The sequence below is a fragment of the Psychromonas arctica genome, from assembly GCF_038155225.1.
Lineage (GTDB): Bacteria > Pseudomonadota > Gammaproteobacteria > Enterobacterales > Psychromonadaceae > Psychromonas > Psychromonas arctica_B.
This window is the reverse complement of sequence record NZ_JBAKBA010000004.1, coordinates 1-57,671: the sequence shown is the minus strand read 5'-3', so window position 1 is coordinate 57,671 and position 57,671 is coordinate 1. Positions and strand designations below refer to the sequence as shown.

Genomic DNA, 57,671 nt, shown 5'->3' with positions numbered 1-57,671 from the left:
GGAAGTATAGCCAATATAAAAATCAATTAAATAAAATAATATTATCCTTATGTAGTTAGAAAATATAAAGACAGATATTGATAGTGAGAAACGGTTTAAGAAATCAAAAACAACATTAAAAATAGGGTTTAAGATAACTATTAAATAACAGTTTTATTGATTGGATAATGAATTGAAGAGAAAAACACCCCTAACAAATTAGGGGTGTGGAATTATAAAACTATATTAACGATTAACGTTCTACAGCTACTTTACGAGTTTCTTCGATATTGATTTCAATACGACGATTCATTTTGCTTGCTTCGGCAGTGTTACTTGAATCAAGTAAGTTTGTTTCGCCGTGGCCAATAGCAGTAAGACGAGAAGCATCAATACCGTATTCAGATGTTAGTAAACCAGTAATCGCATCAGCACGCTTTTGTGATAGCTTTTGGTTGTAGCTAGCTTTACCTACTGCAGAAGTATAACCATCAACAGTAATGTTTACGTGTGGGTATTGCTTAAGGAAAGCAGAAACTTTAGCAAGTTCAGAGTAGTACTCAGATTTTACAACAGCTTTGTTGTTATCAAAGTTAACTAATAAACGGTAAGAAAGACGTTCTTTTTCAAAAATAGTACAACCTACTTCATCAACTTTATCATTCATTGGTGTAGACGCACATTGGTCTTTACCGTCAACAACGCCATCTTTATCAGTATCAATTGCAACTGGTGCAACATAAGCAACTGGCTGAGGTTTAACTGGAACAACTTTTTCATTAGTATCAAAGAAGTAAACAATACCTACTTGAGCAATAGCATCTGCGTAGTTGCCATCAAATTGGTAGCTTCCTTTACCTTCAACGTAACCTGCAAATTGGTCAGTGAAGTATTGACGATAACCAAGACCAACATTAAGAGCAGCTTCTGTATCAGTATTAAAATCTAAAGCGTTAAGACCACCTAATAGGTAAAGGTTTTTCTCTGTAGGGAAGAAAAGTGCATCTAAGCCATATTTATTAATACCTTGAATGTTACTACCACGCTTAAGTTCAGCTTCAAAGCGAGAGTAAGATAAACGAAGTTCTACAGGAGCAGAAAGACGGTAACCTAATTCAGCACCGTAACCACCTGCACGGTTAAATGAACTAGTGTTTAAACGATCGCTATCAGCTTCTAAATAAGCTCCGTGTAAACCACCGTAAACATTACCTACTAGTGTTTCAGCATCTGGTTGAGCTGCATTAGCTGCAGAAAACTGAGTAAGTAATAATGTGCTAACAAGAAGTGAGGTTTTATGTTTCATCATATCGGTATTCCATTTGATTAGTTAATTGAGTAAAAAAGTGATTATCTTTATATATAAACACTTAAAAAACACAATAAAAAATAATAATTTTAGCAAAAAATATCATTCTGATATTTAATTTGCAAATTAAATGTTGGCAAGGTCAAGAATATAAACACTTCCCAAAGGTTCTTCAAAAAACTGTCCTTTATTACCAATGTATTTAATAAACTTAATTAGTAATAAACCAATTTAAAGTCAAATTAAAAACAAAGTAAAACATAAAAACATCTCACTAGTGGTATAAATATTTTAGTATTCATTATTTAATGTGATATAAAAATAATGATAGATAAAATAACTAGCATGCCCAAGTATAGGATAAAAATTCTAAGAACGGTCTATTATAAAGCAAATTTAATAAACGTATAATACTTTGTTATATCTCTACTTAGAATTTTTAAAGTAACTAAAATTAAAGTCTATAAAAGGACAGCTACAAAAGAACAATAAGATTATCTAACAGCCAGTACGTAAATAAGATTAAATAAGATCACTATTTAATTAAAAATAATTGAAAGTTAGATATTGGATTGATTAATATCAGTTTTTTTGTGAGATAAAGGAATATATTTATACTTATATTTAATCAGTATAAAAATATCTTTATTTTTAGAGGAAGCAATTTACCGAGTACAACTTGCCAAAAATACGGGGTAAGTTAGCCTTTGCTATAAAATTTATTTTTTATAAAAAACGTTTTTGCAGGGAATTAACACGGATTTAAGATCTACATATGTAAATAATAGTCAAAAAAAGACGTTTTATTCGGTGTGGTGTATAAATGATAGCAAATAATATAATGCCTAAATATTGCTCGCTATCTTAATTTCAATTTAAAACGACAGCTAATTTATATGAGCTGATTGAGACCAAAGTAAATAAACTCATTTATTTTGTATGAGGTGATACTTACATAAGCATCACCTCATACAAACATAATGCTAACGTTTTCTTAATTCAAATAAATCAGTTCGTCTATCTTTTAGATTTTTCACACTACCAAACTGATGCAACTCTTTTAATAAGTAAAGATCGACATCCGCAATCAATATCATTTCAGTATTAGGTGTTGCTTCAGCTTTAACGCCATTAGCAGGGAAAGCAAAATCACAAGGTGTAAATACAGCAGACTGTGCATATTGTATGTCCATATTATGCACTTTAGGTAAGTTACCTACCCCACCTGCAATCGCTACATAACACTCGTTTTCAATCGCCCTTGCTTGTGAACAAGCTCTTACACGTGAATAACCATTTTGTGTATCTGTTAAGAAAGGCACAAATAAAATATCCATACCGTCATCTGCTAAAATTCGGCTTAACTCAGGAAACTCTGAGTCATAACAGACCAATACACCAATTTTTCCACAGTCAGTATCAAAGGCTTTAAGTTGAGTCCCACCTTCCATTCCCCACACTTTAACTTCATCGGGTGTTACATGGAGTTTTTCAAAGCGCTCTTTAGTGCCATCTCTGCGACATAAATAACCAACGTTATACAGTCGATCATCAACAATTTCAGGCATGCTACCTGTAATAATATTAATATTGTAACTAATCGCCAAATCAGTAAATTTCTGTACGATTGTTTCTGTATGTTTCGCTAATTCTCGAATCGCCTGAGGTTCACTGATATGGTTATTTTCAGCCATTAATGGCGCATTAAAAAATTCAGGGAATAATGCAAAATCAGAACGATAACCTGCAACAGCATCAACGAAATACTCAACTTGTTCCATTAACTCATCAAGATTTTTATATGAACGCATTTGCCATTGTATTAAGCCAAGACGCACTAACTTCTTAGTCGGAACCGTTTCTTTATTTGGTTTTTCATAATAAATATTGCTCCACTTAAGTAATACAGCATAATCATTAGAGCCATTATCACCTTCAAGGTACCCTTTTAAAATTCTCGCAGGATGAAAGTCGTTAGAAATTTGAAAGTTTAAAACTGGATCGTGGATCTCTTTGCGTTTTACTTTTTCAATGTATTCTTTAGGCGAGATTTTATCGGCATATTTATGATAATTTGGAATACGCCCACCGAAAGTAATGCCTTTTAAATTTAATCTTTCACACAACTCTTTACGGTAATCGTAAAGACGTCGTCCAAGCCTTAAACCACGAAACTCTGCTTTAATGAAAACATCAATACCGTATAACGTATCGCCATAGGAAGTATGTGTATTAAACGTATCGTTACCAGTAATCTCGTTATAAGTATGCGCTTCTTCAAAAGCATCATAATCAACTCGAATAGACAGCGCGCAACCAGCAATATGGTCATTCACTTTAATAACGATTTGTCCTTCGGGAAACTTATTAATCAAGGTTTCAATCTGATGCTCTTCCCAGTATGGGTCAGCAAGACTAGTATAAGCGTCAATCATGGCGGCTTTCAGTTCTTGATAGTCATCAAGACTTAAAAATGATAATTCTACATTCTCTATGTTTTGCATTAAAAAACCTACAGTGAGTATAAAGGTTTGAGTATATTTTAGTTTTTCATTTGTTTACAGGGAATAAGAATATAAAAAATAAGAACAGTCTTATCGGTATATATAACCAAACATAAACTCTCTACAAATCATGATTCTTCACGAAAAAACTTAAATAGACTGCTCTTTTGCAGTGCATGTTTTGCACTAAGAAAGAAAAAATAATGTTAAAAATTTATCTAACACTTCATAAAAAAAAGTAACCTATTGTTTTATATAAAATTTTATCTAATCAAAAATATGGCACGTCCGTTGCAAAAATAACAAATAAAGTTTCGATCGTTTCACTTTGACCTATATAAATATATAATCTCAAACGCTAATCAACCTTTGACTAATAAGTATCGACCTAAATCACTTATAAGAAATAGGCTAAGACATAAAGCATTATCCCTGAAACAGAAGCACAGTAAATTTTCTGACTTATTTGAAATAATATAAAAGATAAAAGGACCGACAGTGAAAGGAAAAGGAATGGGAAATGACACACAATAGCCACTCATTAATCGATCGTATTAATCATCATTATTCTGAATTAACAGCGAATAGTCGTCGTTTAGCTGACTATTTACTGCTTAACCCAGAGAAAATATTGATCATGTCAACCAATGAAATAGCTGAAGTTTGTTCTGTTTCTAAAACCAGCGTTAGTCGTTTTATTCGCCGTTTAGGTTATGCAGATCATTTGTCATTACGTAATGAACTCTTACAAGTGCGAGAAAGTGGTGAACCGGTATTAACCAAGTCATTGGAAAATTGTGATTTTCATCAAGAGATTCAAGCGCTAGAACTTCTACGAGAGCAAATTAATAGTACAGATCTTGGCCCTCTTATTGATAGCCTCGCTAACGCACCGCGCATTAAAATTATTGGTTACCGCAATAGTTATCCACTAGCGATGCATTTTAGACAGCAGTTAATGCAATGTCGCGGCAACGTAGAACTACTGCCTTTACCCGGGCAAACAATCGGGGAGGATTTAGCCGCTATTGAAGACACTGATTTTGTGATTGTGATAGGGATCCGTCGACGAGTCAGTCATTTTTCTAACATGCTAGAACAGTTACAAGGTAATAAAACATTATTGATCACTGATCAATCAGGGCAAAAATATGCACCGAGCGCGAGCCACCTGTTGATATGCCACATGAATAATGAAACACCACTCGATAGTTATTCAGTCCCAATGAGTTTAATTTCTCATTTGGTTAATAATACTTATCAAGCATTAAAAGGAAACGCCACTAAAGTTAGTAGCAAAATAAGTGTAAATTACTCAAAACTCAATGAGTTAGAGTAGTTAATTAAATTATAAAACTGATCGAAAGAGTAAATAAATAGATGATAAATATTATAAGTAAGCTTAAAAAAGAATGGTTTTTAGTGGGTATGGTCGTAGCGATTGCGTTAGCTGCTATTAGCGCTGATGTTGGAAAAAGTGGTGGGTTAATTCATCTCGATAAAATAACGGGTATTGGCGTCGCCATTGTATTTTTCTTACATGGTTTAGGCCTATCACCTTCTGCTATTAAAGCGGGTATCAGTAACTGGCGCATGCATATTTATATTCAGCTAGCGACCTTTGTGGCTTACCCACTACTTTGGGTTATTTTTGGGGATGTTTTCTTAAATTATATGCCAGCGGCTTTAGCGTTTGGTTTTTGTTATCTATTTGTTTTACCAAGTACGATCTCCTCTTCAGTGGCGATGACCAGTGTCGGTAAAGGTAATGTTCCTGGCGCCATCTTTAACGCATCGCTTTCAAGTATTTTGGGTATCTTTATTACGCCATTGTTAATCCAAGCATTTATGGGATTTGAAGGTGTAGAGCTAGACTTAATGGCGTCGATTATTTCTATTTCAAAATTATTATTATTGCCAATGATTCTTGGTCAGTTAGCACGTCCGTTATTATTGAAATTTGCTCAAAAACATAAATCAGTAGTTAGTAAAGTTGATAAATACGTCATCTTGTTAATTGTTTATAACGCTTTTTGTGACTCTGTGGCAAACGGTATATGGAGCACATTCACAATAGAAATGCTGATTACCTCCATCGTTATTTGTATCGTTGTATTGCTCTGTATGGTGCACCTTATTCAATGGGGAGCACGCCGCAGTAAATTTGAACGAGCTGATGAAGTCGCTGTTGTTTTCTGTGCGACTAAAAAGACCCTTGCAGCAGGTATTCCAATGGCCACGGTTATTTTTGGTAGTAACCCAGATCTTGGGATGATCTTGTTACCTATCATGTTGTATCACCCAATTCAGATCTTCTATTGTGCAATATTAGCTAGCCGCTATGCAGCACAAAGTGAACAAGTGAACCCGGCTTCAAATAACTAGTCATTTAGACGCGCTAAATATCAATAACATTATATAAAAGGAACTTTAAATATGAATGAAACAACCGCTAAAGACACTCGTGTTTATTGCATACAAGGCCCAAGTAACTTAGCTGCAACGGCTGAAGGTATGCTTAGTGAATTAACATTTGTATTTAAAGACCTATTTGATGTGAAAGGTTATGCCACAGGAGCTGGCAACCCAGCTTGGTTAACAAGCCATGAGCCAGCCCAACAAACGGCAAGTGTAATTAAAAAACTATTAGCGCAAGGTGCTAATTGTGTAGGGCGAGTGCAAACCGATGAATTAGCCTATAGCTTAAATGGTCAAAATATTCATTACGGTACGCCAGTGAACCCTCTTGCACCTGGTTGTTTACCCGGCGGGTCGTCAAGTGGCAGCGCGGTTGCCGTTGCTAACGGTGAAGCTGACTTCTCAATCGGTACTGATACCGGTGGTTCGGTACGTGTTCCGGCGAGTTATTGTGGTTTGTTTGGTTTGCGCCCGACACTTGGGAAATTAGCTTTAGACAATACTTTTGAACTGGCAAAGAGTTTTGATACAGCAGGCATATTTAGTCATGACTTAACCATTTTATCCACTGTGTTTAATGTATTGGCAGAGCAAAAACAGCCAGGGCAAAAAGCGACAACACTTTACCTTGACAGCACCTTAGCAAATCAACTTAGCCCACAGAGGTTAAGTGGGCTGAAGCATTGGTGTGTAGAAGCGAATATCGAATTATTAAGCTGTAACCTATTAGCCGATACAGAACAAACTCTGGATGACTTAAGCTTATTATTCCGCACTATCCAAGGCTTTGAAATTATTGAAGGGCACGATGCTTGGTTAACAGAGCATGGCGACTCATTAGATCCCTCTATTATGCAACGCGTCATTTGGGCTCGTAATATCACTCAGCAACAATATGTTGAAGCGAAAGCACAACAACAGACATTCCAACAAAAACTCTCCGCCTTATTTAATGAAATGCATGGGTTATGGATATTGCCTACCACGCCATCAGGTCCACCAGCACTGACAATGGCAGGCGATGAATTAGCTGAATATCGTTCACAGTTAATGGGATTAACCAGCATTGCTGGTTTAGCAGGTTTCCCACAATTACACCTACCGATGCAAGGTCTAACGGAAGGTCCTTGTGGTTTCTCGTTAATGAGTATTGCAAATAAAGAAGCAGATTTAATCGAAACCGGTCTTAGCTTATGGCAAGGAGAGTAACAAATGGCATTTCAAACTTCATTTACCGCACCTCATTACAAAGCAGCGCAAGCTGGGCAAGCAATATTAGACGCAGGCGGGACCGCTAGTGAAGCAATGGTTGCAGCTGCGGCAATGGTAACCGTGCAATATCCACACATGAACAGTATTGGTGGTGATGGATTCTGGCTCATTTGTAAAGCAGGTGAAAAACCAATCGCGATTGATGCTTGTGGCGCAGCGGCACTGAATATAGATGTTGAAAGCTATCGCCAACAAGCGGATGAGCTACCAGAAAGTGGCGGTAATGCAGCATTAACCATGGCGGGCACTATTGCAGGTTGGCAACAAGCACTCACCTTAAATGCGGGTAATCACACATTAAATTCACTACTTAAACCCGCTATTGATGCCGCTGAACAAGGTATTGAGATAACGCAAAGTTTAGTCGATGCCAGTGACAAAACCTTCTCTCGTTTAAGCCATTTAAGCGCTTTTTCAGAACGTTTTTTGAATCAAGGTGAAGTATTAAAAGTGGACGACAAACTGACTAACCAACCGTTAGCAGATACCTTTAAACACTTAGCAAAAGCAGGTTTAGATGATTTCTACCGTGGTGAACTAGCGCAACAAATGGCCGATGAACTAATTGAAGCAGGTAGCCCATTAACCTTAGAAGATTTTCATCAGTACCAAGCAACAGTCTCAACCCCCTTGACCGTCGATATTTCAAAGGGCAGTTTGTATAACCTAGATGCGCCAACTCAAGGCTTAGCTTCATTATTAATTTTAGCCATTTATGATCATTTAGTGGATCAAGTGACCTCTGAGGTTGAACATATTCATCTATTGGTAGAAGCGAGTAAACAAGCCTTTATCATTCGTGACCAACAAATTACTGATCCTGCTTATTTACAAAAACCATTACAAGAGTGGTTAAGCGACGATGTGATTACACAGTGTGCTGCGAACATCTCTTTTCAAAAAGCCTTACCTTGGCCACATTTAGCTAAACCAGGCGATACCGTGTGGATGGGCGCAACGGATCAATATGGCACCATGGTCAGTTTCATACAAAGTATTTACTGGGAGTTTGGTTCAGGTGTTGTACTGCCGACAAGTGGCATTACTTGGAACATTCGCGGTAAAAGCTTCACGTTAGATGCCAACCATCACAATGTGCTTGCGGCAGGCAAAAAACCATTCCATACCCTAAACCCTGCCTATGCTGAATTTAATGATGGCCGTCGACTCGTTTACGGTTCAATGGGTGGCGAAGGACAACCACAAACTCAAGCCTGCTTATTTAGCCGTTATATCTATCAAGGGATGAATTTATCAGATGCAGTGGCTTCTCCACGTTGGTTATTAGGTCGAACTTGGGGTGACAGCACCAATAATTTACGTTTAGAAAATCAGCTTTATCAACAATATGGCGCAACACTTCAAGCGCTTGGTCACGACATCACCACAGTGACAGATAACAATGAATTAATGGGGCACGCTGGTGCCATTATGCTCGATCAATACGGGAAAGTAGTTGCAACTAGCGACCCACGTAGCGATGGGCAAAGCTTACTCGGAGAAAACAATGACAACTAATACTTTATTTGAAACGCTTAATCCACCTGTTCGTCTATTAATGGGACCAGGCCCAATCAACGCGTATCCACGTGTGCATCAAGCGATTTCATCTGCCTTAATCGGTCAATACGACCCAGTGATGACAGGTTACATGAATCAAGTGCAATCACTTTATCGTGGTGTGCTTGAGACGAATAATAAACAAACTATGTTGGTTGATGGTACTGCGCGTGCAGGCATAGAGGCCGTATTAGTTTCAATTCTACAGCCGGGCGATAAAGTGTTAATCCCAGTGATTGGACGCTTTGGTCATTTATTATGTGAAATTGCACAACGTGTTGGCGCCGTGGTTAAAACCATTGATATCGAATGGGGTGAAGTTTGTCCGCCAGAGTTAGTAGAAAAAGCGATTAAAGAATTCCAACCAAAACTATTAGCAACGGTACAAGGTGATACTTCAACCACCATGAACCAACCTCTTGCTGAAATCGGCGAAATTTGTCAACGTCACGGCGTTCTATTCTACTGTGATGCAACAGCGTCTATTGCCGGCAACGAATTAAAAATGGATGAATGGCACTTAGATGCGGTTTCTGTTGGATTACAAAAATGTCTAGGTGGCCCATCAGGTAGTGCGCCAATCAGCTTAAGCGATCAATGTGCAGAAGTGATTAACCGCCGTAAACATGTCGAAGCAGGCATTAAAGCAGAACATCATACAGCGGGTGCCGATATAAGAATCCAATCTAACTATTTTGATTTAGCAATGGTCATGGATTACTGGGGCCCAGAGCGTTTAAACCACCACACTGAAGCGACTAGCATGTTATATGCAGCACGTGAATGTGCACGTATTTACCTTGAAGAAGGCAGTGAAAATGTGATTGCTCGCCATAAACAAGCTGGCGACGCAATGGCAATGGGTTTAAAAGCAATGGGTTTAAAACTATTCGGTAACCAACAATACAAAATGAATAACGTGGTTGGCGTGTATATCCCAGATGAAGTCGATGGCGATAAAGTGCGTGAAGAATTATTACTTTGTTTTGGTATTGAAATCGGTACTTCGTTCGGCCCATTACACGGTAAAATTTGGCGTATTGGCACAATGGGTTTTAACGCACGACAAGAATGTGTGTTAACAACCTTAGCGGCACTTGAATCTGTTTTATTGAAATACAAAGCACATATTCAACCGGGTCAAGCAGTGACCACTGCAATGCAGTATTACACTGTTTAAAAGGAGAATTCATGCCACAGAATAGTAATGAAGCAGCCACTAAAATTATGCAGTGGGCAGATCACCTCGCTACTTTCACGGCAATGGAAGGTGGTCTACTTCGCGCTTATTTAACACCTGAGCATAAATTAGCACATCAACAAATTGAAAAGTGGATGCAACAAGCTGAACTACAAACGTGGGAAGATAGCGTGGGTAACCAATGGGGACGAAAAGTATCATCGAAGCCAACATTACCAACCCTATTAATCGGTTCTCACAGTGATACCGTAGCGAATGCTGGTAAATATGACGGTAATCTAGGTGTACTACTAGCGATTGAAGCCATGTTTCAATTAGTCGGAGAAGACCTGCCCTTCCATGTTGATATTGTCGCTTTTGCCGACGAAGAAGGAACGCGCTTTAACACCACATTAATTGGATCAAGTGCGGTTGCAGGTTGCTTTCAACAAGACTGGTTAGCGATACAAGATAGCCAAGGTATTAGTATGGCTCAAGCAATGCGTGACTTTGGTTTAGATCCCGCGTTAGCAGGCCAAGATAAAAAAACCAAAGAAGAGACGCTCGCCTATTTAGAAGTGCATATTGAGCAAGGTCCAGTATTAGAAGATCTCGATTTACCAGTAGGCGTAGTGACTGGTATTGCCGGTGCAAAACGCTATCAATTCAAGCTTAAAGGGATGGCTGGCCATGCTGGTACGGTGCCTTTAGCTTTACGAAGAGATGCGATGTCTGGTGCCGCGCAAATGATCAGTACCATCGAACAATTTGCTTTTGAACATCAAATTGTCGCAACGGTTGGTCGTTGTGATGCTTTCCCTGGCGCAGTGAATGTCATCGCAGGTGAAGTTCATTTCACAGTGGATATTCGTAGTCAATCTCAATCAACATTAGAGAACTGCTGCACATTACTGCTACAGCAATTAAGCGATATCGCTGAAGCGCGTCAACTAACTTTACAGCATGAAAAACTGTACCAAGCTGAAGCGGTTTTATGTAGTGATGATTTACAACAGAAATGGGGTGAAGTCGTTGAGCAGCATACTCACAAAACACCGTGTTTTCTATCCAGTGGCGCAGGGCATGATGCAATGGTAATGACCAACATTACTGATATCGGCATGTTATTTGTTCGCTGTGAAAAAGGTATTAGCCATAACCCAAGAGAACAAGTCATTGAAGCTGATGTAGCTATTGCTTTGGACTGTTTAACAGACATGATCAGAAAGCTAGCAGTATAAAAAAGCATTACAATAATCAGTAAATGTGCTTGAAAATAGCTTTTAAAATAACGTTCAAAAAAACGGACAAAAACGGCGCTTAAATAATGTATTTAAGCGCCGTTTTTATGTGAGTTCACCAAATAAAAAGCTGTGTTAATTAAAGATCACTCCGAGTAAGGGTGATTTTCTATCCAATGTTTTGCAATCTCATCTCGGCGTGCAATCCATACATCATCATGTGATTGTACGTAATCTAAGAATTTTTTCAGTGCCATAAAACGACTTGGTTTACCTATCACACGGCAATGTAAACCAATCGACATCATCTTAGGTTTGTCACTTCCTTCTGCATAAAGGCAATCGAAACTGTCTTTTAAATACTGGAAAAATTCATCGCCATGGCTAAAACCATAAGGCGAAGAAAAGCGCATATCGTTATTATCAAGTGTATAAGGGATCACTAGATGTGGACGAGTTTCTTCACCGTCTTCACAGCTAGGCACTTGTGTCCAAAAAGGTAAGTCATCACCATAATAATCAGAGTCATAAAGCATGCCTCTTTGCTCTGCTACTAAACAACGCGTATTAGGTGAATCACGGCCGGTATACCAACCTAATGGGCGACTACCAGTTAATCCTTCAATAATATCCAAGGCTTGATGCATATGTTCACGTTCTTCTTCAATTGGCATATGCTGATAATGAATCCACTTTAAACCATGACAAGCAATCTCATGACCGTCTTCTATAATCGCTTTAGTGACTTCTGGGTTACGTTGCAAGGCAGTCGCAATACCAAAAACAGTCAGCGGCAAATCACGAGACTTAAACTCATTTAATATGCGCCAAACACCGGTTCTAGAACCATATTCATACAATGATTCCATACTCATGTGACGCTCAGGGTAAGCTTCTGCACCGGCTATTTCAGATAGAAATGTTTCAGAATGAGCATCACCATGTAAAACACAATTCTCACCACCCTCTTCATAATTCAGAACGAACTGAACGGCTATTTTTGCTTTATTAGGCCAGTTAGCATCGGGTACATTATCGCGACCATAACCAATATAATCACGTGGGTTTTCACTATTCATTGTTAACTATCCTTATTTACTTTTTGATTAGTCTGTTTTTATTGATTAGCTGCCCTATTGATTAGCAACTCTTATTGATTAGAGGTTTTTATTTTTTACTACTTGTATATTTACTACTATTGTTTTTTACTGCTACCCCAGTGCTGATAACGACCATGAAATGCTTTATTTAATGGCAAACCATATTGGCCTATTTTGCAAGTGTTAAGACCAAGCTGATACAAAGACTCTGCTAGCTTTACAGCCGCTGATACGCCATCGATAACCGGTACTTGTAGCTCCTCTGCCAACCTTGCGGCTAAATCAGACATACCAGCACAACCTAATACAATCGCTTCAGCACCATCAATTTGGATGGACTTTTCACATTCATTTTTAAGCTCAAGATAAATATCCTCGCTTGTATCTTCAAGGTCAAGTACTGCGATATCAGTGGCACGTGCACCGCTGCAAAAGTGTTGATAACCATAACGTTGCAAGAGGTGTTCACTGGCGGGTAAGGTACGTGTCATGGTCGTCACAATACCAAAACGATAGGAAACTAAACTGGCTAACTGGAAAGCTGCACCAGCAATACCAATAACAGGTACGGTGGCAATCTCTCTAGCAGCATCAAGTGCAGGGTCGCCAAAACAAGCAATAATATGTGCATCGACTTTTTGCTCTTCACCTTGTCGAATCACATCTAATAGTGCGGCAGAAGCAATGACTTCATCAAAAGCACTTTCAATACTTTCTGGCCCATGTGTTGGAGATGAGGCAATAATGTCGGTTGTTGCTAATGCCACTGATTTAGCTGAACTCGCAATTTTTTCAGTCATTCCTATACAGGTATTAGGGTTGATTAAATTTATTTTCATGGCTTATTCCATTTAGGAAAACAGTTGTTGGAAATTAATTTTCTGGTCATCGCTTATATTCAATTTCAAAGAAGACTTAATATGCATTAAATGACGTTTCATCCATTGTTGTGCTACTTCACTTTCGTTATTATCTAATAGATCGATTAACTCAAGGTGATCACCACAATCACAACTCACGCTATGCCGTGTTCCGAAAGCAGCAATAATCAATGAAGAGCGATAACAAAGTTGCTCTATAAAATCCGCCATTACCGAGTTACCTGATAAATGTGCCAATTCATAATGAAATTGAGCAGTCAGTTGAATTAAAGCAGCTTGATCTTCAATTTTTTCTGCTTTTCTTTCAGCAGCAACCATATGACGAAAATGCTTTGAATTAGCTTTAGACCAGCTTTTTAACACTTCAGAAATAAGCAATGGCTCTAACATAATGCGGCTATCTAACACTTCTCGTGCCTCTTGCTCACTAGGTTGATTAACCTGTGCTCCTTTATTGGGGGCAATCGTTACAATACGTTCCAATGCTAAACGTTGTAATACTTTACGAATACTAGTGCGACTTCTACCAAATGCCTCTGACAACTTATCTTCAGGCAATCTAGCGCCTGGGGGCAATTGATGTTCAACAATCGACTTTAATATCTTTTTGTAAATGTCTTCATCGCTCAAGTTATTACTCACTACTATTTCCTTCCCTTTATTGTATACAATAAATCCCCTTTAAATGTATACAATTATTTTTTATCCTATTAAATAGTTTAGCCTCTCCATTTTGTAAATCAAGCATGATAGCGCACCAAATTGATCTTAAATGCTTAAAAACAGTGCGTAAATAGCTTTTTAAATACAATTAAAAATAAGCAGATCCCTAAAAGTATCGGATTTTAGAGGATTTTTTAATATTGGCGCATTAATTGCTAAATTAAATTGTATACAATAAAACATTGGAGGTTTGTTATGTCAGATAAATTATTAATTAGTCCACGCCTTAGTAATGAGGATTTATTACCTGAAAAAGATCAGAAATGGGGGTGGTATAGTATCTTTGCTTTTTGGATGTCAGATGTGCATAGCGTTGGCGGATATGTATTTGCCGCGAGTTTATTTGCATTAGGTTTAAACGGTATCCAAGTCTTTATCAGCTTATTAGCCGGTATCTCTATCGTGCTATTGTTTGCTAACTTAATGGGTAAACCAGGGCAAAAAAGTGGTGCACCTTTCCCTATTATTGCTCGTATGGCCTTTGGCGTATTTGGTGCCAACATACCCGCGATTATTCGAGGGCTTATTGCTGTTGTTTGGTACGGTATTCAAACTTACCTCGCTTCAAGTGCGTTTATTATTTTAATACTTTATTTTTTCCCTTCTGCTGCTAGCCTAGCTGATGCTTCATTCTTAGGTTTATCTTATTTAGGTTGGGTAGGTTTCACCTCGATGTGGGTGCTACAGGCAATTATATTTATGTTTGGTATGGATATGATCCGTAAGGTGATCGATTGGTCAGGTCCTGCTATCTATATTGCGATGTTCGCGTTGTGCATCTATTTAGTTAATCTAGCTGGATGGGACAACATTAGTTTCAACCTAAGCTCACAAAAACTCATTGGTTGGGATGCCATCACGCAAATGATTATCGCAACTTGTTTAGTCGCGGGTTACTTTGCAGGTCCGACACTTAACTTCAGTGACTTCTCTCGTTACTGCGTTAGTTATAAACAACTTAAAGTGGGTAACTTATTAGGGCTTCCAGTCAACTTTATTATCTTTTCATTATTTAGTGTTTTAATTGTATCTGCATCTATTCCTGTCTTTGGTGAAATGATCACCGATCCCGTTGAAACAGTAAAACGCCTCGATTCAGGTTTAATTACTATATTGGGTGCACTTACGTTCATCTTCGCAACAGTTGGTATCAATATTGTCGCTAACTTTGTAGCTCCTGCTTTTGATTTCTCAAATGTAGCACCGCAAAAAATCAGCTTTAAAGCAGGTGGATTCATCGCCGCCTTTGGTTCAGTACTGTTAACACCTTGGAATCTATTTAATAACCCTGAAGTTATTCACTATACCGTTGATGTATTAGCGGCGATGATCGGTCCGTTATACGGTATTATTATTGTGGATTATTACTTTATTAAGAAAGGTAAAATCGATATTGATTCACTTTATACGGAATCACCTAAAGGTATTTACTGGTATCAAAACGGCTTTAATATGAAGAGTATTTATGCTTTATTGATTGCTGGATTACTGGCTGTTTACGCTACCTTCTTTATTGATGGGCTTGCTAATTACGCTATCTTTATTGGTGGCTTCACAGCGGCTTTTGTTTACCGTGTACTGATGACAAAAGAGAGAAACGAAGCTATTTCGGTTAGTGCAAGCTTAGCTGAACAATCATAGTTTATATTGGCCTAATATTTAATTTAGACCTTTGTATATCATCGATTAACTCATGTTAATCGATGATATACATTCCTAAAAATTCCTTTCGACTCCCCTCCTTTATTGCGCACTTAAAGTGCGGTTACTGCACCAATAAAGAATTAATATAAACTAAAAATCATTAAAATAAATTTAAAAATATTAATAAACCACTGTTTTTAATGATTATTTATTGTTTTTTATTAAATGGCACGATCGTTGCAAAAATAATACAAATAGCCGCAATCGTTTCACTGAATAAATAAGGAAATACACATGAGTGATGAATCTGAGTTAATTTATAAACTCGATGATAATCCATCGAATAAAGAATCATTTTTTGCTGCAATACAACATGTATTAGCGAGCTTTATTGGTGTCATCACACCAACACTTATCATTGGTGGTGTACTTGGCTTAGGTGATGAAATTCCTTATTTAATATCGATGGCATTAATGGTTTCAGGTGTTGGTACTATCATTCAAGCTAAAAGACCAATGGGTATTGGTGCAGGCATGATATGTGTTCAAGGCACTAGCTTTGCATTTTTAAGTTCAGTATTAGCAGCAGGTTTTATTGCTAAAGCGAATGGCGGTGGCCCAGATGAAATCCTAGCACTAATTTTTGGTGTTTGTGTTCTAGGTGCTTTTGTAGAAATTTTTGTGAGTCAGTTTGTTGATAAATTAAAGCGCGTTATTACACCAGTAGTAACGGGAACGGTAATTACTATTATCGGCATTAGTTTAATCAAAGTAGGTTTTACTGACTTAGCTGGCGGGCAGTGGTTATTAACCAATAAACCAGAGCTTTTTGCGAGTTTTGATAATCTATTTTTAGGTGCCTTAGTGATGATCAGCATTATTGCAGCACATAAATATGGCAATCAATGGATACGCTTATCTTCGATTATCATTGGTATGATTGTGGGTATGATAGCGGCAATGATGATGGGTAAAGTTAACTTTAGTGCCATTACACATGTTGAGTCAGTAATCAGCCTTCCTATCCCATTTAAATATGGTTTTTCGTTCGACATCGCTGCTTTTATTCCTATTGCATTAATTTATTTAATTACAGCCATTGAAACATCGGGTGATATCACGGCTAATTGTATGGTTTCAAAACAGCCAATCGCAGGTAAGTCATACATCAAACGTATTAAACAAGGTATTTTAGGTGATGGTGTGAACTCATTAATTGCAGGTGTATTCAATACGTTCCCTAATACAACATTCAGCCAAAATAACGGCGTTATTCAATTAACCGGTATTGCGAGTCGCTTTATTGGTGTTTGGATTGGCGCTATATTGATCATCATGGGTTTATTCCCGCACATTGGTGCGTTATTCCGCGCGGTACCCAACTCGGTATTAGGTGGAGCAACAATAATAATGTTCGCTACGGTCGCGATTGCAGGCGTAAAAATCCTAACACACGTAGAATTAAACAGAAAAAACATGTTAACACTCGCAGTGTCATTCGGTATGGGATTAGGCGTATTATTGGTCCCTGAAGTGGTTAATACAATCTCTGTTAATATTGGTGGCGACTTAGGTGCTATCGTGAAAAGTATCTTTGGCTCTCCTATTACTGCAAGTGGTTTGAGCGTGATTTTACTGACACTGTTTTTAGGTGATTATCCTGAGCAATACAACCCAATCATTCAAGATTTTCCAATTGATGAAGAGATCTCTAAAGGGATCAAAAACTAGAGTATAAATATCTTGAGTTGGTCATATCATTAACCAATTCAATTTTTTCCATTATCAAAAATAAGCTATGTGGCTTAATTGAAAAAACTATCGTATTAAAAAGGTAATTCTTCAATTAATTTTTAGATAGTGTGATAATTGTCTTAGCGATTTATGCAACGACATTAAACTTAGGAAGTAACTTAAATCGCTATTAGGTATTCTTTACAACTTGGCGTATTTTAGTGGATGTATTTTATTAGATAGCTTTTACAGATGATTTTTTAGACAACATTTTTATACTACTCTTTTTAGATCATTTTATTGTAGAAAACTGATAGTAGATAGACGTTATAATAGTTAGTGAATTATTTTTACCAACCAACAATACATATATATTAAGGACAATTTATGAAAAAAATATTAACCACCACTGCGGCTGCTGTATCAATCGCCCTTTGTTCACTTGTTGCCAATGCGGCTGATTTCAAACCCGCTGTTGCTTATGATTCAACGGGTAAATTTGATAAATCATTTGGTCAAGCTGTCGCTGAAAATGGTGTTATTAAATTTATGGCGCAGTCTGATACTAAAGTACGTGAATTAGTACCTTCAAGTGACGCACAGCGTGAACAAGGTCTTGAGCGTCTAGCACGTAAAGGTTTCAGCCCAATTCTTGTTGTGGGTTTCTTATACGCAACGCCATTACAAAAAATAGCGGCTAAATACCCTGATAGCAACTTCATTATCATTGATGCTGTTGTTGACCTACCGAATGTAAAATCAGTGCTATTTAAAGAGCAAGAAGGTTCATTCCTTGTGGGTGCACTGGCTGCAATGAAGTCTAAAACAGCTAAAGTTGGTTTTGTTGGCGGTATGGATATTCCACTGATTCGTCGATTCGCTTGTGGTTATGAGCAAGGCGTAAAATTTGTTAATCAAGACGCTGAAGTATTCCAAAACATGACGGGTTCAACAAACGCAGCATGGTCTGATCCAGCACGTGGTTCAGAATTAGCAAAAAGCCAATTTAGTAAAGGTGCTGATATCGTATTTGCAGCCGCTGGCGGAACAGGCGTTGGTGTTTATCAAGCCGCTGCTGATGAAGGTAAATATGCAATTGGTGTAGACTCTAACCAAAACTACATTCACCCAGGTGTGATGTTAACGTCTATGGTTAAACGTGTTGGCGTTGCAACTGTTGATGCATTTAACGCAGCTGAAAAAGGTAACTTTACTGCTGGTATCCAAAATCTTGGCCTAAAAGAAAATGGCGTAGATTGGGCATTAGACGAGTTCAACCGCGATTTAATTACACCTGATATGGAAGGCAAAATTGCTGGTATCAAAGCACAAATAGTCTCTGGTGAAATCAAAGTACACGATTACATGAGTGATAATACTTGTAAGTACTAAATCTCCTCGAAAAAAATAATTATGCCTTCTTGTAGTCAACTCTTTGTTGCTAACAAGTAGGCATTTTTAGCGATCTTTATAAACGGACAGCATAGAGAAACTTAATTTATGTCTCAACCCCATAATCAACAAAATATTGCCTTAGAGCTCTGTGGTATCGATAAAAAATTCGGTGCGGTACATGCTAACTGTAATATCAACTTAAAGGTACCTGCAGGCACGATCCATGGAATAATTGGTGAAAATGGCGCAGGAAAATCAACCCTAATGAATATCATTTATGGGTTTTATATTGCTGATTCTGGCGATATTAAAATATCAGGTAAAGTACGTAAATTAACCAGTTCTAAAGAAGCAATACGTTATGGCATAGGCATGGTTCATCAACATTTCATGTTAGTTGATAATTTCAGTGTATTAGAGAATGTTATTTTAGGTGCCGAAAACGGTGCTTTATTAAAGCCTAGTTTAAAAAAAGCACGTACAGAATTAGAACGCTTAGCGAAAGAATACCGATTAGATGTCCCATTAGATGCCTTAATTGAAGATCTTCCTGTGGGTCTACAACAACGTGTAGAAATATTAAAAGCCTTATATCGTGGCGCCAAAATCCTTATTCTTGATGAACCAACAGGTGTGTTAACGCCTCAAGAAACAGATCACCTCTTTAAAATATTTGATGCGCTACGTGACAAAGGCGTCACCATCTTATTAATCACTCATAAATTAAGAGAAATCTTAGCAGCCACTAATAATGTATCAGTGATGCGCCAAGGTGAAATGGTCGCCCATCGCATAACTGCTGAAACCAATAAAGAAGAACTTGCAGAGCTAATGGTTGGGCGTAAAGTCAGACTTAAAGTAGAGAAATCAGTAGCAGCACCTGAAAACGAATTATTATCTACCTCAAAGGTAACTTACACCGATGAAATGGGAGTCGATCGCTTAAAAGACGTTTCTATCTCAATCAAATCTGGTGAAATCGTTGGTATTGCAGGGGTTTCTGGAAATGGACAGTCAGAACTAATGAGTGTATTGGCTGGACTAATCAAACCAAATTCAGGCCAAGTTAATATCGGACAAACATGTATTGACTCAATGCACCCAAGTTCTGCAGCACAAATGCGAGAGCTAGGTGTTGGTCATATCCCAGAAGATCGCCTAGTAATGGGATTAATAAAATCATTTAATGCAGAAGAGTCGGCTATTTTAGGCTATCAAAACTCGCCAACCTACAATGGAAAACTACTTAATAAACCAAAAGTGATTAACCAAGAATGTGCTCGTTTGATGGAAGAGTGGGATGTACGTCCTCGCGATCCTAAATTACGCAGTTCATTATTCTCCGGTGGTAACCAACAAAAATTAATTATTGGGCGAGAAGTCGATAAAAACCCAGATGTGTTATTGATTGGTCAACCGACTCGCGGTGTGGATATTGGTGCGATTGAATTAATTCATAAACGCATTATCGAATTACGAGATCAAGGAAAAGGGATCTTACTTGTCTCTGTAGAGTTAGATGAAATCATGGCTTTATCAGATCGTATTATTGTTATGTTTGATGGTCACATCGTTGGTGAAGTGAGTGCAGAGCAAGCAAATGAAAAAATCCTCGGCATGATGATGGCAAATATAATGCCTGATGAACTTTTATCAACAACACAACAAACAACATCTGGAGAGCAAATATGAATGACTCAAAGATTCCAGCATGGGTAAATATTATTGTTCTTCCTTTAATTAATATTCTTTTTGCCTTTGCTTTTTCTGCCATTATTTTTATTGCGGTTGACGTTAACCCAATTGAAGCAGCACAAACTATGATCAGTGGTGCACTCGGTTATCAAGAAGGGATTGGTTACACTTTTTATTATGCAACAAACTTTATTTTTACAGGTCTTGCTGTTGCTGTCGCCTTTTCTGCTGGTTTATTTAACATCGGTGGTGAAGGACAAGCTTATATCGGAGGACTGGGTGTTGGCCTTGTTTGTTTAGGCTTAGACCATACTTTACCTTTTTGGGCTATTTTACCGATCACTATGTTTGCCAGTATGGCATTTGGTGCATTATGGGCTTTTATTCCTGCCTATTTACAAGCTTATCGCGGTAGTCACATTGTAATTACCACCATCATGTTTAACTTTATAGCCTCTTCATTAATGGTTTATTTAATGGTGAATGTGTTGAACCAAGAAGGACAAATGGCACCCGTATCGCGTGTTTTTGAATCCTCAGCAGTCTTGCCGGGCTTTCATGAAATCGTTGGATGGTTTGGGTTCAGTTTTTCTGAATCACCGATGAATTTAAGTTTTCTTATCGCACTCGTTTGTTGTGTATTAGTTTGGTTATTACTATGGAGAACACGTTGGGGTTACGCGATACGAGCAATGGGAGCAAGCCCTTCAGCCGCTGAATATGGTGGAATTAACCGTAAACGCTTAATCATCATTGTCATGCTAATCTCTGGTGCTTTATCAGGTTTATTAAGCCTGAATGAAGTACAAGGTTACGGACAACAACTTAAATTAGGTTTTGTAGCAGGGTATGGTTTTACCGGTATTGCGGTTTGTTTAATCGGACGAAATCATCCTTTTGGTATTATTCTAGCGAGTGTTTTATTTGGTATTCTTTATCAAGGCGGTGCTGAGCTTTCTTTTGATTTCCCAAATATTGACCGTGAAATGATCCAAGTAGTACAGGCATTAGTTGTTTTATTTAGTGGTGCCCTTTCGTTAATGTTAGTAAGACCAACAGAGCGATTATTTGTATACCTTGATGCCAAAAAACAATCTAAAAATCAACTAGCAGCGGAGGCTTAAATTATGTATGAAAGTATCATTTTAATACTCGATGCGACCTTAAGGGTAGCTGCCCCACTTATTCTTGCTGCATTAGCTGGTTTATTTTCGGAGCGTTCAGGCATTGTAAATATTGCCCTTGAAGGAAAGATATTAGCTTCAGCATTTGCAGCTGCAGCCACTGCTTCAATAACAGGGTCGGTGACATTAGGATTATTAGCCGCCATGGCGACATCGGTTCTGTTAGCAATGCTACATGGTTTTGCGTGTATAACGCATCGTGGTGACCAAATAGTCTCAGGTGTTGCTATTAATATGCTGGCTGCTGGCTTAACCGTCACATTAGGTCGTTACTGGTTTGGACTTGGTGGTCAAACACCACCTTTATCGCAAGGTGAACGCTTTACGTCGATTACTTTACCAGGTGCTGATGCAATTGCAGACGTACCAGTGATTGGATTACTTTATAGTGAGCTCATATCTGGGCATAACATCTTAGTGTACTTATCACTATTAATTGTGCCTGTTTGTTGGTGGATCATCTTTAAAACACGTTTTGGCTTACGTTTACGTGCAGCAGGTGAAAACCCACATGCTGTTGATACAGCGGGTATCTCTGTTGCTTGGTTACGTTATCGAGCACTGATCTGTGCCGGTATACTAACAGGCATAGCGGGTGCTTATTTATCCACTGCACATAGTGCTGGGTTTGTGCCCAATATGAGTGCGGGTAAAGGTTATATCGCACTAGCCGCGCTTATTTTTGGTAAGTGGAAACCTGTTCCAGTGTTGTGGGGCTGTTTACTGTTCGGCTTCTTAGACGCGATGGCCATTCGACTACAAGGTGCGGAGTTACCATTTATTGGTGAAATACCAGTGCAAGCAATTGAAATATTACCTTATGTATTGACGGTATTGTTACTTGCTGGCTTTATTGGTCGCGCTGTAGGGCCAAAATCAATTGGTGTGCCTTACGTTAAATCTCGTTAGATTTGTATCTAGATTGCTGTTTTTTAGCAGCAATCTAGATTTATTAAAACTAAACGAAAATCACTTATCTACTCTATTACTCGACTTCATTTTAAAGTGCTTATTCCTCACAGCCTTTAATTAGATCACCACCAACAACCTACTACGAATTAACACTGACGATTCATCAAACAATATCAAGTCATTCAAGTGATAGAGAAATAGACAGAATTAAATTATATTAATCTAAGTCGCTGCCTGATGTATCAGGAATGGCTTTATTTTTAGCTCTATAAGGCGACATTCCACTCGTTATTATAGAGATTCTATTTAGATTACTTAATCAAGGATGTTAAAACGTTATGACCAATTTTTTAAAAAAATCACTCCTCACTATCGCACTTTGTAGTCCTTTTATAACACCGGCAGTATTAGCCAATGATCATGTCGAAACAGCAAACCCTTTACTGTATTCAGTGGCATGGAAACAAACAGCAGCAGAATACCAAGCGCTTTATTATCAAGGCTTTAATATCGCTCGTATGCACGTAGAACTCGCATTAGCTAAGCATAAAAAAGGCGATAAACCACTTGCTATCGTATCTGATTTTGATGATACCTTAGTACTGCCCCTTGATTACTGGGCAATGTTAGTCGACAAAAATATCGACTTTTTTGACGATCCGATTTGGGATGAATGGATCCCAAAAAATAAAATGGTCGCATCGCCAGGCTCAAAAGAATTTTTAGCCTTTTGTGCAGAGAATAATGTGGAAATTTTTTATATCACTAGTCGCGAACAAGGCGAAAGAACCTTTGAATATGCACTTGGTAATATCAAGCACTTAGGTTTCCCATTGAAAGATGAAAGCCATCTTACGGTGTTACGTGACACATCAAATAAAGAAACACGCCAGAACGAAATAATGAAAGATTATGATGTGGCTGTTTTTCTTGGTGATAGCCTAAATGATTTCCGTCGTAAATATTATGTCAAAGGCGATGTTGCAGGACGTAAAGCGAAGATGGAAGAAGACCGTGATTTATACGGTAAGAAATACGTATTATTCCCTAACCCAACCGATGGTCATTGGATGGCAGGTATTTTTGGCCAATCAGAACCTGAAGCTAACGATGAAAATAGAGAGAAGTTAAAACAAGCAGCAGCAGGTAAGCTTTAACCTTAAATAACATAATGTCAAAATAAAGCGTTAAAATAAAAAGCGCTATTGGATCTGTTCGATTAAATAGCGCTTTATTTTGATGAGTTTCCCCCTCTTTACGAAAGGCTATCTCTCCAGTCAACTAACGCTTCAATATGGGCAGGGCCAATACCGCAACACCCTCCGATAATATTTGCACCGAGGCTATGCCATTTTTTAGCAAATTGTAGATATTCTGCAGGTGATAAATCACGAGAACCTTGAACAGCTTCATTGGCTTTGTGAGTAGCTGAAATAGGCACAAAACTATTAGCGAACGCACCGATACTTATCTGCTGTTTACTATCTTCTGTATTAGTCTTTTCTTTATGCTCTGCATCGTTTATAACGCGTTCAATTAAGACTTTATTAGTATCACGTATCGCTTGCTCAATGACTTCAGGAATAGAACAGTTAAAGAAAATGCCATCAATATTACCTTCTCGCAAAATCGCTTCAATGGCCGTTGTCACCAACTCGCCAGAACGTAATCGTGCTGGTTCGCCAACTTGATCACTCAATGTAAATGCATAGTGACAAGGCTTTGTTGACCCTTTAAGCACCTTAACGATGACCAGTGCCTCTTCAACACTTGAAATGGTTTCAGCAAACCATAGGTCGACGTGTTGGTCCTGTGCGTTAAATAAAGTGCTTAATATTTCAAAAGCACGTTTGCTCTCAAATAAGTCAGGACGATAAGACCCAAAAGCAGGCGGTAACGATCCAGCGACTAAAACGTCTCTTTTCGACGACTTAACAACATCTTTCGCAATAACGGCAGCTTGCTCAGCTAATGCATACCCTTGCTGCTGATAACGTGTCTCGCCGAGATGAAATGGCACACAAGCATAGCTATTAGCAATAATAATCTCTGCACCTGCATCAATGAATCCTTGATGTGCTTGAGTCACATAATGTGGCGCTTCTATTAATGCTTGTGCACTCCAAAGTGGTTGAGAAAACGGTGCACCAATGCGCTTAAGTTCTCGTCCCATACCACCATCTAGTATTGTTAAATTTTTCATTATGGACTTCTATACGTCTAAATTAATATAGGCTTATTTAAACATATTCCAAGAAAAAACATAATGAAACTTCATCAGGGTAAAGATGAGGAAAATTCAATATATACCCGTCACTATTCAAGATGCAAAAATTAGCAAGTCGTGAAGTAGGCAGATTATAGGCATAAAAGTAAAGATTTAACGGGTTACTTCACGACGGCCTTACCGGTCATCAACTCGAACTGCATTGTAACGTTCGATAAAATTAGCCAATACCATCAACTGTCACTTTGTATTAGCGTCTGAGTGAACAACTGAATAATGCATCTTGATTGGTAACGGGTGTATGAGATTTTATCTTCTCTACCTAAACTTAATTTCTTAGTTTCTTAGTTTCTTAGTTTCTTAAAAAGATAAAATGAAGCGGGCGAAGTGAATGTTTTGTAGAATGGATTATCTCGAGCGGTTTATATACTCACCGATGTAAAAAAGATTTAATAATGTTTAAAAAATCTCAATATAAAATATCAACACATGGAAATACTTAATCACACCTGAATATATTTATAGTGACTGTAATCATTAGATTACACCTTTAGTTACCTCTCTCATTAGATTATAATGATAATATAAAAAGTTGACTTTTTAGTAAATTATCAAATAAATACAGCTCTATAACACTGGTTAATTAGTTATCTACTAATAGAATAGAATTTAATTATCCTAGGATACAAGATGTCTAATGTTCACCCCAAATTAATAGAAGTTGTGATTAATCAAACACCAAGAGCAATGGCTGCTATGTTGGTCGTTTCTTTTGCTTATTTGTTTATATTTATACCATTCATCCCCTTAATTTTTATTTTTACTTGGTTATTATTTCAAATAATATTAGCTGCATATCGTTTACAAAATGTAAAAATGTTTAAAGAACATTTACAAAATAAAGACACAATAAAAATAAATAAAACGGAAGTTTACTTTATTGTTTTGAACGTATTTCAAGCTGCAATGTGGGCTATTGCCTCACTTTTAGTGTTAGCCTATGCACCTCAGCCATTTGAGTTTGTTATGTTCTTAGTCTCTGTAGGGGTTATTACAGCAGCCACTTTATCCATGTCATCACTCTATAAAGCGTATTTAATCTTTATCTTTAGTCTTATTACACCTCAAATTTTGATCATGCTTTATTATGGAGACGAGCAGCATATCGCATTGGTTATATTTATTATGATCTATATTCCTGCAATTATTTTACTCTCTAAAACAATGTTAAATAATCGAATATCGAGCATTGAGGCACATGAAGCATTAGAGAAAAGTACCGAAAAATTTCGACAATTATCAATAACAGATGCACTCACTAATATTTATAATAGACGTTACTTTTTTGAAATCGCTAAAAATATAATTTTAATCGCCTCTAGAGAGCAAAAATGTACTGCTCTTTTAATGATTGATATCGATTATTTTAAACGTATTAATGATACTTTTGGCCATCAAGCAGGTGATTTTGTATTGATAGAACTAGTTAAGTCTATTAAAGGTAAGATGCGAAGTAGTGATCTTTTTGCACGTGTCGGTGGGGAAGAGTTTGCTATTTTACTTAATAACACATCACTTACTAAAGCAAAGGTTATCGCAGAGAAAATCCGTTCTATGATAGAGAATAAAGAGTTTATTTATAATACTGTTTCTATTAAAACAACCATCAGTATCGGTATATCTGAAGTCAATGAGGGTAACTTTTTACTTGAAAATATCTATAAAAAAGCAGATACACAACTCTATAAAGCAAAAGAAATGGGTAGGAATAGAGTCTGTCCATAACCTAAACAAACAGCGTTTATCTCTTCATGTTATAGAGTAATTTTAACTTGAGCGGTGACGGCTTTAATGAAAAAATATTAAAGCCGTAACATTTATGATATTAATCTAAGTTTTTTATTACTCACCGATACTTAGATTACTGCTTCGCTGCCTTTTTAATACGGTAGTTTTCAATCCAAACTCCTAAGGTTTCACGCTCTTCCTCTGTCATATTAGTTAAGTTTGCTAGCGGCATATCTTTATTTAATACGGCGCGAGAGTAAATTTTCTCATGCTGTGTTTCCACCGCTTCTATTGAATCAAGTGTAAATCCTAATGGCGCACTAGCAAACATTGCTGACGTCGGCGTTGCACTATGACATTCGGTACAATGCTTCTCTACAATATTCCAAGCTTGTGCATCTGAAATCTGTACAACATCAGCTCCCCCTTCATTAGTCGCAGCCACTCTCGGCGCAAAGCTTTCCCAAGGAGCAATCGCTAACATCAGTACGAAAAAAGCAGCAATACCACTGATTAAAACCGATGGTTTATTAATATGTCGATGCTTAAGGTTGAAGTAATGTCTTATCCACATCCCAATAACGATCAAAGCAATTAACACTAACCAACCATATTGATGTGTATAAGTGTGCGAAAAGTGATTACTTAACATGATGAAAATAATCGGCAACGTCGCGTAGTTATTGTGAATAGAACAAAGTTTAGCTTTTAACCCAACCGATGGATCTGGAATTCGCCCTGCTTCAACTTCTTTCACTAGATAACGCTGACCCGGCATGATGATGTGATAAACATTACCCGCCATACAAGTACCAATTAACGCACCAATATGGATATAAACCGCTTTATCGGCAAATAATTGGTCAAATCCCCAAGCCCATAAACCTAGTAATACAACACTTATTGCTGCGAATAAAAAACCATTTTTAACCAATGCTGAGTTACATAACGCACGATAAACAACATACCCAACCGCGATACTACCGAATGACGTCCCAATCGCCGCTAATTTAGTTAATTCACTTTTACTGCCGTCTAATAAATTAACATCAGCACCAACGTAATACAGCAAGCTAAACAACAATGTACCCGTGATCCAAGTCGTATAAGCTTCCCATTTAAACCAGTGTAACGTTGTTGGCATGTGCTCTGGGCCATTCTTATATTTAGCGACTTCATAAAAACCACCGCCATGTATCGCCCATAAATCACCACTAATGCCTTTATCAGCCTTTTCTTTCGGTGGTGTTTCTAAGCTATTGTCTAACCAAGCAAAATAAAACGATGCGCCGATCCATGCAATACCTGCAATTACGTGGAAATAGCGTAAAACTAAATGTGCTACTTCGATTAAATAATTTTCCATATTTGTTTATCCTGTCTATTTTTTGCTTTGTTATTTTTATTTTTTGAACTTTATCTGTATGTCTAACACCCTATTAACAATACATTTTTACTAGCTTCCTCGGTAAGTTGAATAACCGTATGGAGCTAATAACAAAGGAATATGGTGATGTCTTGAATCCTGTACTTTAAAGCTAATTTCAGCACTTGGATAAAAACCATCGATGCTTTGTTTTTCCCAGTAATCTTCAAGTGAAAAAACTATTTTATAAGTTGCAAACAACTGCTCAGATTCTTTACCTTGATACCACCCTGTCTCATGCCAATCATCAACTCGACCATCTTCATTAGTCATCGCTGAAGAGAGTAATGTCCATTCATTATCTTTTAAAATAAACAATTGAATTGCGATACTTGCAGCTGGTTTTCCTAATGCTGTATTGAGTATGTGCGTTGTAATTGGGTTGTTATTCATAATAATTTCTCCAAACGTATGTTAGTGATTTTAGCTTGCTCAGCTGCCGCAATACCCAACTCTATTGAGCGCTCGTTCCCAATTCTATTTCTAATTAAATCCAACATTTCTTGTGCACTTTTACCTGAAGCACAAACAATAAAGATAAAACCAAATTTCTCTAAATAAGTTTGGTTTAATTGAATCATCTCTTCTAATACTTTACTGTCAGCAAGCGACATACCAGCCTGTTCGTTGCTTGCTGTACCTGAAGTATTGGCATATTTTTCATGTAAAGTTTTTAGATTGCCTATCTGTGGATGACCCGTAAAAGCGATAAGGTAGTCTTCATCTGATAATTGTGAAAAAGCGTGTTTCGATGCAGCTAATAAAGCCTTTGAATCGACAAAAGGACGAGCACTAACCATAATTTCAATCCAATTAGGCGCACAGCAACAACTTTCAAAAACAGCATAAGCATCTTCTGTATTTGCCGTGTTTATTTCATTTAAACTCATCAACTTTCCTTTTCAAATTTACTCAATTATTTCTACTGTTTGACACGATTTAAAATGAGAAATAATTTTCTTATAAAGGCAAAATGACTCACACAAAAACTCGACATTTTTTAATTTAAGCCCATATATGGTGCAAATTAATTTAAAATGTACACTCTTGGTGCTTCTTGCCTCACTTTATATTCTGTTCGTATATAATGACAAAATTGCACCGTGTCATTTTTAATATCTATAACCTATTGTAATAAAAGGCTATAGAGCTTTTAGCATTTTTTATAGTAGTTAATTGCTTATTAATTAGATGCAGTTTTTAAATAACTGGTAAGCTTATTGCTAATATCATACCAACTTTGACCAATTGGACAGGTTACAGCAAAAACATCATAAATAAGGGGTGATTCATCGCATAATGTCGATGATATTGTTCTATCAAAACAGGTGTAATTAACAGCTGTTAATAACATTAATTAGATCATAATAATCTGTAATAAAAGGGATTTATCAATGAGCAATGTTAAGCGTTTAGCGATGCTTGGGATCACCAAGGAATACCCAGGCTGTAAAGCTAACGATGAGGTATTTCTAGATATAGAACATGGTGAGATCCATGCGCTGTTGGGAGAAAATGGCGCAGGTAAAAGTACCTTAATGAAAATGCTTTATGGTGTGGTAAAACCTGACTCAGGTAGCATTATATGGAATGGAAAACCTGTTTCTATTGACCAACCTTCGGTAGCACGCGGTTTAGGTATTGGTATGGTTTTTCAACACTTTTCATTATTTGAAACACTCACTGTTTCCGAGAATATCGCCTTAGTATTAGGTGACCAAGCTGGTAACTCAAAAACCTTAGCTGATCGTATCAAAACCACTTCAGAACGATACGGAATGCCACTCGACCCAGACCGCCGTATTTCGAGTTTATCAACAGGTGAGCGCCAACGTGTTGAGATTGTGCGTTGCTTATTATTAAATCTTCAATTACTTATTTTAGATGAACCTACCTCAGTATTAACTCCGCAAGAAGTCGACAATTTATTTAAAACATTAAGACAGCTAACCAAAGAAGGTTGTTCAGTACTGTTTATCAGCCATAAATTACATGAAGTCACAGAGCTGTGTGATAGTGCGACGATTCTACGTGCAGGTAAAGTCACTGGGCACTGTAATCCAAAGGAAGAAACATCAGAGTCCATCGCACGCATGATGGTCGGTGAAGATATTGCTATCAGTAATGATTGCCGTCGTTCATTAGGAACTGACGTATTTGCGAACATTGAAAACTTATCGACCACATCAACGGGGCAATTTGACGTTGCCTTGAAAAATATTAACTTGCAGGTAAAACGCGGTGAAATAGTCGGTATTGCTGGTATAGCAGGTAACGGACAAGAAGAGCTACTTAAAGCGTTATCCGGTGAAGATATTCACCCAAACTCAAAATCCATCACCTTTGCAGGGACAGTGATAGATCAATTAACACCATTACAACGTCGTCGTTTAGGTTTAGCCTTTGTTCCTGAAGATCGCTTAGGCCGAGGCGCAGTACCTGATTTAGATTTATGCGATAACGCCTTACTCACTAGCTTTGATTCAGGTTTAGTTAAAAATGGCTTTCTACGAAAATCTAAAATAGTTGAGTTAGCAGATAAAATAATAAAAAAATACAAAGTGAAAACAGCAGGTAATCATGACGCGGCTGCGAGTTTATCGGGTGGTAATTTGCAGAAATTCATTGTCGGTCGAGAAATAGATCAAGAACCTAACTTTTTACTGATGTCTCACCCAACATGGGGCGTAGATATTGGTGCTCAAGTGGCTATTCATGATGCAATTTTGCAGTTAAGAGATCGTGGTTGCGCTATCTTAATCGTTTCTGAAGACTTGGATGAATTGTATAAAATCAGTGATCGTTTAGGGGCTATTTGTGATGGTCAAATTTCACAATTTTTAGCGCCAGAAGTATTGCCTTTAGTTAAGTTAGGCCAATGGATGGCAGGTGATTTTGATACGACAACTGCTGACAATAAAGGAGTATCGCAACATGATTAAATTAGTCCCTCGCGCTCAAGCCTCTGCTAAGTGGGGATATTTATCGCCTATCTTAGCGGTATTTTTAACCTTAATTGCTAGCACTATTTTATTCATGGCATTAGGTAAAGATCCCGTAGAAGCGCTTTACACGTTTTTTATTAGCCCGATTGTCAATTGGTATGGCATTACTGAGTTATTGGTGGTTGCCATCCCAATCCTACTTTGTGCCTATGGCTTAGCTTTATGTTACCGCGCTTCTATCTGGAACATTGGCGCCGAAGGTCAACTGTTAACCGGCGCAGTAGTTGGCACTGTAATGGCATTGCAGTTTGTTGATTCGAGTAGCGCTTGGGCAATGCCTTTAACATTAATCGCAGGTATGGTCGGGGGCATGATTTGCTCAGGTATATCAGCGTTCTTGAATCTACGTTTAAATTGTAATGAAACGTTAGTGACGATCATGATGAACTACATCGCACTTAATACATTGTTATGGGCAGTTTACGGGCCATTAAAAGATCCTAATGGCTACAACTTCCCAGAAAGTGCCTTGTTTGGTGATAGCACCCTTTTACCTATTTTGTTTGAAGGAACGCGCTTACACGTTGGTTTATTATTAGTGGTATTGGCGCTTGTCGTGACATGGGTATTCATGAGTAAAACTTTCTTAGGTTTCCAAATCAAAGTACTCGGGTTAGATAAACCCGCTGCACACATGGCAGGTTACAAACAGAAAAAATTAGCGGCAATGGTGTTTTTAGTATCAGGGGCATTAGCAGGTTTAGCGGGCGCAGTTATTGTGACTGGCTCAACAGGGCAATTAATACCTGCCATTTCGCCAGGTTACGGTTACTCAGCTATCATTGTTGCCTTTCTTGGGCGTTTACACCCTGTGGGCATAACCTTAGCAGGGCTATTAATTGCACTACTGTTTATGGGCGGCGAAATGTCGCAAATGATCTTGAATTTACCCAGGTCAATAAGTGGGATATTACAAGGGTTGATACTATTCTTCTTACTTTCTTGTGACGTGCTTATTCGTTACCGAATTGCCTTCACGTTTAAGCGTTCAGGTTTAACTGCTACGGCAAAAAATTAAACAGTATTAAGGAAATTAACTGATGGATATTGATTTAATAACAAATATTTTATACGCCATGATCATGACAGGCACACCACTTTTATTGGTGGCTTTAGGTGAAATGGTGTGTGAAAAAAGTGGCGTGTTAAACCTAGGCCAAGAAGGCATGATGTTGATGGGCGCGGTCGCTGGTTTTATCGCAATGTATCACACTGATAGTTACATTCTTGGTTTTGTATTCGCAATGCTAGTCGGCGTTGCTATGTCGCTTTTATTTGCAGTCATTGCATTACAACTTAACGCGAACCAAGTAGCCGCTGGGTTAGCACTCACTATCTTTGGCACAGGCTTATCTGCGTTCTTAGGTAATGATTATGAAGGTAAACAAATTTCTATTTTACCTTCACTGGCGATTGCTGAATTGCAGCATATTCCAATCATAGGCAAAGCTATTTTTGCACAGAATGCCATTGTCTATTTAAGTTGGGCATTAATTGTCGTTGTGTATTTATTTTTCCGTTACCACCGCCAAGGTTTATCGGTTCGTGCAGTAGGTGAAGATCCAAGTGTCGCGAGTAACTTAGGTTTACCAGTTATGTTGATTCGTTATTTATCTGTTGCCTTTGGTGGCGCTATGGCGGGGTTAGCAGGTGCTTACTTATCGATTGCTTATACGCCAATGTGGACGGAAGGTATGGTTTCAGGTAAAGGTTGGATTGCACTGACTTTAGTGGTATTTGCAAGCTGGCGTATTGAACGCATCATTTTAGGCGCTTATCTGTTTGGTTTTGCAAGCATCATGCACCTCGTTGCACAGGGCTTAAACTGGGATATTTCATCTAACTTATTAGCGATGATGCCGTACATTGCAACGCTAGTTGTGTTAGTCATGTTAAGTCGAGATAAACAACGCTTGAAGTTGTTTGAACCGATGGCATTAGGTAAACCATGGCATAGGAGTAGTTAACCTCGCGAGGTTGGTAATCGCTTACTTTTTTTATTTAATAGAAAGTATTGGCCGTTGTTATGGCGATAGCAACGGCTTTTTTTATGCTTTTTATTAGTGCGGGATCTAGTGTTTAGAGTTGAATTCGTCTGCGCTCATCCGGTCAGTTTGATATTTATTATCAGTGTTTTCGCCCTATCGGCGACTTTACTTTCCTTTGAATGGCCAAAAGGAAAGTAAGCAAAGGAAAGGCCAACTGAGTAAAAAAATTTTGACTTTGGGGCGCTGACTTTAGTCTGCATTCTTTGCTTTTGTGTGTTTATTTTTGCTTCGTATACTTCACGTAAGAAATCATACTTTTTAAGCTTAATTTACTTTGAGTTGGATTCGTCTGCGCTCATCCGGTCAGTTTGATATTTATTATCAGTGCTTTCGCCCTGTCGGCGACACGTCTTTCTTTTATCAGAAAAGAAAGGCGGCAAAGAAACTGACACCGAATCGTTTTCTAATCCAAATAATAAATTGCTTTTATAACGCACCGGCTCTTACGGCACATCCATGTGCCAAACGAGCCTAATCCAAACATCCTGTTTGGCTTTGCTAAAAGCAATTCATTATTTGGGAAAACTAGACGGCGGAATTGTTCGTCCACATTGAGCAATGTTTTATGCTTTGCTTTTACCCTTTTATGAAAACCTAAGATATGCACTCAAACGATGCTATTACCAATCTCTGTAAAATACCTTTGAATTTGGGCCGCTGACTTTACTCTGCATTCTTTGCTTTTGTGTGTTTGTTTTTTCTTCTTCTACTTCACGTGGAAACCATACTTTTTAAGCTTAATTTAATTGCGTTGGATTCGTCTGCGCTCATCCGGTCAGTTTGATATTTATTATCAGTGTTTTCGCCCTGTCGGCGACTTTACTTTCCTTTGAATGGCCAAAAGGAAAGTAAGCAAAGGAAAGGCCAACCGAGCGTTTTCTAATCCAAATAATAAATTGCTTTTATAACGCACCGGCTCTTGCGGCACATCCATGTGCCAAACGAGCCTAATCCAAACATCCTGTTCGGCTTTGCTAAAAGCAATTGATTATTTGGGAAAACTAGACGGTGGGATTGTTCGTCCACATTGAGCAATGTTTTATGCTGATTTTAGCCTGTTTGACAAAAACTTAAGCTCACTCTCTACAGAATAAATATATTTCTGTATTTACGTCGTAAATGTAGAACAATTCTGTCTATCCAGATGATGAAGGTTTTAGTTTTATTTTTAACTTTTTGATTGGTTTATTTATTTTTAGTACTCTACTGTCAAATTTAAATAAAATAGAGCGTTCTGTCTATCCGCCGGAAATACGGAATGATTCTACTTAATTACACTGTTATAAGTAAATTATGAACATAGATGACTTTATAAATATCATTACATCAACATACACATCTCTCGGTGGGGCTGCTGTTGTTCTTGTTGCCTTATCTGCTTGGCTAGGTAAAGTATGGGCAGCAAGAATCCTGCAAAAAGAAATAAGCAAGCATTCTGAGAATATAGCAAAATTGCAAGTTGAATTGGATTCATTAAAACAAAAGGATATCACTCGTCATAATGATAAGCTCGCTACATATAGGACTGCAATCAACCTTATTTGTGAACTTCTAAGTGAGTTTGAATCAGTCGCTTTAGAAAAAAAAAGCTCTATCTCCAGCGAAGTAGAGGAAAATTTCTCTATAAATAGAAATATAATTTATGGAAATATTTCTCTCGTATCTAGTCAAAATGTAATGAACAAATACAACGACATAATCGATTATTTTATACCTATAATGTATGAGGGAAAACCGTTATTATGGGAAGATATGAGAGGTAAAGTTGATATTCTACTTAATGAGATGCGTACTGATTTAGGAATTACTGATGGGACGGTAATTTATCAAGGTGTGCGTTAACTTATAACAAAGCAAATCACCAGACGCATTACGGTTGTCCCGGTTTTTGCTAAAAACAACAAGCCAGCAAAAATAGCGCCAACCTACGCGCAAGTATTTGCGGCGTTAGCCGTCTCTCAAAATTGGAGTATATTCAACGTGAGTTTGGAATTTTTATCAGATTGGAAATTTTGGTCTTTTACTGTCGCTTTCGCTGCTTTAATTTTATCTCAATTACCACCAATAGCCCTGTGGTTTAAAAAAGCTAAACTAGATTTGGAGTTATATTCACGAGTCCACCTAACTCACAAAGTTGGGAATCCTAATGTTCAAATGCATATGATCTTAAGAAATACTGGAGGACGAAACGTTAGAATTAAAGCAATTAATATAGATATAGAAAGAGATAGGAAATTAGTTGATTCGCTAGAAGCTCAAAACTATTTACCAGACCCTTTGAACAACCAAAGCGTTTTACTTACTAGTTTTTCGCTTGCTCCTAATGATGAGTGGTCAAATAGAGTTAACTTATTAAATTTCTTCGATAGAGAGGAAGAAAAATCATATAAAAATTCAGAACAAAAACTCAGAGAAGAAATAGTACGATTAAGAAAAGATTTAGCTGATAATGATAAATCGAATGTTGAGGTTACAGATGTGTTTGTTCAACCGTTTATCGACTTCTTCGAGAAAAAATTTATATGGCAGCCAGGAGACTATAAATTTCACATTAATATTACGACACTTAATGAAGATGCAGATCTTAAAAAATCATTTAGGTTTATATTATTTGAATCACAATCAGATGATTTAAAGTCTTACGTCAAAGACTTTAATATAGGTGCTGGGATAATGTTAGATTCAAATGATCATACTGGTGTATTAGTTCAGGTTGAAGAAAAAGACGGCTAATCGGGTAGCCGCAGGTATCTAACCTCCAGCCCCCACACCACCCTGCATGCGGCTCCGCACAGGGCGGTTCATCTTATGATGAATAGTGAATATTAATCCACAAATCCTTTAATGACACCAATCCTTGTCCTGCTAAAAATTCATTGCTGACCGTACTATTGAGCCCTTTGGTTTTCGAACTACGACAAGGGCTTTTACTTGTACTTTTTATAAATCTACTAGTACAAGAGATAGCTAAACCGCTACTGACACCAAGTTTGATCAATGCTCTCACTTTCGTCCGTGGTTTTAGCCATTGCCACCAATTTTATTGACGAGAAAGACATACGTAATAGACGGTGGATCCAATGATCAAGTTCAATCATCAATTGGTAGCCTTTGACAATCATTTATGAAAATCTAAAAATATAAATTCGAACGGGACTATTACCAACTTAGCAAAACGGCTTTGACTTTGGGGCGCTGACTTTAGTCTGCATTCTTTGCCTTTGTGTGTTTATTTTTCCTTCGAATGCTCCACACGGGGATACAGAGCTTTTAACTTTTAATGTATTTTTTTGAGTTGAATCTACCAGACAAAGAAGGCGGTAAAGAAACTGATACCGGTTGTTTTGTCTATCTACCGGAGATAGAGAATGATTTTAATTAATGACACTGTTATATGCCGTAATGGTATCGCAGTTGAGCAATTAGAATAGTTTCATCTTTGTATTTATAAACGATTCTGTGCTCATCATTAATGCGACGTGACCAATATCCAGATAGTCCATGTATTAAAGGTTCTGGTTTTCCAATTCCTTCATTTGGACTTCGTTGAATATCTTTAATCAGTAAATTTATGCGTTTCAATATTCTTTTATCGGTTGTTTGCCAATATAAATATTGTTCCCAAGCTTTAGTTGAAAAGGTGAGCTTCATTCAATAAGCTCTCGTTCTGTTCCATTGCCAGCTTCAAGTTCAGCAATTGAATCAAGTAGATGTATTGCGTTAGCAGGAGATCTCAGTAAATATGTGGTTTCTTCCATTGCGTTATAGTCTTCTAAAGACATCATCACAACGGGAGCTTCACTCTTACGAGTAATAATTATTGGAGCATGATCATTACAAACATGCGCCATTGTGTTTGCTAAATTTGCTCTAGCTGCTGTATAGCTTATTGCATCCATGGTTAACTCCAATCTGTTCATGTACGTTAATTTGTACATGTTAGTTTAATGGCATATAGCAAGTCAATTCAACTAAAACAAAACTGCGGCATCGCTATACGATTATAGCCCTCTGGTTTTTCCAGTTAATATTACGAAGGGGCTAATGTGGAACTATTGAAACGTAAAACAGAAAAATGATTTGAAAATTAAGGGTATATTACAATAGTTGAAAACTATCAAAGCAAACCCATGTACTCAAATGTTGTCCCGTATATAAAATGTATAATAAGGTAGCCGGAGGTATCTAACCTCAAGCCCCACACCACCCTGCATGCGGCTCCGCACAGGGCGGTTCATCTTATGATGTATAGTCTATAATATAATTTTTCGCCCAGCAGCAACTAAGGTTTAATGAAAAAAATGAAAGACCATATGCATAGTAGTGGGATAAGTGAGTTCATAGAGATCGCAATAGATGCAACTATCATTATTAGTGAGCATGGTATCATCACTCACACTAACCTTAGAGCTGATAAATTATTTGAATATCCTACTGGTGAACTAATAGGACAACCAATAGAGGTCTTGGTACCAAACCAATATCGTCATAAACATGCATCACTTCGTCAATCTTTCTTTGATAATCCAACCATACGTGAAATGGGCAAGTATGTTGATTTAACTGCAAAAACTAAATTGGGTAATGATATTCCAGTGAGTATTGGCTTATCACCATTTCAAGGTGTTGAACAACAGTTCCAAGTTTTGGTCTCTATTCGTGATAATGCGATGCTGCATGAGGCCAAAGCACGTATTGATGATTATATTTCTGAAATACGAAATATTACTGAAACCGCTATAGATGCAATTATCACTATGGATGATGACTCTACTATTTTATCTTGGAACAATGCAGCGACTCATTTATTTGGTTATACAGAAGAAGAAGCCATAGGTCAGTCCGTCAGCATCATCATTCCGAAAAATATGCGCAAAAGTCATTTTAATGGTGTTGCCAATATATCTAGCGAGAAACAAAGTAAAATAATTGGAAAAACGGTGGAGGTTGAAGGCTTACGAAAAAATGGAGATACCTTTCCTCTTTCGCTATCAGTCTCAAATTGGGTGAGTAAGCGCGGTCGTATTTTTTGTGGGATTCTACGAGATATTAGTTTAAGAGTCGAAGCAGAAAAAAAAATTACTGAGCAAAATAAACAATTACAGTTAATTTCTGTCACAGATCCTCTTACGGGCGCATTTAATCGTAGACAGTTTGATTTAGTTGGTAATGAAGAGTTTGCCAGATGTAGAAGAGGTGCCAAGCCTTATACTATTTTAATGCTAGATATTGATCACTTTAAAGTTATTAATGATATTTACGGTCATGCCCTTGGCGATGAAGCAATAATAGAAACGGTATCAATCATCAAACAAACCATTCGCCAACAAGATAGTTTATTTAGGTTAGGAGGTGAAGAGTTCGCCATCATTTTACCTGAAACAAGTTTGACCTCTTCTCAAAAGTTAGCTCAACGAATAAGAGTTTCTATTGAAAACATTGAAATACATACAGCCCTCGGTAACATTAAATACACTATTAGCATTGGGGTTGCTGAGTTTTCTGCAAGGGATGAAAATATTACCACAACGTTGAAACATGCAGATGAAGCGCTGTATAAAGCAAAATCATTAGGAAGAAATAGAGTTGAATAATTCTATAATACTTTTATAAGTCCACCAGAATAGTAAGAGCCGGTGCGTTATAAAAGCAGTTGGTTACTTGGAACAGAAAATGACTCTGTTAACCTTCCTTTGGTTTTTGTAGGTTTAGTTCCTTTCGTCAATCAAAGGAAAGTAATGCGCTGCAAGGGCGGAATACCAAAGCCTATCATTAACCTTAATGACTGGACGAACGCAAACGAGCTATACTAGATAGCAAAAAACCATTAACCAACCTTACTTTTTTTGCTTTGCAAAGCACTTAAATGAACTAAGTTATTTTGTAACTCTTTCCATTCTTTACCCTTTTGTTTCGGTTGTTCAACTTGTAAGCTTTGGTAAAGATCCACCAGCTGCCCTGCTATTGAAATAGCGACTTCCATTGGGAACTTACCCGAGACTTCTTTTAGGCCAACAGGACAGGTCATGCTTTGTACCTGTTTTTCTGTAAAACCTCTTTGCGCTAAACGATATTGGAATTTTTTTGCTTTAGTATCTGAACCGATAACACCAAGCCATAACGAATCGGCACGTTTAATAATCGCCTGAGTTAATGAAAAATCTAATTGATGATTATGAGTCAATATTAAAAATGCCGTATTTTTAGCGGCACTTTTTACTTGTTCAGTAGGTTCTTCATCTACTATTTTTTTCACGTTTGCTGGTACGTGCTCTGGGAATAAATCTGCACGGCTATCAATCCAGCGGACACGTATTGGAAGTTGAGCGAGAACCGGTATTAACGCTTGCGCGACATGACCTGCGCCGTACACATCTAATTGCATACTATCGCTAGCAAATACTTCAAACAATACAACGACCTGTCCACCACAACATTGGCCTAGATTGGCACCTAGTTGAAAGTTTTCAACTTGCTGACATGTTTCACCTTGTTCAATCAATTGGCGAGCCTGTTTAATCGCTTTAAATTCTAAATGCCCGCCTCCAATGGTGGCGTAAATATTATGTTCACTGACCACCATCTTCGTACCACTAGCACGAGGCGTAGAACCTGCAGTACTTAGTAGCGTTACGATCACATAGGTTTCTGTGCCCTGCTCAAGCTCTGTAGCCGCTTCTAACCAGCTATGGGCGTGTAAGCCTTGCGTTGAGATATTAAGCATCGCCTGTTCCTTTTTTATCAGTGCCTTGTTTCTCTGATTTTTGATCCTGTAACCAATCTTTCGCCACTTGTACTGCACCTAAAACACATTCAGCGGTAGCAGGTGTATTCAAGCTTGGTGCAAATTGATAGTCAGTGATACTCGCAACGGCATTACGTAATGCACTCCATACGCTGATCCCCAACATAAATGGCGGTTCACCGACGGCTTTAGATTTAAACACAGTGGTCGCAGGATTTTTTGAATCATAAAGCGTCACGTTAAATTCTGCAGGGGTATCACCAATCGCAGGTATTTTATAAGTCGCAGGTGCATTACTTGCTAACACGCCATTGTCATTCCAACTGAGATCTTCCGTTGTTAACCAACCCATACCTTGAATAAAGGCCCCTTCGATTTGACCAACGTCCAATGCTGGGTTAATTGAGTTACCCACATCATGCAATATATCAACACGTGTAACGGTATTTTCACCGGTTAGCACATCAATTTCGACTTCACTCAAGGCAATGCCGTACGCGTAATAAAAGAAAGGATGCCCTTCCGCTTTTTCACGGTCGTAGTAGATTTCTGGTGTTGCGTAAAACCCAGTAGAAGAAAGTGAAATACGGTTTAAGTAAGCAAGGTTAATCAACTCAGCAAAACTAATTTGACCTTTTTCATGGGTCAATTGGTTATCCACTAACGCTAAACTATCTGGTTTCACATCAAAATGTGTAGCTGCAAACTCAAACAATCTTTCTTTAATGGTATTGGCCGCGTTCAATGCTGCCATACCATTCAAGTCAGTACCGCTTGATGCTGCAGTAGGTGAAGTATTTGGGACTTTATCAGTGCGCGTTGCGTTGACTAAAATATATTGCATATCGATAGACAATGTTTGCGCGACTATTTGTGCAATTTTAGTATTTAATCCCTGTCCCATTTCAGTACCGCCATGGTTTACATGAACGGTTCCATCGGAATAGATAACAACTAATGCTCCGGCTTGGTTTAAATGTTGAACCGTAAATGAAATACCAAACTTAACAGGCGTTAATGACAAGCCTTTTTTGATAATAGGTGATGTTTTATTAAAGCTTTCAATGGCTGCTTTACGCGCCCAGTAATCGCTCTCTTGCTCCATTTGGGCGATCATATCTTGCAATATAAACTGCTCTACTTTTTGTTTATAAGGCGTTAAGTCACGCCCTGGTGCATACAGGTTTAATTTACGAATTTCTAACGGATCTTTACCGAGATAATAAGCGATATCGTCCACTAATTGCTCCGCCATGATCATGCCTTGCGGACCACCAAAGCCACGGAATGCAGTGTTACTAACCGTGTTAGTTTTACAACGATTACCATTAATGTGCGCATTAGGGTAATAATAAGCGTTATCAGCATGGAACAAAGCACGGTCAACAATCGCATCAGATAAATCTGGCGAATAACCACAATACCCATTGATATCGATATCAACACCTGTGATTAAACCGTTATCATCAAATCCAACTTGGTAAGTATTATAAAAAGGATGGCGCTTACCTGTGCTTTTAAAGTCATCACTACGTGCTAAACGAATTTTAACGCTACGACCTGTGTAATAAGCGGCTAAAGCAGCTAAACAAGCCCATGGTGCAGCTTGTGTTTCTTTGCCACCAAAAGCCCCACCCATTCGACGCATTTCGACAGTAATGTAGTTAAATGGTTGGTTTAATACTTTAGCGACTAAATGCTGAACCTCAGATGGATGCTGACTTGAAGATTGTATAAACATGCCTCCATCTTCTGTTGGTGTTGCAATACTTACCTGCCCTTCTAAATAAAAGTGCTCTTGACCACCCACATATAACTCACCACTCACTTGATGCGTTGCATCTTTAATCGCTTGTTGTGCATCACCTCTGTGTAGCGCATGTGGAGGACGAACCCAGCTTTTATTGGCAATGGCTTCTTTAATATCAATGACAGCGGCGGTCTCTTGGTATTCAATCGCGACTTTTCGGGCTGCAATACGTGCAGTTTGGTAACTCGTTGCAACCACTAACAAAATCGGTTGGCTATGATATTCAATGACGTCATCTGTTAATAAAATATCACCCGAAAAAACCGGACCAATATCATTTTTACCTGGAATATCTTGTGTACCATAAATAGCAACAACACCTTCAATTTGTAATGCATCGCTGGTATCGATTGATAATATCTTACCGCTACTAATCGTCGATAACACAGGGTAAGCGTGCAAGCTATTCACTTCCTCTGGTCTATCATCAATATAAGCCGCTTTACCAATAACTTGTTTTACGGCGCTTTCGTGTATGAAAGAGCTGCCAATTGCATTCTTCGTAGACCCACTTGGTTTATCTGTTTTAAAGTGACGCATGATTAATCCTTGTGTGAATAGCTGAAATAGAATGAATGGCAAGATCACTGTCTTGCTGCAATTGGATCTTCCCAGATCCTTGATACCAAATACGGTCGAATAAATTTCTACTCACTTGTAAACGATAAGCTGAAGAGGCTCTGACGTCAGACAATGGCTGAAAATCGACTTGTATTTGCAATGCTGCGTTTTGTAAGTTTTCTAAACTGAAGGTTTTTCCCTCTAATGCCTGCGCTACGTTTTTGGCTAATGCAGGTGTTGCCGCCATCCCCCCCATTGCGCATCGAACATCTTGCATTTTGTCGCCATCAAGTTGATAACTTAAAACTAAACACACCGCTGAAATATCATCTTCTATGCGTTTTGATATTTTGTGACAACTTAAATTAAATTCAGGATTACGTGTCGGAATATGAATGGCCACAATAACTTCGTCTTGTGCTAATTGTGTTTTTCGGTAATCAAGAAAGAAATCTTGTAATGGCATAATACGATTACCGCGAATGCTTTGTAATTCGAGGCTAGCGTTCAATGCAATAAATAATGGTGCAGGGTCGCCAATCGGTGAAGCATTAGCAATACTGCCGCCCAATGAGCCTGCATTACGAATTTGTAAAGAGCCTAAACGTTCAAATAATTCATGTGATTCAGGGTAAATCTCTGAGAATCTATCAAGGAATTCGCTGTAAGGGAGTGCGGCACCAATATGTAAACCTTGCTCATCTTCATTAAATTGCATCAATTCAGGACAATAACGTACTGAAATTAATTGGTTGTTATAACTGAGTCGTTGGCTAAATTCTACAGAGAGGTCAGTCGCGCCAGCCACAAATTGTGCTTTTGGATGTGAAGCTTTTAATTCACATAATTGCGATAGATTCTGTGGTAAATAAAAGTACTGTCCTTCTCTTTCGCTTGTTGTGTTTTCAATCATTGGTATTTTATTTAATGCTAAGTCTTTTTCTAAGGAAATAGTTAATGCTTGGACTTGTTTACTAAAGCGATGATCTTTGTGTGCAATATTTTGTGCAGCTTGGTTTTGATAGCTAAAACATTTTTCAGCGGCTTTTAAAATAGGTTGATAACCAGTACAACGACATAAGTTTCCGCCCAATGCTTGAATCACCTTTTCTTTACCTGGGTAAGTTTCAAAATTCATATATAAAGCGAATAAGCTCATAATAAAACCAGGTGTGCAAAAGCCACATTGTGAACCATGGCATTCAACCATTGCTCTTTGTACGGGATGAAGATCTTCAACTGCTGGATTCATTTTTGTGGTCAATGCTTCAACGGTTAATAAATGTTTACCGTGCAAGTTACCTACTAACATTAGACAAGCATTAATACTTTTGTAATGCCATTCGCCATTAATTAAGTCGCCAACCACTACCGTACACGCACCACAATCTCCAGAAGCACAACCTTCTTTGCTGCCTACTTTCCCCATATTGGTGCGTAACCAATCTAAAATGCTCAAACTTGGAGCAAATGCTTGTAACTTAACCATTTCGTTATTAAGTAAAAATTGAACCACGTAAACCTCTCTTTATTAACCAAGCCTTTATTACTAGGGGCTTAACGTTATTTCTTAGCTGACATTAAAAATATTTAAAACACTTTTGACCATTTGGTCAATACATTGCATTGCATACTATGTACCAACCTTTGATCTAGCACTCAAAAAAGCTATTTAATAAGGAATATCACGGGATTTTTTATCACTGGCGTTAAAACGAGCTAAATCTGATGAGTATTCTTCTGTCTGGTTTAACAAACTTAAATAGAAGTAAAAATGTTTTACAGAAAGTATTTAACAATAATGCGTGAGGATGGCGCTATTTTTGCAGTGATACTTTGTAATCGTATTACTATAAAATAACTATGCTGTTATACATTCTGTGTTGTTGAATATAAGAACTATATTAAACAACGAACAATATCAGAGATAAACAGTCCCTAAACAACTTTTAATACAAAACAAAAAGTCAAAATATTGGAGAAAGGAAGATGAAAAATATTTTCAAGATGTTGTGTTTAACACTTACTTTAGGTTTTTCTGCATTAAGCAATGCAGCAGAAGAACCATTAAAGATAGGTTTTGTTTACGTTAGTTCAACAGGTGAAGCTGGTTGGACTTACACGCATGATCAAGCAAGACTTAACTTAGAAAAAGTATTTGGTGATAAAATTAAAACAACTTTTATCGAAAATGTAGCAGAAGGACCTGATGCTGAACGAGTGATCACTCAATTAGCCCAAAGTGGACATAAACTAATATTTACGACTTCATTTGGTTATATGAACCCAACATTGAAAGTAGCAAAACGTTTTCCTGATGTGAAATTTGAACATGCAACAGGCTATAAACGCGCTAAAAATGTAGGGACTTATTTTGACCGTATTTATGAAGCAAGATACCTAACAGGTGTGGTGGCTGGTTATATGTCTAAAACCAATGTCATTGGTTACATCGGTGCATTTCCAATTCCAGAGGTAGTACGTGGAATCAATGCATTCACGCTAGGAGCTCAATCGGTTAACCCTGATATTAAAGTGAAAGTTGTTTGGGTAAATACTTGGTTTGATCCAGCAAAAGAACGTGAAGCAGCCAATAGCTTAATCGATCAAAAATCTGATGTAATTACATTCCATACTGATTCGCCAGCAGCAGTACAAGCCGCTGAAGATGCAGGTGTTTATGCGATTGCTTACCACTCAGACATGAGCGAATACGGACCAAAAGCTCAATTAACAGCAGCTGTACATAACTGGAATGGTTTTTACGAGCAACGTGTTCAATCTGTTTTAGATGGTACTTGGAAATCTGAAGACGTGTGGAAAGGGATTGCTTCTGGTATGACTCAATTAGCACCTTTCAACGAAGCTGTACCAAAAGATGTTGTCGCTAAAGTAACGGCACTATCAAACCAAATTGTTGACGGTACATTCCACCCATTTACTGGTCCAATTAAAGATCAGTCTGGCAAAGTAATATTGCCTGCAGGTGAAGTAATGAAAGATGGCGACTTATTACGCATGGACTACTACGTAGAAGGTGTTGATGGTAAGTTGAAATAATTAGAATACATCTAATGATATTTTAATCGTTTATTTGAACTCAGTGTCAATACGACCTGAGCTACATCAACGTGTTATAAATGAATAACCGTTAAAATAACTGATTATTAGGGGACTTTATTTCATGCTAAGTCCCCTACTTTTTATCACTTTATTAGCCCTGTAACTTATCCTGTAGAGCATTATTAATTTATGAAAAAAGTAATAAAAAAAAAACCTAAATCACGTGGTTCATTAGCTGATATACGTAAAGATAACTTATATCAAATTTTAACATCAGCAGAACAAGTTTTTGCTGAACGAGGTTATAGAGGCACGACGGTTGCTGCTATTGCTGAAGCTGTGGGCTTACCAAAAGCGAATATTCTTTATTACTTTAAAACCAAAGAAGGCCTTTATAAGGCTGTGATCAACCAGCTATTAAAGTTATGGATGAGCCACATGAATGAAATGAGTGCAGATTCTCATCCTAATGAAGCCTTGCCTAAATACATTTCTAATAAAATACGCCAATCAAAAGAGCACCCAAACGCGTCACGCATATTTGCAGCAGAAGTTTTACATGGTGCACATTATCTACGAGATTCACTACAAGCAGAATTAAAAGATCAATTTGATCAAACTTGCCAGGTATTTGATGCTTGGGTTGAGAAAGAATGGATGGACCCTATTAATTCAGAGCATTTACTGTTTATGCTTTGGTCTACAACACAAGCCTATGCCGATCATGGATTACAAATCAGTATTTTGATGGGTAAAGAACACTTAGATGAAGATGACTTTGAAAAAGGGATTAAACTACTCACACAAGTCACTTTAAAAGGCTGCGGTATCAAACCTCTTTAACTGAAATAATAGTTTACAGTGATCGCTTTTATTAAGCGTTTGTATCGATGGGTTTGTATTAATAGTTTTGTATTGAAAGCTTATATTAATGGTTTGTATTAATAGTTTTGTATTGAAAGTTTGTGTTGATGGTTTGTATTAATAGTTTTGTATTGAAATTTTTAATCACACCAATAACGATTTCAAAGATGGTTTATTACTAAGATATAGAACGTTACTAATGTGTAGCAGCGATTGAAAAGAAGTAAAAGCAACCTTACTGTTAGGTCTCTGATATGAATTACTAAAACAGTAAGGTGCTTTATATTAAACTTTATCTAACTTATCTTTTGTCTATCTTCAATATATCTTTAGCCTCTTTTGAGCTTACTTTTAACTTATCTTTAGCTTACTGCCGTTGGCATCAATTGCTTAGGAAGCCATAGTGCTATCTCTGGAAACATAATAATTAAGAATAAAATAAGCAACATTGGTAGCAGAATAATGCACACTTCTCTTAATACTTGAATAACATTCATTCCTCCAATCGATGCTGAAATTAATAAGCATAAACCGTAGGGGGGTGTTACCAATCCGAATGCGAGTGAAATGATACCAATAATTGCAAAAATAATAGGTGAAATATCAGCCTGTGTTGCTACCGGTAAAAGCACTGTTCCTAAAATAATAATGGTTGGTATCGCATCAATAAATAGACCAAAGAACAGGAATAAAAAGGCAATAACAAGCAATGTACCTAATTGTCCGAACTCCATACTGACCATAAAATCAATGATTAAACGTGGCACGTTATAATAAGCAAGCAACCATCCAAATACTGATGCAGTCCCTATCGCAAACAATGAAATTGAAGCAAATCGACCTGTATCGTAAAGGATAGGTCCAACATCACGCGGCTTAACTGTTTTATAAACAACCATGCCTAAGAATAGAGAATAACCTGCTGCAATAATGGCACTTTCAGTTGGTGTTACTATGCCAGCCACAATACCGTAAATCACAAAGACAGGTGTTAGCATCGCCAATGCAGCCCCTTTAAATGCTTTAAAAGCCATTTTAAAAGTAGGTTTTACAGTGATTGGGTAGTTATAAACTTTTGCGTAACCGTAAACAGTCGCCATTAATGAGAAACCAATTAACAGCCCCGGTATAGCGCCCGCTAAAAACAACGCGCCAACAGAAACTTGCATGACTCCACCCCACACAATCATCAATATACTAGGCGGTATTATTACACCCATTACTGACGAACAGGCGGTAATGGCAATGGCAAAACGTCTATCATAACCTTCGTTAATCATGGCAGGGATTAAGATTTTCCCACAACCGGCAGCATCAGCAGTTGATGAACCAGAAATACCAGCAAATAACATAGAAACAGCGACATTTACATGGCCTAAACCACCAGGCATCCATCCTGTTAGTACTCGCGCTAAATCAATTAATTTATCGGTTATTTTCCCGGAATTCATTAAATTGGCGGCTAATAAAAAGAAAGGAACAGCCAGTAAAATAAATGAGTTATACGACTGAAACATTCTATCGATAATGATAAAAGGAGTCAGTCTAATATCTAAGAATACGACGGGAAGTGTTGCAAGCCCTAATGCAAATGCAATCGGTACACGCAATATAACTAATAAAAGAAAGCAGCCAACGAGTAACGCACAGGCTACTCCAGTAGTAAGAATCATTGCGTTATCCCTTTGCTTGATTTGTATATTTGAAATGCTTCTGCAAATTTAAATAGAGAAAAAACACACCATAATAGCCCTGCAAATGGCACGGTAATATGGGTGATTAATAAGTTTGCGTTCATCATGACTGAATGTTGGATACCGCCAAATTTTGCATAATCGATACCATACCAAGTAAACATGGCACCAAACCCGCCCACTAATAAGTACACAATTGAACGTTGAATTAACAAAATTAATGGATTTGAACTGTCAGGTAATACTTGAACATCAAAATGTGTGTTATCCCAAACGGCTAACACTGAACCAATCATCACTACCCATACAAAAATAAAGGTCGCTAATTCTTCAGTCCAAAGATAAACAGGTATGATACCTGTATATCTAGCAATAACCTGCATTGCAACTGGGATGACTAATGCACCCACTAATATTGTTAGAGTTACTTTTAGTACCGTGCAAAGCAACTCTAAGCCTCGTTTAATCATGGGTAACCTCAAAGAAGAAATTCGTTTATAAAGGGGAGATAACTACGTGATCTCTATTTGGATCACGTAGAGTTATTACTTATTAAAGTGTTAACAGTTTAATTAGGCGGCCTGTAGTTCAATGCCATTTAATTAAAAAGTGAGTCTTAACTACTTTAATAAAATCATTGTTACCGAGGTAACTATTGTTAATATTGCTGTTGTTAATTTAACTGTTACTTACTGCGAATCGCTTCAAGTAATTCAGTTGCATTAATACTTGCAGCAAATTTATCTTGAACAGGTTTAACAATCGTTAATAATTTTTCACGATCAGCAAACTCTGCAACTTGAATCTGTCCAGCATCAGCCATTTGCTTCAATTTAATACCGTCTTCACGTGTTTCTAACTCACGACCAAAATCACCCGCTTCTTTACCTGCTTTTTTGATAGCAGCTTGAAGTTTTTCAGGCAGTTTACGGAAGCTTTTACCACTGAATACAATAGGACGTACTGTAATAGTGTGACTTGTTAAGGTAACGTTTGGTGCAACTTCATAAAATTTCAGATTCTGGATACTAGCGGCTTCATTTTCTAGACCACTAACAACACCTGTTTGTATTGCGTTGTACACTTCATTGTAAGAAATAGCAGAAGGTGCTGCGCCGATAGCAGCAAAGATTTGCGCTTGGATAGGTGCGCCCATTACTCGCATTTTGTGTCCTGCTAGCTCATCCATATTACTGATGCGTTTACTTGAAATAAGGTTACGTGTACCACCGCCTGCATAACCAACAATTACAATATCAGCTTTGTCAGAAAGTTCTTTTTCAAGTGGTGCTAATGTGTCGCTTGAAAGCACTGTGTTCCAATGGTCTAAATCACGAAATAGAAAAGGCATGTCCATTAATGGAATTGAAGGTGCAAATCTTGCCATGTTAGAAGGTGCCAATATCGTATAATCAATCGCTACGCCTTGGTTTAAAAAAGTAACGTAATCTTTTTCAACGCCTAATTCACCATTTAAACGTAAATCAAATTCAACATCACCATCGTAATACTGCTCAACTAACTCACCAAATTTAACCATTGTTTTAGTAAAAGTATGATTACCATCGAACATACTAGCGCCACGAAGTGTTTCCGCGTTTACTGATGTTGTTGATACAGCTAATGCAGCAAACGTTGCACAAGCTACCGTAGTCTTAATGACTTTTTTAAATTTTTGACCAAATAACATAACTTTTCCTTGTTTATTTTTTCATATTGAAAGTATTAAGTAGTACAAAATAAACGTTAAATACACAAAATAATAAATATGTGTAAGTGCTTAATATTACTGATACTTATTACGGGATAATGACACTTTCCAATAATAAATTACTACAAACTTAACGACATTTAAGTCTGTTTTTTTAAAGTAAAATTAACATTTATTAAACAGCTACTTTACAAAACAAAATGAGTATAGAGTTTATTTTGGTAGGACCAAAGGATAGGGATCACAGTTAATTGATCGGAGTATTTTCTCGACCAATTATGAGACACCAAACAAGATAAAATCTCAAGTAATTGATAAATAGATATTTAATTATATTTTAATAATAAGAAACTAACATAAACAAGTAATTGGTAGACCAATTAATGGATTTTTGTGATCAAATTCATTTTTATAAACTATCAAAAAAATTGAATATGCTAGATAATTTACTCAATAAGAAATTTAAATTATTTAACTTTTTTATCGATGCAATAACAGAGGGCCATCAACTTATAAAATAAGAAGATCATATGTCGGTGATAACAGGTTTATAATGGTATGTTTGAGATCATGACCTTTATTAAACTTACAATATACTCAAGCAAAACAGCTCATCGTATTCAATAGCAACATCATTAAGTACGAATGATTAAGATATATAAATAGAACAGATGAACAAGGATTTATAAAGAAGCCATATTAATAACTATTTGGTAAATTTAAATTGATAAAATTTTGCACATTTACAAGTTAAGCAAATGTTAAACTTAACCTTTAATATCTATAAGTTACATTTTAAATGGTCATTGAAGTATTAAATAAAAAGAATAATAAGAACTGATATTACTTAAACCAATATTATTGGCTGATAAAGACTCAAATCTATACAAACTACAAACTTATAAAAATGCACTTAGCTTTTATATCTATTCTCTGTACTTAGCCTTTATATAAAAGTACAAAAAGCTAAGTAAGCTCACTATCAAGAAACTTAAAAGGTTTTGTAAACGATGAATTCGCCAAAACGCCTTTACCAAGAAATTGGTATCGCATTAAAAAAACGTATCTCTAGCGGAGAGTTTTCGATCGGTCAAAAGCTTCCTCCCGAACGTGAAATAGCACATATAATGAATGTCAGCAGAGCTGTTGTACGTGAGGCTTTGATTATGTTGGAGCTTCAAGAAATTGTAAATGTACGCAAAGGCTCTGGTGTTTATGTGACGCGTATTCCCTCTGACGAGATTAACTCACAAGGAGACCAGGCTGATGATATTGAAAATGAAGACAATGATGTTGGACCTTTTGAGTCACTGCAAGCACGACAGCTCCTTGAAAGTCGCATCGCAGAGTTTGCAGCCACACAAATAACCAAAAATGATATAGATAAACTCCGTCAAGCACTTGAAATGGAACGCCTAAATTTAGAAAATAATAGTAAAGATTATGACGGCGATGAAATGTTTCACATGGCGATTGCCGATGCGACACAAAATAGCGTGTTGAGTGGGATGGTCCACGACCTGTGGGTACAGAGAAATAATAGCCCGATGTGGCGACAACTGCATTTACACATTAACAATGAAGATTATCGTAAAGTGTGGTTGAAAGATCATGAAAAGATTTTAGCTAGCCTACAACGCAGAGATGCGGCGGGTGCGCGAGATTCAATGTGGCAACATTTAGAAAATGTGAAACAAACATTATTCAGTTTATCTGATATCGACCACCCTGATTTTGATGGTTACCTGTTCAGTACCAACCCTGTGATTAGTTATTAAGGTTTAGGTCTAGGTTTAAATTTAGATTTAATTTTAATTAATGACGCAGTACTGACCAAAAATGCTCAACCAAACGGTCAAAAAAAACCTAAAAAAATAAGTGGTCATCGATGTAATACTCGAGACCACTTACTTTATCTAGCTTATTTTACCTGACGACTTCGATAGAAACATAACTATAATTAGAGATGAAAATAGGATTTCGGTACTTAGATTAAGAGTGAATACCTAAGTTAATGTTTAATTGATACTGAAGTTCAGCTGAGGTCTAAATGACATAGATCTCATTTTAAATTCGACTTAAAAAATCTACCTCACATAAATGCTAATCCCATGATGGATTTATATGCCCTCTTTTCAAATTGTTTAATCAATCACATAAAATAATACAATATCACTATAGAGTGACTTTTCCATTAATAGAGATATGCGTAAGGGATTAAAATAATGAAGAAAATTTATTTAGGATTAGTGATAACAGGTTTATTAGCAGGTTGTGCCAATACTGCAGATACAACATCAAAAGTTGTTTCAACAACAAACTCTGTGGTCTCAGTCGCAACCGGCAGCAATCTAATTATCGATCCACAATTAACTCAGTTTAGAAGTAATAGTGGTAAAAGTGATGTTTGGAAAAAAAATGCAAATAAAAATAAAGGTCTAGGTGATGCTGGAAGCTCTAAAGATACAGCATTTGGTGAAGAAGGATCATCTCGTTTACGCTTTACGGCTGCGTCTGATGACTTTACTGCTCAACCTGGTTTAAGCCAAGAAGTATTCGGCTTACAACCTAATACAGATTATGAATTCTCTCTCTATTACAACGACAAAAAAGGTGACGAATCACCAACAGAACTAGTGTTTGGTGCAACAAGCGCATCTGGTCAATCATTAGCTACTAAAACAGTACATACCTCTGAACTTAATAACGCACCTAGAGGCGCAGTAAGAGATAGCTTCCGTCAAACATCGGTTAGCTTTAACTCTGGTGCAGATGTGTCAGTGACTGTTTATGCAAAACTACACATTGCAGACCTATCTAAAATTGATATGGATGGTGACGTTGCGAAGCAAACGGAAGTGCGTATCGATGAATTTAAATTAGCAAAAAAGTAGCTTTATTTTCTATCGATTAAATAACTAATTACCTAGTTATCTATTACATCAATAACGGGGTAAATATTATAGGGCAGCTACCTTAAGGTAGTTGCCTTTTTTTATTAAAAAAAATAATCATGCTTCCTAATGACTATTTTGGCTAGAAAGTAATAACGCGTAGTTAAAAGGTAAGTTCAAAATCAACTTTTGATTATTAACTTTGCATTGTAATTGCTGATATAAACTATCAAAACCAGAAAATAGTTGTGCTTTGGTTATTAAGTTTAAAACATCTAATTTTATCTCTTCATTTTTTTGACTCAGCTTTTCGCTCTTATCTTGGTCGCTATTTTTATTTAGGTTCACCGCATAAATAGTACATTCACCTTGATAATGTCGAGCGAAAACAAAACATTTATTTTCTGCGTACAATGTCAGATAACTCCCCACTTGAAGCTCTTTACGGTTTTTTCTTAATACGATTAATTGCTGATAAAAAATAAATAACTCACTGTTTATATCTAACTCATTCCACGGGAAACAACGTCGATTATCAGGATCTTGTCCTCCTTGTAACGCCACTTCAGTGCCGTAATAAAGACAAGGCACTCCAGGATAACTAAAGAGCAACATGCTTGCTGCTTTTAATCTCTGTTGATCTCCTGCTAATTGAGTTAGAAATCGCATTGTATCGTGGCTATCTAATTGATTAAGTTGTGCTAATTGATTCAACCATGGTATTTTACCACGGCTTTCAGCTAGCCAAATATCCAACTCTTGAGCATTGATGTCAATCGCATGGTAAGCAATATCTAACCCAGCAAAAAAGGCACGAATAGGATGGGCAAATCCATAATAATTCATTGCACCATCTTCTTGCTCTCCTTGCAGCCATTGAGTCGCCTCGTAAAAATGTTCACCAACAATATAAGCTTCTGGGTTAACTGCTTTAGCAGAGGCCCTAAAGGATTTCACATAGTGTGTATTATTATAAGCACCAACGCCTTCCCCTAGCATGTGGATAACATCAAAGCGCCAACCGTCAATATGATAAGGTGGTTTTAACCAATACTTTAAAACGGAAGACTCGCCTTTATAAATATAATGCTGCACATCGTGATTAAGAAAATTAAGCTTAGGTAATGTGTCTATACCATTCCAAGTAATATAACGCTCTTCTACATTAGATCCTTCTTCGTCGCATTCTTCTTCATGGCTACTTTGTTGAGTAAAAATATAATGATCTCGATAAGGGGAATCAGGATGTTTATAAGCACTATGTTCATCTGCTTGATAACGCCCAAACCAAGGATGCTCATAGGAAGTATGGTTAAACACCGCATCGAGTATTATTTTCATACCACGCTGATGTAGGTTGTCAGTTAATTGTGCAAACTCAGTATTACTACCGAAGTGTGGATCAATATTAAGATAATCCGTTGTATCGTATTTATGATTACTTGGAGAAGTGAAAATAGGATTAAGATAAAGTACGCTGATACCAAGGTGTTGTAAGTAATCAAGTTTGTTAGCTATTCCCTTTAAATCACCACCATAAAACTCACTCGCTCCCGTTGACTGATGCCCAGCTTGTGCAACAGGCTCTCCCCATTTTTTAGCAATCACTCGATGTTCACCATTTTGATAAAGGTACTCATCTGTTTTGACAGCAATATCAGGATTTCCCTGACAAAAACGATCTGGAAAAATTTGATAGAAAACCTGTGATTGAACCCATTGAGGAGGACGATGTTGGGCATTGTATTTGAAGTGGCTTTCTAACCCAGGAACACGATTAACAGTACCAGCAGCACTTAACCAAATCTGATTTTTATCCGTTAAACACTTTATCGCATAATAAGTATTATCAACATGCGTACTTAATGGGATACGCGCTTGATAAATAACGCCAAAATCAGATAAAAAAGACAGCTTAATTTTTTCACACTGAATTAATCTATCCTCATTGTTAGGCTCGCAACGAACAAAACAGGAATGGATCATCTTTGTCGGATCATTACATAGAAAGCGTATGATTAACTCATTGCCTTCTTGTTTTAGCCAATCATCGGTTTGGCCATGAAATAAGAACAATTTGGATGACAACATAATGACGCCTCTTTTATAAATACTCACGTAAACGCGCTTGTAAATACAACCATCGATTATAAGATGCCCAACAACTAAAGTTGAAAATAATGACAGGGTTAAGGCGATTAATTGAGCATTGTTATAGCCCCAATTTATACCTCTATCATTCACACATTCACAAAGTTCAAAGTTCACAGCTGCCTCTTGATCGTTAGCTGAAAACCAACTCTCCGTTGCAACTTTCGATAAAAACTAGCCATTGTCATCATGTTGCGCCTTGATTTGAAATCCAAGCTAACGACTGAACAAAATGCCTTGAACGGTAACGGGTATAAATAAAGATAGATGAAGAAGGGTAAATAAAAATATAACGAAGGAAACAGCATAGAAAGCATAATGGACTTAAACGAGTTAAGCCCACCTATCATTAATAACAATTACATCAACTAAAATATAGCATTAATACTGACGAATCTTTTTAACCATTGCACCCATCTTATCTGCTGCTTGCTTAATTTCTGGTTTATCCGCAACGGCGGCAATACCACAACGCCACCAAGACTCATAACCATGCGTCATACTTTTAGGCAGTACTTTTACATCAATCAATGTCGATACTGTTTGTTTTTTAGCATCAGCAATTGCGGCAATTAACTCTGCTTCGTTACGCACTGTATAGGTTACACAACCATAGCTTTCAGCATTTTTAGCAAAGTCGACAGGGACAGATTTACCGGTTAACTTACCTGTTTTAGCATCTCTAAAGCGGTTTTCTGTGCCAAAGCTACCCATACCGTTATCCATTTGCAGGTTATTAATACAACCAAAACTCATATTATCTAATAATACGATATTGATTTTAATCCCCTCTTGAATCGCCGTTTGTAACTCTGAGTGCAGCATCATATAAGACCCATCGCCTAATAAGGCATACACTGGCTGCTCTGGACAAGCGATCTTAGCGCCAATGGCTGCAGCAATTTCATATCCCATGCATGAATAACCAAACTCCATATGGTAGGTATCTTGTTGCTTAGGGCGCCATACTCTTTGTAAATCAGCAGGCAATGAGCCAGCCGCCCCTACCACAATGGCATCATCAGATAATTCCTGATTTAAAAGACCTAATACACGTGTTTGTAGTAATTTAGATTGTAAAACGTCTGCGTATTCATCAAGAATGGCATGGTCTAAATGTCCTTCAATTTCAGGTGAAAACTTAGTTTCTTCATAAGTTACATTATCTAAACGTGCAAGTTCATCAGCCCATGCGCTACGAGCAGTAGATATTTCATCTTTGTATTCAGAACAATACCCTTCTTTTTCTAACGCATCGGATAATGCATTAAGTGCTGCTTGAGCATCAGCAATAACGCGAATACCGTCGAGCTTATAAGCATCAAAGCTGGCAACATTAATATTTACAAAGGTCACCTCTTTATTTTGGTATTGAGACTTTGAAGCCGTCGTAAAGTCTGTCATACGTGTACCAACACCGATAATGACATCTGCATCTTTAGCTAAAATATTCGCAGAATAAGTCCCTGTTGCACCAATACCACCACAATTTAAATAATGGTCAAAAGGCACTGCACTTTTACCTGCTTGGGTTTCACCAAATGGAATATTAAACTTCTCAGCAAAAGCTTTAAATGCATCATGCGCTTCGGAATAACGCACACCGCCACCACAAATTAATAACGGCTTTTTCTTACCTTTAATCGCTTCAACTGCATCCGCTATCATAGCTTCAGAAGCGGGACGTCGCTCGATACGATGTACTCTTTTTTGAAAGAAATGCTCAGGGAAATCGTAGGCTTCACCTTGCACATCTTGAGGAAGAGAAATAGTTACCGCACCTGTATCAGCAGGATCAGTTAACACACGCATTGCATTAATCATTGCTGTCATTAATTGCTCAGGACGCATCACTCGGTCAAAATATTTAGAAACTGGACGGAATGCATCGTTCGTAGAAATAGAGTAATCATGGAATTGTTCAATTTGCTGGATAACCGGATCTGGCTGGCGTGAAGCATAAACATCACTAGGTAATAATAAAACAGGAATACGATTAGCAGTTGCCGTTGCCGCTGCAGTGATCATATTGGCACAGCCAGGTCCAACTGATGCACTCACTGCGTATATTTTCTTTCTTTTGTGCTGTTTCGCAAAACCAACAGCAATTTGTGCCATACCTTGCTCGTTACAACCTTGGTGCACAATTAAATCGCCAGGATCTTGCTCAAGCGCTTGCCCTAACCCAAGTACATTACCATGGCCAAAAATAGTAAACACACCGTGCACAAATTTTTCTTGCTGACCATCAACCTCAACATACTGTTGGTTTAAAAATTTTACTAAGGCTTGTCCGGTAGTTAATCGAAAGGTGTTCATATCTTTGCTCCAGGGTATTAATAGTTTTCACAAACCATTTAAAATATAAAAACGCAAAATAGAAAATAAATTTCAAAATATAATACATGATATTAATGAAATGAAAAGATTAATAGTGGTTTGATATAAAAGTGTTAAACCCATCATATTATATTAACAACCACGACAACAAATAAATTCAAGCCATTGTTTTATATATAAATATTAAAAATAAATAATATACTTAAAATTCAATAATTAACATAATCACTTATTAATCATAGAATAGAACACCATTAACAAAAATAAAGCACATTATAGAAACAGGTGTAACAAAAAATTAAAATAGAAAATATTTTTCACTTTATTTAATATTTAAAATAAAAACGAGTTCAGATAAATAAAATACCAAATAGATAAATGATCAAATAATCGTTGATCAAAGTATAAAGAGGAAAATTGATAATAAAAATGGATAGAAAAGACATGGTATATAAAGATAAAAATCAGGCGTTAAATATGGTCTATAAAATACATGAGGTTAAAATTATTGAAAGTGTTGAGATAGCTAACAGCGCTAAACAGGTCTTATACCAATGAAATTAAATAAGTGATCAGAGATTGCGCAGGAAAAATTAACACTAATAAGGCGTGA

Annotated in this window: 44 protein-coding genes; 24 read left to right on the top strand and 20 right to left on the bottom strand. The window is 37.3% G+C overall.

From position 1 onward, the window contains the following. Positions 1-232: 232 nt before the first annotated feature. Both V6255_RS02970 and V6255_RS02965 read right to left on the bottom strand, forming a co-directional pair. On the bottom strand, positions 233-1,288 hold the full coding sequence (locus tag V6255_RS02970; RefSeq protein WP_341626809.1) for an OmpA family protein: 1,056 nt from the start codon (positions 1,286-1,288) through the stop codon (positions 233-235). A gap of 983 nt (positions 1,289-2,271) precedes the next feature. Further along, positions 2,272-3,792: a carbon-nitrogen hydrolase family protein gene (locus V6255_RS02965; protein ID WP_160064294.1), complete on the bottom strand. Its 1,521-nt coding sequence runs from the start codon at positions 3,790-3,792 to the stop codon at positions 2,272-2,274. 520 nt (positions 3,793-4,312) lie between these two features. Between V6255_RS02965 and V6255_RS02960 the strand changes: the two genes are divergently transcribed. The 6 genes from V6255_RS02960 to V6255_RS02935 are packed head-to-tail and all read left to right on the top strand — an operon-like array spanning position 4,313 to position 11,463. Continuing rightward, a complete protein-coding gene (locus tag V6255_RS02960) occupies positions 4,313-5,131 on the top strand; it encodes a MurR/RpiR family transcriptional regulator (protein ID WP_341626808.1) in 819 nt (272 codons plus the stop codon). 41 nt (positions 5,132-5,172) lie between these two features. Further along, complete coding sequence (locus V6255_RS02955) at positions 5,173-6,177, top strand: bile acid:sodium symporter family protein (RefSeq protein WP_341626807.1); 1,005 nt, start codon at positions 5,173-5,175, stop codon at positions 6,175-6,177. Between the two features lie 51 nt (positions 6,178-6,228). Continuing rightward, positions 6,229-7,419 (top strand): amidase, encoded by a 1,191-nt coding sequence (locus tag V6255_RS02950; RefSeq protein ID WP_341626806.1) that lies wholly within the window; start codon positions 6,229-6,231, stop codon positions 7,417-7,419. A gap of 3 nt (positions 7,420-7,422) precedes the next feature. Next, on the top strand, positions 7,423-9,000 hold the full coding sequence (locus V6255_RS02945) for a gamma-glutamyltransferase family protein (protein ID WP_341626805.1): 1,578 nt from the start codon (positions 7,423-7,425) through the stop codon (positions 8,998-9,000). Continuing rightward, positions 8,990-10,222: a pyridoxal-phosphate-dependent aminotransferase family protein gene (locus tag V6255_RS02940; protein WP_160064302.1), complete on the top strand. Its 1,233-nt coding sequence runs from the start codon at positions 8,990-8,992 to the stop codon at positions 10,220-10,222. Before V6255_RS02945 ends, V6255_RS02940 begins: the two co-directional genes overlap by 11 nt. 11 nt (positions 10,223-10,233) lie before the next feature. Further along, entirely contained in the window at positions 10,234-11,463 is a 1,230-nt protein-coding gene (locus V6255_RS02935; protein WP_341626804.1) for an allantoate amidohydrolase, read from the top strand. 146 nt (positions 11,464-11,609) lie between these two features. Here the strand turns inward: V6255_RS02935 and puuE are convergent, their stop codons facing one another. From puuE to V6255_RS02920, 3 genes are all read right to left on the bottom strand, one after another. After that, the gene (puuE, locus tag V6255_RS02930; RefSeq protein WP_341626803.1) at positions 11,610-12,542 is read right to left on the bottom strand and encodes an allantoinase PuuE; all 933 of its coding nucleotides are present in this window, start codon (positions 12,540-12,542) and stop codon (positions 11,610-11,612) included. 116 nt (positions 12,543-12,658) lie between these two features. Next, complete coding sequence (locus V6255_RS02925; RefSeq protein WP_341626802.1) at positions 12,659-13,402, bottom strand: aspartate/glutamate racemase family protein; 744 nt, start codon at positions 13,400-13,402, stop codon at positions 12,659-12,661. 12 nt (positions 13,403-13,414) lie between these two features. Next, positions 13,415-14,086, bottom strand: a complete 672-nt coding sequence (locus V6255_RS02920; RefSeq protein ID WP_341626801.1) for a GntR family transcriptional regulator — start codon at positions 14,084-14,086, stop codon at positions 13,415-13,417. A gap of 276 nt (positions 14,087-14,362) precedes the next feature. Between V6255_RS02920 and V6255_RS02915 the strand changes: the two genes are divergently transcribed. From V6255_RS02915 to V6255_RS02885, 7 genes are all read left to right on the top strand, one after another. Then, on the top strand, positions 14,363-15,808 hold the full coding sequence (locus tag V6255_RS02915; protein ID WP_341626800.1) for an NCS1 family nucleobase:cation symporter-1: 1,446 nt from the start codon (positions 14,363-14,365) through the stop codon (positions 15,806-15,808). 297 nt (positions 15,809-16,105) lie between these two features. After that, a complete protein-coding gene (locus V6255_RS02910) occupies positions 16,106-17,542 on the top strand; it encodes a nucleobase:cation symporter-2 family protein (protein ID WP_341626799.1) in 1,437 nt (478 codons plus the stop codon). Between the two features lie 390 nt (positions 17,543-17,932). Further along, complete coding sequence (locus V6255_RS02905) at positions 17,933-18,937, top strand: BMP family ABC transporter substrate-binding protein (RefSeq protein WP_341626798.1); 1,005 nt, start codon at positions 17,933-17,935, stop codon at positions 18,935-18,937. Positions 18,938-19,045: 108 nt separating this feature from the next. Further along, complete coding sequence (locus tag V6255_RS02900; protein WP_341626797.1) at positions 19,046-20,632, top strand: ABC transporter ATP-binding protein; 1,587 nt, start codon at positions 19,046-19,048, stop codon at positions 20,630-20,632. Beyond that, complete coding sequence (locus V6255_RS02895) at positions 20,629-21,759, top strand: ABC transporter permease (protein WP_341626796.1); 1,131 nt, start codon at positions 20,629-20,631, stop codon at positions 21,757-21,759. Before V6255_RS02900 ends, V6255_RS02895 begins: the two co-directional genes overlap by 4 nt. A 3-nt stretch (positions 21,760-21,762) precedes the next feature. Further along, positions 21,763-22,728 carry an ABC transporter permease gene (locus V6255_RS02890; protein WP_341626795.1) on the top strand — a complete coding sequence of 322 codons (966 nt, stop codon included), beginning with the start codon at positions 21,763-21,765 and terminating at the stop codon, positions 22,726-22,728. Positions 22,729-23,069: 341 nt separating this feature from the next. Then, on the top strand, positions 23,070-23,888 hold the full coding sequence (locus V6255_RS02885) for a 5'-nucleotidase, lipoprotein e(P4) family (RefSeq protein WP_341626794.1): 819 nt from the start codon (positions 23,070-23,072) through the stop codon (positions 23,886-23,888). Between the two features lie 98 nt (positions 23,889-23,986). Here V6255_RS02885 and V6255_RS02880 read toward each other — a convergent pair whose 3' ends face one another. Further along, positions 23,987-24,934, bottom strand: coding sequence for a homocysteine S-methyltransferase family protein (locus V6255_RS02880; RefSeq protein ID WP_341626793.1), 948 nt, complete (start codon positions 24,932-24,934; stop codon positions 23,987-23,989). 714 nt (positions 24,935-25,648) lie between these two features. Between V6255_RS02880 and V6255_RS02875 the strand changes: the two genes are divergently transcribed. Next, the gene (locus V6255_RS02875; RefSeq protein ID WP_341626792.1) at positions 25,649-26,743 is read left to right on the top strand and encodes a GGDEF domain-containing protein; all 1,095 of its coding nucleotides are present in this window, start codon (positions 25,649-25,651) and stop codon (positions 26,741-26,743) included. Positions 26,744-26,879: 136 nt separating this feature from the next. On the opposite strand, the gene V6255_RS02870 is transcribed toward V6255_RS02875, so the two are convergent. The 3 genes from V6255_RS02870 to uraD form a co-directional block, all read right to left on the bottom strand. Then, positions 26,880-28,112: a urate hydroxylase PuuD gene (locus tag V6255_RS02870; RefSeq protein ID WP_341626791.1), complete on the bottom strand. Its 1,233-nt coding sequence runs from the start codon at positions 28,110-28,112 to the stop codon at positions 26,880-26,882. A 90-nt stretch (positions 28,113-28,202) separates the two neighbouring features. After that, positions 28,203-28,565, bottom strand: coding sequence for a hydroxyisourate hydrolase (gene uraH, locus V6255_RS02865; protein ID WP_341626790.1), 363 nt, complete (start codon positions 28,563-28,565; stop codon positions 28,203-28,205). Continuing rightward, positions 28,562-29,062, bottom strand: coding sequence for a 2-oxo-4-hydroxy-4-carboxy-5-ureidoimidazoline decarboxylase (uraD, locus tag V6255_RS02860; RefSeq protein ID WP_341626789.1), 501 nt, complete (start codon positions 29,060-29,062; stop codon positions 28,562-28,564). Before uraD ends, uraH begins: the two co-directional genes overlap by 4 nt. Positions 29,063-29,566: 504 nt before the next feature. Here uraD and V6255_RS02855 point away from each other — a divergent pair. The 5 genes from V6255_RS02855 (at position 29,567) to V6255_RS02835 (ending at position 35,958) form a co-directional block, all read left to right on the top strand. After that, complete coding sequence (locus V6255_RS02855) at positions 29,567-31,114, top strand: ABC transporter ATP-binding protein (RefSeq protein WP_341626788.1); 1,548 nt, start codon at positions 29,567-29,569, stop codon at positions 31,112-31,114. Beyond that, on the top strand, positions 31,107-32,195 hold the full coding sequence (locus V6255_RS02850; protein WP_341626787.1) for an ABC transporter permease: 1,089 nt from the start codon (positions 31,107-31,109) through the stop codon (positions 32,193-32,195). Before V6255_RS02855 ends, V6255_RS02850 begins: the two co-directional genes overlap by 8 nt. A gap of 22 nt (positions 32,196-32,217) precedes the next feature. Continuing rightward, positions 32,218-33,144, top strand: a complete 927-nt coding sequence (locus V6255_RS02845; protein WP_341626786.1) for an ABC transporter permease — start codon at positions 32,218-32,220, stop codon at positions 33,142-33,144. A 1,374-nt stretch (positions 33,145-34,518) separates the two neighbouring features. Further along, on the top strand, positions 34,519-35,067 hold the full coding sequence (locus V6255_RS02840; RefSeq protein WP_341626785.1) for a hypothetical protein: 549 nt from the start codon (positions 34,519-34,521) through the stop codon (positions 35,065-35,067). A 138-nt stretch (positions 35,068-35,205) separates the two neighbouring features. Then, on the top strand, positions 35,206-35,958 hold the full coding sequence (locus tag V6255_RS02835) for a hypothetical protein (protein WP_341626784.1): 753 nt from the start codon (positions 35,206-35,208) through the stop codon (positions 35,956-35,958). Positions 35,959-36,200: 242 nt separating this feature from the next. Here V6255_RS02835 and V6255_RS02830 read toward each other — a convergent pair whose 3' ends face one another. From V6255_RS02830 to V6255_RS02820, 3 genes are all read right to left on the bottom strand, one after another. Next, positions 36,201-36,323 carry a hypothetical protein gene (locus V6255_RS02830; RefSeq protein WP_341626783.1) on the bottom strand — a complete coding sequence of 41 codons (123 nt, stop codon included), beginning with the start codon at positions 36,321-36,323 and terminating at the stop codon, positions 36,201-36,203. Positions 36,324-36,615: 292 nt separating this feature from the next. Beyond that, complete coding sequence (locus tag V6255_RS02825) at positions 36,616-36,876, bottom strand: Txe/YoeB family addiction module toxin (protein ID WP_341626782.1); 261 nt, start codon at positions 36,874-36,876, stop codon at positions 36,616-36,618. Further along, the gene (locus V6255_RS02820; protein ID WP_025564081.1) at positions 36,873-37,124 is read right to left on the bottom strand and encodes a type II toxin-antitoxin system prevent-host-death family antitoxin; all 252 of its coding nucleotides are present in this window, start codon (positions 37,122-37,124) and stop codon (positions 36,873-36,875) included. The genes V6255_RS02825 and V6255_RS02820 overlap by 4 nt, the downstream gene beginning before the upstream one ends. Positions 37,125-37,526: 402 nt before the next feature. Between V6255_RS02820 and V6255_RS02815 the strand changes: the two genes are divergently transcribed. Further along, positions 37,527-38,819 (top strand): diguanylate cyclase, encoded by a 1,293-nt coding sequence (locus V6255_RS02815; RefSeq protein WP_341626781.1) that lies wholly within the window; start codon positions 37,527-37,529, stop codon positions 38,817-38,819. Positions 38,820-39,052: 233 nt separating this feature from the next. Here the strand turns inward: V6255_RS02815 and xdhC are convergent, their stop codons facing one another. Genes xdhC through xdhA form a run of 3 tightly spaced genes read right to left on the bottom strand, consistent with a single transcriptional unit; the run spans position 39,053 to position 43,857 of the window. Beyond that, a complete protein-coding gene (xdhC, locus tag V6255_RS02810) occupies positions 39,053-39,949 on the bottom strand; it encodes a xanthine dehydrogenase accessory protein XdhC (RefSeq protein ID WP_341626780.1) in 897 nt (298 codons plus the stop codon). After that, positions 39,942-42,320, bottom strand: coding sequence for a xanthine dehydrogenase molybdopterin binding subunit (gene xdhB / locus V6255_RS02805; protein WP_341626779.1), 2,379 nt, complete (start codon positions 42,318-42,320; stop codon positions 39,942-39,944). The genes xdhC and xdhB overlap by 8 nt, the downstream gene beginning before the upstream one ends. After that, complete coding sequence (xdhA, locus tag V6255_RS02800; protein WP_341626778.1) at positions 42,307-43,857, bottom strand: xanthine dehydrogenase small subunit; 1,551 nt, start codon at positions 43,855-43,857, stop codon at positions 42,307-42,309. The genes xdhB and xdhA overlap by 14 nt, the downstream gene beginning before the upstream one ends. A 473-nt stretch (positions 43,858-44,330) precedes the next feature. Here xdhA and V6255_RS02795 point away from each other — a divergent pair, with 473 nt between their 5' ends. After that, a complete protein-coding gene (locus tag V6255_RS02795) occupies positions 44,331-45,401 on the top strand; it encodes a BMP family ABC transporter substrate-binding protein (protein ID WP_025564095.1) in 1,071 nt (356 codons plus the stop codon). 192 nt (positions 45,402-45,593) lie between these two features. Further along, positions 45,594-46,247, top strand: coding sequence for a TetR/AcrR family transcriptional regulator (locus V6255_RS02790; RefSeq protein WP_341626777.1), 654 nt, complete (start codon positions 45,594-45,596; stop codon positions 46,245-46,247). 383 nt (positions 46,248-46,630) lie between these two features. Here the strand turns inward: V6255_RS02790 and V6255_RS02785 are convergent, their stop codons facing one another. The 3 genes from V6255_RS02785 to V6255_RS02775 all read right to left on the bottom strand — a co-directional run bounded on the left by V6255_RS02785 (position 46,631) and on the right by V6255_RS02775 (position 49,652). Beyond that, positions 46,631-47,941, bottom strand: a complete 1,311-nt coding sequence (locus tag V6255_RS02785; protein WP_341626776.1) for a TRAP transporter large permease — start codon at positions 47,939-47,941, stop codon at positions 46,631-46,633. Continuing rightward, positions 47,938-48,432, bottom strand: a complete 495-nt coding sequence (locus V6255_RS02780; protein WP_341626775.1) for a TRAP transporter small permease — start codon at positions 48,430-48,432, stop codon at positions 47,938-47,940. Before V6255_RS02780 ends, V6255_RS02785 begins: the two co-directional genes overlap by 4 nt. 215 nt (positions 48,433-48,647) lie before the next feature. Beyond that, positions 48,648-49,652, bottom strand: coding sequence for a TRAP transporter substrate-binding protein (locus V6255_RS02775; protein WP_341626774.1), 1,005 nt, complete (start codon positions 49,650-49,652; stop codon positions 48,648-48,650). Between the two features lie 1,031 nt (positions 49,653-50,683). On the opposite strand from V6255_RS02775, the gene V6255_RS02770 reads away from it, so the two are divergent. Beyond that, complete coding sequence (locus V6255_RS02770; protein ID WP_341626773.1) at positions 50,684-51,451, top strand: FCD domain-containing protein; 768 nt, start codon at positions 50,684-50,686, stop codon at positions 51,449-51,451. Between the two features lie 447 nt (positions 51,452-51,898). Beyond that, a complete protein-coding gene (locus tag V6255_RS02765; protein WP_341626772.1) occupies positions 51,899-52,567 on the top strand; it encodes a hypothetical protein in 669 nt (222 codons plus the stop codon). Between the two features lie 126 nt (positions 52,568-52,693). Here the strand turns inward: V6255_RS02765 and malZ are convergent, their stop codons facing one another. Both malZ and iolD read right to left on the bottom strand, forming a co-directional pair. Further along, positions 52,694-54,658 carry a maltodextrin glucosidase gene (gene malZ / locus V6255_RS02760; RefSeq protein ID WP_341626771.1) on the bottom strand — a complete coding sequence of 655 codons (1,965 nt, stop codon included), beginning with the start codon at positions 54,656-54,658 and terminating at the stop codon, positions 52,694-52,696. Between the two features lie 441 nt (positions 54,659-55,099). Next, the gene (gene iolD, locus V6255_RS02755; RefSeq protein WP_341626770.1) at positions 55,100-57,037 is read right to left on the bottom strand and encodes a 3D-(3,5/4)-trihydroxycyclohexane-1,2-dione acylhydrolase (decyclizing); all 1,938 of its coding nucleotides are present in this window, start codon (positions 57,035-57,037) and stop codon (positions 55,100-55,102) included. Positions 57,038-57,671: the final 634 nt, after the last annotated feature.

Excerpts from the sequence above, each read along its gene's own strand:
- V6255_RS02870 (WP_341626791.1), bottom strand. The coding sequence starts at position 28,112 with ATGGAAAATTATTTAATCGAAGTAGCACATTTAGTTTTACGCTATTTC.
- malZ (WP_341626771.1), bottom strand. The coding sequence starts at position 54,658 with ATGTTGTCATCCAAATTGTTCTTATTTCATGGCCAAACCGATGATTGG.
- V6255_RS02880 (WP_341626793.1), bottom strand. The coding sequence starts at position 24,934 with ATGAAAAATTTAACAATACTAGATGGTGGTATGGGACGAGAACTTAAG.
- V6255_RS02950 (WP_341626806.1), top strand. The coding sequence starts at position 6,229 with ATGAATGAAACAACCGCTAAAGACACTCGTGTTTATTGCATACAAGGC.
- V6255_RS02945 (WP_341626805.1), top strand. The coding sequence starts at position 7,423 with ATGGCATTTCAAACTTCATTTACCGCACCTCATTACAAAGCAGCGCAA.
- V6255_RS02960 (WP_341626808.1), top strand. The coding sequence starts at position 4,313 with ATGACACACAATAGCCACTCATTAATCGATCGTATTAATCATCATTAT.
- V6255_RS02900 (WP_341626797.1), top strand. The coding sequence starts at position 19,046 with ATGTCTCAACCCCATAATCAACAAAATATTGCCTTAGAGCTCTGTGGT.
- V6255_RS02895 (WP_341626796.1), top strand. The coding sequence starts at position 20,629 with ATGAATGACTCAAAGATTCCAGCATGGGTAAATATTATTGTTCTTCCT.
- V6255_RS02795 (WP_025564095.1), top strand. The coding sequence starts at position 44,331 with ATGAAAAATATTTTCAAGATGTTGTGTTTAACACTTACTTTAGGTTTT.
- V6255_RS02790 (WP_341626777.1), top strand. The coding sequence starts at position 45,594 with ATGAAAAAAGTAATAAAAAAAAAACCTAAATCACGTGGTTCATTAGCT.
- V6255_RS02890 (WP_341626795.1), top strand. The coding sequence starts at position 21,763 with ATGTATGAAAGTATCATTTTAATACTCGATGCGACCTTAAGGGTAGCT.
- V6255_RS02965 (WP_160064294.1), bottom strand. The coding sequence starts at position 3,792 with ATGCAAAACATAGAGAATGTAGAATTATCATTTTTAAGTCTTGATGAC.
- V6255_RS02785 (WP_341626776.1), bottom strand. The coding sequence starts at position 47,941 with ATGATTCTTACTACTGGAGTAGCCTGTGCGTTACTCGTTGGCTGCTTT.
- V6255_RS02905 (WP_341626798.1), top strand. The coding sequence starts at position 17,933 with ATGAAAAAAATATTAACCACCACTGCGGCTGCTGTATCAATCGCCCTT.
- V6255_RS02775 (WP_341626774.1), bottom strand. The coding sequence starts at position 49,652 with ATGTTATTTGGTCAAAAATTTAAAAAAGTCATTAAGACTACGGTAGCT.
- V6255_RS02770 (WP_341626773.1), top strand. The coding sequence starts at position 50,684 with ATGAATTCGCCAAAACGCCTTTACCAAGAAATTGGTATCGCATTAAAA.
- uraH (WP_341626790.1), bottom strand. The coding sequence starts at position 28,565 with ATGAATAACAACCCAATTACAACGCACATACTCAATACAGCATTAGGA.
- V6255_RS02935 (WP_341626804.1), top strand. The coding sequence starts at position 10,234 with ATGCCACAGAATAGTAATGAAGCAGCCACTAAAATTATGCAGTGGGCA.
- uraD (WP_341626789.1), bottom strand. The coding sequence starts at position 29,062 with ATGAGTTTAAATGAAATAAACACGGCAAATACAGAAGATGCTTATGCT.
- V6255_RS02850 (WP_341626787.1), top strand. The coding sequence starts at position 31,107 with ATGATTAAATTAGTCCCTCGCGCTCAAGCCTCTGCTAAGTGGGGATAT.
- V6255_RS02845 (WP_341626786.1), top strand. The coding sequence starts at position 32,218 with ATGGATATTGATTTAATAACAAATATTTTATACGCCATGATCATGACA.
- V6255_RS02955 (WP_341626807.1), top strand. The coding sequence starts at position 5,173 with ATGATAAATATTATAAGTAAGCTTAAAAAAGAATGGTTTTTAGTGGGT.
- V6255_RS02915 (WP_341626800.1), top strand. The coding sequence starts at position 14,363 with ATGTCAGATAAATTATTAATTAGTCCACGCCTTAGTAATGAGGATTTA.
- V6255_RS02825 (WP_341626782.1), bottom strand. The coding sequence starts at position 36,876 with ATGAAGCTCACCTTTTCAACTAAAGCTTGGGAACAATATTTATATTGG.
- V6255_RS02840 (WP_341626785.1), top strand. The coding sequence starts at position 34,519 with ATGAACATAGATGACTTTATAAATATCATTACATCAACATACACATCT.
- iolD (WP_341626770.1), bottom strand. The coding sequence starts at position 57,037 with ATGAACACCTTTCGATTAACTACCGGACAAGCCTTAGTAAAATTTTTA.
- xdhB (WP_341626779.1), bottom strand. The coding sequence starts at position 42,320 with ATGCGTCACTTTAAAACAGATAAACCAAGTGGGTCTACGAAGAATGCA.
- V6255_RS02925 (WP_341626802.1), bottom strand. The coding sequence starts at position 13,402 with ATGAAAATAAATTTAATCAACCCTAATACCTGTATAGGAATGACTGAA.
- V6255_RS02970 (WP_341626809.1), bottom strand. The coding sequence starts at position 1,288 with ATGATGAAACATAAAACCTCACTTCTTGTTAGCACATTATTACTTACT.
- V6255_RS02780 (WP_341626775.1), bottom strand. The coding sequence starts at position 48,432 with ATGATTAAACGAGGCTTAGAGTTGCTTTGCACGGTACTAAAAGTAACT.
- xdhC (WP_341626780.1), bottom strand. The coding sequence starts at position 39,949 with ATGCTTAATATCTCAACGCAAGGCTTACACGCCCATAGCTGGTTAGAA.
- V6255_RS02875 (WP_341626792.1), top strand. The coding sequence starts at position 25,649 with ATGTCTAATGTTCACCCCAAATTAATAGAAGTTGTGATTAATCAAACA.
- V6255_RS02885 (WP_341626794.1), top strand. The coding sequence starts at position 23,070 with ATGACCAATTTTTTAAAAAAATCACTCCTCACTATCGCACTTTGTAGT.
- V6255_RS02820 (WP_025564081.1), bottom strand. The coding sequence starts at position 37,124 with ATGGATGCAATAAGCTATACAGCAGCTAGAGCAAATTTAGCAAACACA.
- V6255_RS02910 (WP_341626799.1), top strand. The coding sequence starts at position 16,106 with ATGAGTGATGAATCTGAGTTAATTTATAAACTCGATGATAATCCATCG.
- puuE (WP_341626803.1), bottom strand. The coding sequence starts at position 12,542 with ATGAATAGTGAAAACCCACGTGATTATATTGGTTATGGTCGCGATAAT.
- V6255_RS02815 (WP_341626781.1), top strand. The coding sequence starts at position 37,527 with ATGAAAGACCATATGCATAGTAGTGGGATAAGTGAGTTCATAGAGATC.
- V6255_RS02855 (WP_341626788.1), top strand. The coding sequence starts at position 29,567 with ATGAGCAATGTTAAGCGTTTAGCGATGCTTGGGATCACCAAGGAATAC.
- V6255_RS02940 (WP_160064302.1), top strand. The coding sequence starts at position 8,990 with ATGACAACTAATACTTTATTTGAAACGCTTAATCCACCTGTTCGTCTA.
- V6255_RS02765 (WP_341626772.1), top strand. The coding sequence starts at position 51,899 with ATGAAGAAAATTTATTTAGGATTAGTGATAACAGGTTTATTAGCAGGT.
- V6255_RS02830 (WP_341626783.1), bottom strand. The coding sequence starts at position 36,323 with ATGATTGAACTTGATCATTGGATCCACCGTCTATTACGTATGTCTTTC.